Raw genomic sequence first — 56,881 nt, forward strand, 5'->3', positions numbered from 1 at the left:
GATTTGCCGTTGTGGCCGATGAAGTAAGAAAATTGGCTGAGCGTACCCAAAAAAGTTTGGTGGAGATTGATGCCACCATTAATGTGGTGGTTCAATCCATTATGGATGCCAACACAGATATTGCTGCCAATGCGGCAGATGTGCATGCGCTTTCAACCCTATCCAATGAGTTGCAAGAAGGAATGAATAATGTGGCGAATATTATTCATAAAACGATTGATGAGAGTCACTATAATGTAGATAACTTTATTGAGACTTCCGATAAAATTAAACTCATTGTGGAAGAGATAGAAAAGATTAATGCCATCTCTAAAGAGAATGTAGGCAGTATCGATAATGTCTCTCAAGCCAGTGAACATTTACATGTTATGACAGAAAATCTCAACAACGAGCTAGGTAAGTTTAAGTCATAATTGTTTTTTTAAAATGCTCAAACAACGTTGCTATGTTTGGGCATTTTAAGTTTTTCTGAGTAAAATCTCTTTCAAAAACAAGAGAGTGAGCATGCTAGATAAAACCCTTCTTAAAGGACTTTATGTCCTCACCGATGCTAGTTTAACCCCCGAAGAAACTATTTTAGAGCAAGTAGAACGTGTATTAAAATCAGGCGTTAAAGTCATTCAGTATCGCGATAAATATGCCAGCGATGAAGAAGCCGAAAAACAATGCATACGTCTTCAAGCTTTATGCGATGTGTATGAAGCGCTTTTTATTATTGACGATAGGCTAGACGTGGCGTTTAAGATGAATGCCGATGGATTACATATCGGTGAGGATGATGTGAGTTACGAAGAGGCGCGCGCTGTGCTTGGCGCAGATAAAATCATTGGAGTTTCTTGTTATGGCGATATAGAACGTGCAAAAAAATATGCGTCTTTAGGCGCTGATTATGTTGCTTTTGGCGCATTTTTCCCTTCACCTACCAAGCCCCATGCGGCAACGATTCCTTATGCGATGCTTGCCGATGCCAAAAAACAATTGGATACACCCATTTGTGCCATTGGTGGGATCACTCAAGAGAACATCCATCTCTTAGCTGCGCATGATATTGCAATGTATTCGGTGATTAGCGCTGTTTATAAAGACGATGCGATAGAAGAGAATATCGAACGTTTTCAGGCAGTTTTGTATCCTGAGGGCTTAGAGTAAAATATTTTCCGTATCAAGATGGGCGATGGGTTCTCTCTCTTTTTTGGGAGAGTTCCATTGTGGTTCAATAATATGGCGGCTACCTTCAAAAGAGCCTTTTTGTTCGATGACTAAGAGGTGGCTTTTGATATCTCCTTTAAAGATTCCTCCGTTGCAAATCGTCAGAAGATCACACGTGGCTTTGCCTTCAAAAAAACCTTTAATAACAATCTCTTTAGCGACAATTTCACCTTTACATTGACCACTGATATCAACGGTAACGGATGTGTCAGAATAAAGTTGTCCTTCTATTTGAGCTTGTATCACGATAGGCTGTTGGGATGTAATCTTACCCTGTAAGGAAGTATTGGGAGCAATTAAGGTTATTTCATTCATAAAAAAACTTTACATGTAAAAGTAGGATACAGGCTAAAAAGCCTGTATCGTTAAAAATTATGCGTTTGCAAATTTACGTTTATGCGCAATACCAAGTTTAACCAAATAGATGGTAATGGCAACCGCAGTTGCTAAACCACTATTGACGGCTACATCATGGCTGAGTCCAAAAGGAAACTCTTTGGCTGTTAAAATATAACCCACCAAACTTGCCGTAATGAACGTACCTGGAACAGCTGCAATCCAGAAATTTCTTCCGTGTTTGACTAAATATGCTGTTGCTGTCCAAAGAGAGAATGCTGCTAACATTTGGTTGGAAAATGTAAAGTATTTCCAGATAGAAGCAAAATCAATTTGTGTGATAAAAAAGGCAATCACAAAAATAGGAAGAGAAATAGTCAAACGATTGGTAAGTTTAATTTGAGGAATCTTAAAACGATCTGAAATCGCTAAACGAATTGCACGAAATGCTGTATCACCAGAGGTAATTGGTGCAACAATAACGCCTAAAATCGCTAATAATCCACCAAAAATGCCAAGATAACCAATGGTGACTTCATTAACCACTAAACCTGGTCCACCTTTTGCAAGAACACCGCTTAATCCTTGAACGCCATCAGGGAAATATGCCATACCCACTGCCGCCCAAATCATCGCAATCACTGCTTCTGAAATCATTGCACCGTAAAATACTTTACGACCAAGATTTTCATTTTTAAGCGTACGTGCCATCAATGGAGATTGTGTTGCATGGAAACCACTGAGTGCTCCACAACTAATGGTAAAGAAAAGTGCTGGCCAAATCGGTGTGCCTTTTGGATGCGTAATATTAGCAATATCTGTGATTTCAGGAATTGCTAAACCATGAAAAATCATAGCGCCACCCACGCCAAATGCCATAAACATTAAAACAGCACCAAAGAATGGATAAATTCTACCGATGATTTTATCAATAGGATAAATGGTTGAGATGAAATAGTAAATGAAGATAATTGCAATCCAGAATGTTTTGTTGGCAAAAATTGTGCCTGTAAAAACACCTTCGCCACCAGGATTGAATGTCAAGTTAGCAAGCAGTGCCGCTGGGCCTACGATAAAAACAACACCAACGAACAAAAGAAGCATAATACTGACAATTAGCATTGCGTAACGACTGGTCTCACCCAAATAATCACCTGCAAGTTCAGCGATACTTTTACCTTTATCGCGAACAGACATCATACCTGACATATAATCATGTACGCCACCTGCAAAAATGGCACCAAATACAATCCACAAGAATGCGGCTGGTCCATAAAGCGCACCCATGATTGGTCCAAATACAGGTCCAAGTCCTGCAATGTTTAGAAACTGGATAAGATAAACTTTCCATGTGTTCATAGGAACAAAATCAACGCCATCTGCTTGTGCAACTGCAGGAGTGGGTCGATTAGGGTCCATTCCAAATGTCTTCTCGACAAATTTACCATACGTGAAATACCCAATAACGAGTATAACGATGGAACAAAGAAAAGTAATCACAATGATCCTCCTATTGTGAAATGTATAGCGTTAGAAGATAGCGTATCTTCACCGTTTGATGTACCTATGACAAGACACCTTGTCTCATATAAGCTGCATTATACGATGGCGGTATCACATATCAATAACATGAGTATTTATCAAAGTGAGATATGATTGAGATATGTATGAAATGAATTTGAACACTTTTTAAAGGTATCATTACGATTGAATCGCTATAATAAAATAAAAAGATTGCGGATAAAATATGTTATACACGCTCAAAGAGAGACATATCCTATTTGTTGAAGATAACGAAGAATTTGCGCAAAATTTTATGACGCTTTTAGGACTTTTTGTTAATAAAATCTTTCATTGTAAGACCATTACAGCGGCTCTTGACGCCCTCCAAACTCAAAAAATTGATATTATAATTTGTGATATTAAGTTGCATCATGAAAATGGTCTAAGCTTCATTGAATCAGTGCGTCAAACCAATACCACGATACCGATTATTGTCTTAAGTGGCAACAAAAGTGAAGAGTTTTTACTGCGGGCTATCCCGCTTAATCTCACCGCATATCTGCTTAAACCCGTGAAATACCAAGAGCTCATCGATACACTCAATCGTTGCACTACGACGTTAAATATGTCAGATCATATTTTGCTCAAAAACGGTTATGCCTTTGATAAACATAATCGTATCTTATTTACCAATGAAGGGTATAAAATTGATTTGAATAAAAAAGAGACGGCGTTAGTCGAGCTGTTGATTGAGAACCAAAACAGAGTCGTGAGTAAAGCGATGATGCATGAAACACTCTGGGATTTCGATGAAGTCAGCGACCAAGCCCTCTTAAATTTCATCATGCGCTTTCGTAAAAAAGTGGGTAAAAATTTTATTCAAACCGTTGCGGAAGCGGGGTATCGTTTAGGCGTTTAGCAAAATTGTGACACATACACCTTCTTCTGTGTTACGAAATGAGATTTTCTTATTGTATTTTTGTAAAATTGTTTTACACATAGAAAGCCCAACCCCTTTTGAGAGATTTTCTTCATAGATTTTCCCTTTGGCATTGTCACAAAATGTAATCATTGCCGAATCAATTGTTACAACAATTTTACGTTTTTGCACATTTTTTTCTCCAAAAGCATGCATGGCATTGTTAATAATATTGAGCCAAACCTGCATGTATTCATTTTTTATGCCAAAAAGTTCCACATTCATGTCCCCTTGGAGTTCGATGTGCACATTGTCCGCTAAGATATTTGTTTCTATGATAGACAGCGTTTGCCTTATAGACTCAGAAGCATTAAAATATTGGCGAATCGTCGATGGTTTGTAAAATTCAAGAAAATCTTGCATGGTTTGAGACATAAAATCAAGTGTGTTTTCAACACTTTTAAGTTTTTGTTGCCACATCTCTTTATCAATCTCTTGGTGATGTTCTAAAAAAGCCATGAGCATTAAATTGATACTACTAAGATTTGAGAGTGGTTCTCTCCACTGATGCGAGATGTTGCCGATCAGACTTCCTAGTTCTGCTTGCTTGGCTTGTTGTAAGATGATTTTTTGGTTTTCAAGGTTTAGTTTAACCGCTTCTTCCACCTTACGTTGCAAAAGATAGTTCCATAAAAGAACAATCCAGATAAGAGTGATACCGCCGCCTATAATGCCGTAAATGATTTTGGAATTAATTTTTTTTTGAACAGTAATAGGAGCATATTTATTGATAATAGCTTCTTTCTCAGCCGAAGTAATTGCGGCAATCCCTTGATTGATTATTTCACGCAGAAGCATATTATTTTGTGTAATGCCAATGCGATAAACAGAGTCAAATCCATCGAGTGTTCCCGCTACTTTAAGGTTGAAAAGCCCTTGACGTTTAATGGTGTGTGCCGCGACCATCAAAGGGCGAATCGTAATGTCTATTTTTTTATTAAGAACCATCAAAAGAGCATCTTCCGCCGAAGTAACCGTAAAGATGGAGAGATTTGGAAAGCTATCGTCCAGTTGGCTTAAAAAGGGCGTTTCTTTTGTGACCACCAGTGATTCATTAAAGACAGCGTGCAAATCGTCAATACCCGCATGTTCTTCTCGTGTAATTAAGACATTTTGGTCAATAAAAATAGGTTCGCTAAAGAGTAGCCATGTGTCACGTTCTTGAGTTCGTGTGATAAAATTAACAATATCGCATTCATTTTTACGAGCCCTCTCAAAGCTCTCTTCTTTGGTGTAGGATTGGATAATTTGAAGATTGAGTCCTGTTTTTTGTGCCACAAGGCGCAATAAATCCGCCGCAATGCCTTCGTGTTTCCCTTCAAGTGTTAGAACTTCAAAAGGAGAAAAAGCTGGATTAACACAAACTCTTACTCTTGGATGATGTTTGATGTATTGAGCCGCTTCGGGACTTAATGTGGAGGAGGGTTGTTGCAAAGAAGCCGACAGTGTGCTGAACAGTACCATCCAGCATAGAAGAGTTTTCACCAAATGTATCCCTTGTGTTTATCGGTAAAAATTGTATCATAATAAGTGATTTTAGAGTATGATGCGCATAAATTTCTAATTGCATAAAGGCGGGCAAATATGGTTTTAGAAAAGTTTGATGTCTCTATTACCAATGCAAGTAAAGGTATGGCGTTGATGCTCATTTTGTGGCATCACCTTTTTTACGAAAGACCTGAGGAAGGTTTTATCGTTTATCAAACCGCACTGTTGGCAAAAGTGTGTGTAGGGATTTACGTTGTTCTAAGCGGCTATGGCTTAGCAGAATCAGTGAAGCGCAAAGGATTAAATCTGCTTTCATTTTATAAACGTCGCGTCGTGAAACTTTATATGAATTATTGGTTGATTGCGCTTTTGTTTGTTCCTTTTGGCGTTTGGTTTATGGACCGGTCTTTGGAAAGTGTGTATGGTGAGCACATGTATCGCGGTTTTTTTATTCAGATGCTAGGCATTCATATGTTTACCGATGTAGGGTATGGGTATAATGCCACGTGGTGGTTTATGAGCCTTATCATCGTTTTGTATGCTATTTTCCCTTTAATTTATACCTTAACGAATCGTTTCCATATTTGGTTTGTACTCTTTAGTGTTGTTTTGCTCTTTGTTCCCATTCCTTTGGTGAATGATTGGATTTTTCCTTTTACGATGGGGGTATATTTATCTAAAACCAATGGATTTGTTGTCATGCTACGGTGGTTGGATAAACAAGGAAAAGGACGCTTTTTAACGCTGGCTGTTTTAACGGTTTTTGTGGCATGGTATCGTCAAAATGGTTATCTGTTTGATAGTATCAGAGCCGATACTTTCTTTGCTATTTTATTGATTTTTTGGACGAGCGAATTGGTTGTTGTCTCAACATGGGCAAAAAAAGCCTTTGAGTTTGTGGGCATTCATTCGTTTAACATCTTTTTATTTCATACGTTTATCTACTATTACTATTTCCCTGATTTTATTTATAGCTTTCATTATCCAGTACTCATTTTTGCCGTGTTGCTTGGCATCTGTTTAGTCATTTCAGTTTTGATTGAAGCGTTGAAAAAGAAGATAGGCTTTGATACGTTGATTTAGCCCAAAACAGTGTTTTGGGCTTTTACATGTATAAGGTTAGTAGTTGGCTTGATTTTGAACGGTTTTTTCGCTGAGATGGTTAAACTCGGCATTTTCAATCCAAGCCTCAGGTGCTGAGATATACTCGATAAGGTTTTCAATCAAAACCATATGCTGTCGCTCTTCTTCTGCAATACGTAAAAAAGCATTTTTTTGTTCACCTTCTTCTAACATCAACGCTTTTTCGGTATAGAATTTATAGCTGCTCTCTTCTGAGCGAAAAGCACTTTTGTAGAGTTCTATTTGGTCATTGGTGAAACTAGGAAGCTGATTTTCATTTTTCATTTTTTGAAAAATATTTTGAGTGTGCTTAAAAATATCGACTTTAGCTTGTGTCGGAATAATTAAGTTTTTACTCATCTTTTCAAATATAACGTAATGCTTTACTTCTTCTTCCGCAAGCATGTTTAAGATTGACTGTAAGCCCACATCATCTGTTTTAGATGCCAGTTCTCTGTAGTACCTTTCGCCATCTCTCTCAACGTTCATCGCATATTCATAGACATTCATCGCACACCCCTTTTTTGTTTGTATGGTCCAAATCTCTACTCATTTTATAGGAAATCTATGATAAATATCTGATAAAAGCTAAGGGTTAATTTTGAATTAAGAGCAACACTGCAAAAAAGTGAAAAATTGACCCACCGAGTACAAAGAAATGCCAAATGGCATGACTTAAGTAAAGCTTTTTCCAAACATAAAACGCAATTCCTACCGTGTAAATAATGCCACCCGTGAGTAGTAAGGAAAGTGGCAATGTGTCTAGGTTGTTTATTAAAGGCTTGGCCGCAATAACAACCATCCATCCCATCAATGCGTATAGGCTAACTGCTAAGACATGAAAACGTTTAGGATAGAGCAATTTTAAGCTCATACCGACTGTCGCAATGCCCCATGCAATACCAAACAGAGTCCATCCCCATGTGCCTTTAATCCCTAAAAGAGAAATCGGTGTATAGGTTCCTGCTATAAGAATGTAAATAGCGCAGTGGTCTGCTTGTCTTAAAATGGCTTTGGCATTTGGAAGGCGTATCGCATGATAGAGCGTGGAAGCACCGTACATGACAATGAGTGCAATACCAAAAACTAAAGCACTTGCGATTTTTGTACCATCACCGCTTTGTGCGGCAAAAACAGTGAGAAGCGTTAAAGCGCTTACACTGAGTAAAAGCCCTAAGCCGTGGGTAATACTATGCCAAATCTCTTCGGTTAGAGAATAAGAATGTGAAGTTTCTATAGCGTCTCCTTTCATAAAAAATAGAGAGAAACCATGTTCATTATACTGCGATTTTGCCGATTTAATTTTAAAATATTTTTATGAAAGAAAAACGATGCGTATTGATTCATCTTCCATCTTACTGTTTAACAGTCATAATGAGGTACAAAACAGTAGTGCTCTTAGCACTCAAACAGCGACCCAAGTGCATACGCTCGCGAGTGTTCAAGAGAGTGAAGCACTCAATGTCATAGCGCAAGGCATTGTTAAGACAATGGATGGCAAAACAATCACTCTCTCACAGCAAAGTTCACTTGCACGTTTTGATAGTTATAAACTCGAGACATGGCAAGATATTCCTATTATGACAGACCCTTTAGTCATCAGCCTTGATGGGAAATTGGCTTCTGTGGATAAAACAGAGACCTTTTCGTTTGACCTTAACCGTGATGGAAAAAATGAAGACATTTCATTGCTTGAAAAAAACAGCGGATTTCTCGCATTGGATTTGAATGGTAATGGCAAAATTGATAATGGCAGTGAACTCTTTGGAACCAAAAGCGGTGATGGTTTTGCTGATTTAAGTGCGTATGATGAAGATGGCAATGGATGGATCGATGAAAACGATAGCGTTTTTTCAAAGTTAATGATATGGCAAAAAAATGCTGTACAAGACCAGCTCATGACGCTGAATCAAGCCAAAGTAGGGGCGCTGTTGCTTGATTCCACCGATTCAAAATTTACGTATAGAAATGGAGCAGACAACAATGGAGCTCTTCAAAAAAGCAGCGTGGTTCTTTTTGAAGATGGAAAAAGTGGTTGGATGTCGCATCTTGATTTTGCAATTACGCCACCTGCATCAAGTGAAACTCAAAAGAGCAATAATCAAACAACCACAAGCAATAATAATGCGCTTTCGCCTTTTAGTGTCTCTAAATTAAAGGCAAATAGTACATCTTCTGATAGTCACAGTTTAGTTGAAACGCTCAAAGCCAGATTGAAAATTCTTCAAAAGAGACTTTCTAAAACAACAAGTCAAAGTGAAAAAGATGCGTTAATGCTCCAGATTATGAAGCTTTCGATGCAAATTGCGGAGCTTGGAGGATAATCTAAGAGAGTTGAGGGTATCATAGTCTTTTATTTTTACATGTAAAAGGAAATGACGATGTTAGACCTTCAAACCATCATCATGTTTGTAACGGCTTCCACGCTTTTAGCACTGGCTCCTGGACCTGATATTTTATTTGTCTTAACCCAATCTATGGTCAAGGGAAGTCGCTCAGGTATTGTGATTGCTCTAGGACTTTGCAGTGGGTTAGTTTTTCATACAACAGCTGTTGCATTAGGTGTTGCCGTTATTTTTCAAACCTCTTTATTGGCATTTACCATCCTAAAATTTGTTGGCGCTGGCTATTTGCTGTATCTTGCGTTCATGGCATTTAAAGATGCGTCTAAAAGCAAACTCAGTACCGATAAAACACCTCTATCGCTTCAAGCGCTCTACAAAAGAGGTATTTTTATGAATATCACCAATCCAAAAGTTTCTATCTTCTTTCTTGCATTTCTTCCTCAATTTACCAATCCTCAAACGGGGAATGTGACAGTGCAAATTTTTGTACTAGGCGCACTGTTCATGCTATGTGCTTTTACGGTTTTTTCCCTCATCGCTCTTTTGGCGGGACGTGTAGGGCATTGGTTTTCTAAAACCAAAAATGGTGAGAAAATTCTTAACCGAATTGCCGGTACCGTTTTCGCCGCATTGGCTGTTAAATTAGCCTTCACATCACGATGAAAAAAAGTACGCTTTTTTTAGTGATGGTTGCCCTATTTGTCGGGGTGTTACTTATCGAAATCATTCTTCAAAATATTTTAGGCGCATAAAAAATATCATACGTTTATTCGCTCCATAGTGTTACGATAAATCTAAAATCATTAGTGGAGAGGTTATGAAAATAGGTCTTTTTATTCCCTGTTTTATGAATGAGTTGTATCCAGAAGCTTCCATGGCAACACTCAAAGTACTCGAAAATTTGGGATTGGATGTCGAATATCCATTGGAACAGACCTGTTGTGGTCAAGCACAAGCCAACACAGGCTGTGCTAAAGAAGCAGGGGAACTTGCAGAACGCTTCTTTAAGATTTTTAAAGATTACGATTATATTGTAGCTCCCAGTGGTAGTTGTGTCAGTATGGTACGTCACAATTACGCGCAGTTCTTAAGTGGACGAGAAGGCTTTGAGCGTATGCGCACGCATACGTACGAACTCATTGAATTCTTACACGATGTTATTAAACCAACGACGATGAACGCTACATTCCCACATAAAGTCGGTATTCACAACAGCTGTCATGCGCATAGGGAACTTGGTATGGCAAGTATGAGTGAGAAGAATGTTCCTGAATTTTCTAAAATTAAAACGTTATTGGATAAAGTAGAAGGCATTAGCTATTCTGAACTGACACGAAACGATGAGTGTTGTGGTTTTGGTGGAACATTTGCCATCACCGAAGAAGCCATGAGTGTCGCGATGGGGCGCGCACGTTTGCAAGACCATCTTGATGCGGGGAGCGAATATATCACCGGTGTGGATATGTCGTGCCTTATGCACATGCAAGGTGTCATTGACCGTGAAAAAATGCCGCTTAAAACCATCTATATCGCGCAAATCTTAGCAGGAGATGTTCAATGAGTATCAACCATCCAGAACTTGCTGAAAAATTTGCCAGCAATGTTGAGCGTATGAAATGGCATGATAAAGCTCTGTGGTTTGTTCGTGTCAAACGTGACAACCAAGCAAAAAGTCTTTTGGAGTGGGAAGAGCTTAGAAACACTGCCGATAAAATCAAAGCCCACACATTAAGCAATCTTGATGTCTATCTTGAAGAATTTGAGAAAAATGCATTGGCGCGTGGCATCAAAGTGCATTGGGCAAAAGATGCTAAAGAGCATAATAAAATTGTCCTTGATTTACTGCATTCTAACAATGTCAAAATGATTGTTAAAAGCAAATCCATGCTTACAGAAGAGTGTCATCTCAATCCTTATTTGGAAGAGCATGGCATTGAAGTCGTGGATACCGACCTTGGCGAGCGCATCGTTCAGCTTCGCAAAGAGCCTCCTTCTCACATCGTGCTTCCTGCCATTCATCTTAAAAAAGAAGATGTCGGAACCACGTTTGAAAAATTTTTACACACGCAAAAAGGCAATGCTGATCCGACCTATTTAACACGCGCCGCACGTGCGCATCTTAGAGAAAAATTTTTGGGTGCAGATGCTTCGATGACGGGTGTCAATTTTGCTATCGCTGAAACAGGCGGTGTGGTCGTGTGTACCAATGAAGGCAATGCTGATTTGGGGGCGAGTTTACCAAAACTGCATATCGCATGTATGGGAATTGAAAAGATTATTCCTCGTTTAAAAGATTTAAGTGTGTTTACACGGTTACTTGCCAGAAGTGCCACCGGTCAGCCTGTTACGACCTATACATCGCATTATCACGGTCCCGTTGAAGGTGGGCAGATGCATGTGGTCATTGTCGATAATGGCCGATCAAAAATTTTGGGACAACCGCGCTATATTAAATCACTTCAATGTATTCGCTGCGGTGCATGCCTTAATACGTGTCCAATTTATCGAAGAAGCGGCGGGTACAGTTATGGGTACACCATCCCAGGACCTATTGGTTCGACACTTGCTCCAAGCCGCGATTTGAAAAAATATTACAGCTTGCCGTTTGCGTGCTCGCTTTGTTCTTCGTGCTCGAACGTTTGTCCTGTGAAGGTCGATTTAGCGCAACAGCTGTATCTTAAACGCCAAGATGTCGTAGATGCTGGTTATTTAAGCCCCGTCAAACATAAAGCGTTGAAGATGGCAACGTGGCTGATGATGCGTCCGAAACTCATGGACTTTGCTGGATTTATGGCTCGTAAAATGGTTCCATTGATGCCAAGAGCGTTGCTCTATTCTAAGCTCAATTTATGGGGGAAAAACAGAGAGTTACCACCATTTCCTGAAAACAGTTTTAAAGAACTTTACAAAGCAAAAAAGGGTATCAAATGAGTTCACGCGAAGCCATTTTAAAAGCGATTAAAGAAGCAAAACCCAGCAGGGTTTCAGCATTGCCTGAAGTGAATATCTTGCATACAACATTTGATAGTGTCAGTTCTAAATTTGCCACAGCCCTGAGTGGCGTAGGTGGCAATGCCGAATTTATGGAGAGTTATGATGACCTTAAGGCGTATATCAAAGAGCATTACCAAGATGCGTCGGTCATTGTTTCCACTATTGCGGGATTAGATGTTAGCACAAAAATAGCAAATGAAATGGATGACCCTCATCGTTTGGAAGATGTTGATTTGGCGATTATTAAAGGCGAATTCGGTGTGGCAGAAAATGGGGCTGTATGGATAAAAGAAGCCGATGCAAGGCATCGTGCGCTTTATTTTATTGCCCAAAAATTAATGATTGTTGTGCCAAAAGGTGAAATTGTCCATACGATGCATGAAGCCTATACGCGTATTGGCTTTGATGCAAAAGATACCTTCGGACTTTTTATCAGTGGACCTTCTAAAACGGCTGATATTGAGCAATCTTTAGTGATTGGAGCCCATGGCGCTACCGAAGCGTGCGTGGTGTTTATTTAAGACACCCTCTACACCCATCGGCAATTCGTTTGCCGATGAGTGCGACTGTTAGATAGGTTTTACATGTAAAACCTAGAGCAGTTTTTCTTTTACTTTAAATGTGGGCATCTGCGAGACAATAATACCTCCAAAAATGACCATACTGGCTGTCATCTCTGTTGGACTTAAAACTTCGCCTAAAAATAAATAAGCTAAAAGTACGGTAAATACAGGAATGAGATTGACAAAAACCGAAGCACGCGCCGCTTCTATGCGACTCAAAGCCAGGTTAAACATACCATAACCCCCAAGTGTTACAACGACGCCTAAATACACGATCCAGCCAAAGACTTCAAGATTTAAATGCATCGGTACGGTGAAGTATTCCCATAGGGCTAACGGTGCGAAGAAGATACTGCCTATGAAGGCTTGAATTGCCGTTAAAAAGAGTGCAGAGAACTTTTGGCTTAAATAGCGTACGGAAATAGCATACCATGAACCACAAATCATCGCACAGAATTCTAAAAAATTTCCTAAGAGGGGATTGCTCGCATGTTCGCTGCTTTGTGCTCCAAGACTAAGCCAAATTGCACCAATAACCGCTAAAAACGAGCCGATTAAAACTTTGTTGGTGATGTGTTCTTTTAAAACAAAGCCCGCCGCAATAGCCGTCATAAGAGGCATCATCGAGGTAATCATGCCTGCTTGAGACGCGGTGGTGAGTTGCAGTGCTTTCGCTTCAAAGATAAAATAAAAACATGGCTCAAAAAGGGTTAGGAGCAAAATATATTTGACATCTTTTTTGGTGAAAGGAAGTTTTGCAAAAGAGGGGATAAAATAGATAAAACAGAGGCTTGCAATCACCATACGACCAAAAACAACACTCATAGGTCCCACAGGTCCGATAGCCGCTTTCAGTGCGATAAACGAGCTTGCCCACGTGAGCATCGCCGTTAAAAGAAATATAATGCCTATAAGGTCAATCTTTTGCTGTTTCACATTCATCCTTCATTGTGTTATACGGTTCCAGTAAAATTGTATTGATGCGCTCAAACGAGAAAGGCTTAGAATCTTCAATCATATTAGGATTACATTTTGTAATCATTGGTTCTAAAAAAAAGAGAAGCATTGTACTCTTTGTTTGCTAAAACAAGTGATAAACGCTACAATCAAGCCATGGAAATTTTTAATCTACGCAATATTATTATCATCATACTCATCATTGTAGGCATTAACTACTATAAAAGCTCAAAAGAGGTAGATGTGCAGTCACTGAGCCTTCCTTTAGATACCAAAATACTTGCCTTTGGCGACAGCCTTACCTATGGTTATGGCGCGCCCAAAGAAAAAAGTTACCCTTCTTTACTCGCTCAATACCTTCATACCACGGTCATCAATGAAGGTATATCAGGAGAATTAAGTGAGCAAGGGCTTGCGCGCTTGCCTTCCTTGCTGGAGACCTACAAGCCTGACATTTTAGTGTTGTGTCATGGTGCGAATGATATTTTACGTAAAAAAGACGTGGCAAACATCAAAGCAAACATCACTCAGATGGTCAAATTAGCGCAAAGTAAAGGGGTCTATGTCTTATTAGTCGGTGTGCCAATGTACGATATTTTAAATTTTAACGTCCCTGATTTTTACTATGATGTTGCCAAAGAAAATGATATTCTTATCGAAGATGAAAGCCTCAAAACCATTATGCAAAGCGACAATTTAAGGTCTGACCAAGTCCATCCCAACGAGGCGGGATATGCATTGATGGCAAGAAAAATCGCTCAGATTTTAAGCGATAGTTACCATCCATCAGCGAAACCGTTTTAAAATCCCTTTTAAATACTCTTCTGCTAATTTCGTAATCTCTTCTTCACTCAGTGTAATGGGTGTGGTACTTGTGGGAATGTTATTGAGCAAGGTTGCTAGTTGCGAACAGGTTTTAAAAAGCTCTTCAGGGCTCATCTGAACCATTGCTTGTACCACCTCTTTGGGAAGACTTTTAGGCTCTAATTGATAAAGCGAAGTAACAGACGCTAAGAAATGCTCGATAGTAGAATGCAACGAAAATCCTTTTTTTGTGTGCAATTATGCCACATTTGCTCTTGAACTTTCAAAAGTGGTTTTACATGTAAGAGTGTTTTGGTAAAACTCTCGTTACAATCTAACACTTTTACATGTAAAGGATTGTGCATGAGTTTATATGACCTTGAGGCCTTTTTACGCTCCATTCATCCTTTCCAACTGCTCACGAAAGCAGAAAGTGCCAAAGCCATTGACGCGATGAATATTGCGTACTATAAGAAAGATGAACTGCTTCTTTCTCCCTCTAAATCTTCTGAATTTTTGTACATTATCATTAAAGGAGAGGTTGGAGAGTTTCATGAAGACGAACTCATTAAAGTGTACAGTAAATCAAACTCTTTCGATGCAGACGCACTTATTTATAATCAATGCGAAAGTAGCTTTAAAGTTTTAGAAGAACTTATTTGTTATGAACTTAAAAAAGAGGATTTTTTAGCGCTTCTAGATAGCAATGCCGCCTTTAAATCATACTTTATTCAAGACCTTGCCAATAAAATTCAGTCCGCCAAACAAAAGGAGTACACCACCGAACTCTCAGGTTTTATGATGGCACGCGTGCAAGACAGTTATTTGCATGAGCCGACCATTGTTGAAAAAGAGTGTTCTATTATGGAGGCTCTTGCCCAAATGGAGTTTAAAAAAAGCAGTTGTATTATCGTCAGACACGGGGATGATTATGAGTACGGCATCGTGACGGACAGTGTCGTGCGAAAGCATGTCTTGTTTAACGAATACGACAAACATGCGCCCATTGGTCCCATAGCACTTCATCCTATCATCACGATTGAAGCGGATGATTATTTGTTTAATGCGCTTCTTGCTTTTACCAAACACTCGATTAAACGCATTGTCGTAACCCGTGATGGCGAGATTATCGGCATTTTAGAACAGCTTGATTTGCTGAGTTATTTTGCAAATCATACCTACTTAGTCGCGGTGCAAATCCGAAAAGCAACCAGTATTGATGAGCTCAAACAAGCCAGTTCGGATTTAATTAATATTGTTAAAAAATTACATGTAAAAGGCACGAAGGTTGATTATATCGCAAAGCTTATCTCTGAAATCAATGAAAAGATTTATGAAAAACTCTATGGCATGATCGTTCCTGAACATTTAGCACATAAAGCTTGTCTTATCGTTATGGGCAGTGAAGGGCGAAAAGAGCAGATGCTCAAAACAGACCAAGACAATGCGCTCATCATTGATGATGGCATGGACGCGGCACTGTATGCGCCTTATATGAGCCAATTTACCGATGTATTAATCGACTTTGGGTTTCCAAGGTGCGAGGGAAACATTATGGTTTCAAATCCGTATTGGTGCAAGCATTTTAGTGCGTATGAAAAAGAGATTGAGCGTTGGTTTGATACTCCGAATATGGAAGATATGATGAACCTTGCTATCTTTTTTGATGCCATCAGCGTGGCAGGTGATACCTCGATGCTCGATAAATTAAAAGTTCAAGTATTTGAGCATATCGAAGAACAAACACCTTTTTTAGCTAATTTCGCCAAATCTGCGATTGCCTTTGAAACACCTATTGGGATGTTTACCAATTTGATAGCGCAAAATAACAAAATCGATGTCAAAAAAGGAGGCATTTTCCCCATTGTTCATGGAGTGAGAGCGTTGGCGTTAGAGCATAAAATCGAAGCAACCGATACCAACACCCGCATCAAAAAGCTTGCCAAACTGGATGTGTTTGATGCTGATTTTGCAGGCGCTCTCATCGAAGCGTTGGATACATTGCTCAATCTTCGTCTCAAAGAGCGTCTAAGCAGGAGTGACCAAAAAACACTCGATAATTTTGTCAATATCGAAAATTTAAACCAGCTGGAGTTAGAACTCCTCAAAGACAGCCTAAAAATCGTCAATAAATTTAAGAAGTTTTTGACGCATCATTTCAAACTTTCTTTGGTCAGCTAAGATGTTTGCTTCATTTTTTAGAGCGCGCAACGCTAAAAAACTCAAAGATGAGCGGTACCGCTTTTTATTTGATGCGCCTTGTCCCGATGAAGTGGTCGTTTTCGATACGGAAACAACAGGGCTAAATCCTAAAAAAGATGAAATTCTCTCTATCGGAGCGGTGAAAATCAAAGGCAATAAAATCATCACATCGCAAAAATTTGAGCTTTTTGTGAAACCCACAAAACAGATTAATGAAGCGAGCATTAAAATCCATAAAATCCGCAATATTGATTTACAAAATGGCATGGAAGCCAATGCGGCAATTGAATCATTCTTGCATTTTATCGGCGCATGTCCTTTGGTCGGATACTACTTAGAATTTGACGTTGCCATGGTCAATCGCTACGTCAAACGTCTTTTAGGCATCAATTTACCCAATCCGCAGATTGAAGTTTCTGGACTTTACCACGATAAAAAGATTAAAATGATTCCTGATGGCGTGATTGATTTGCGTTTTGATGTCATTATGAAAGAGCTCGACTTGCCTATTTTTGGAAAGCATGATGCACTCAACGATGCCATAATGACTGCGATGATGTATATCAAACTACAAAATATTGAGAAGTTGTAGTCTTTTTCTTTGCTTCATACGTTTCATACACAGCTTTTCTCTCATGTGAAAGTGGCTATTTTAGCTTGATTGTTTTTTGCTATGTGCATGCTATGAAATTGATATAATATACCGTAGATAAATGTTTGATGCAACGAAACTTTTGGAGAGAGTTGTTGGTTTGAACAGGCTAATGAATATTCAAGGTTTGGTTCAAAGAACAAGCAACTTAAATCAATATATCTTGATATATAAAGGATGTTCTGATGCGCAATGAATCGGTAAGCCCTTCTTCTAGCATGGGCTTTTTTGAACGCTATCTTACGGTTTGGGTGATTTTATGTATTATTATAGGTGTTGCTATCGGTCAATTTCTTCCTATAATTCCTCAGACGCTCAGTCGATTTGAATATGCACACGTCTCTATCCCAATTGCTATTCTCATTTGGCTGATGATCTACCCAATGATGCTTAAAATCGACTTTGCGAGTATTTTAGACGCTGGAAAAAAACCTAAAGGGCTGTGCATTACGTGTACGGTCAATTGGCTGATTAAGCCTTTTACGATGTATCTGATTGCAGCGCTTTTTTTTAAAGTGCTCTTTGTTTCTTTTTTACCTGAACATCTTGCCAATGAATACTTGGCGGGTGCTATTTTACTAGGAGCGGCTCCTTGTACGGCGATGGTGTTTGTTTGGAGCCATCTGACCAAAGGCGACCCTGCTTACACGTTGATTCAAGTAGCGGTGAATGATCTTATCTTGCTGATTGCTTTTACACCTATCGTTGCGTTTTTATTGGGAGTCAGCAATGTCTTTGTGCCGTATGACACGTTGTTTTTATCAGTCGTTTTATTTGTGGTCATTCCCTTGCTGAGCGGTTATCTTTCACGTCGTTATATTATCAAGCACAAAGGGCTTAGATACTTTGAAGACGTTTTTATCAAAAAATTTAACAACACTACTATCTTAGGGCTTTTGCTGACACTCATTATTATCTTTACGTTTCAAGGCGATATTATTCTCAACAATCCTTTACATGTAATTTTAATTGCGATTCCGCTGAGTCTTCAAACTTTTTTTATCTTTTATATTGCGTATGGATGGGCGCGTGCATGGAAACTGCCGCATGCAATTGCCGCACCTGCTGGAATGATTGGGGCGAGTAATTTTTTTGAACTCTCTGTTGCCGTAGCCATTACGCTTTTTGGTTTGCAATCAGGCGCAACATTAGCAACCGTCGTGGGTGTCCTTGTGGAAGTTCCTGTCATGTTGATGCTTGTGCGTATTGCAAACAACACAAAAGCGTGGTTTGAACATTAAACATAGTAGCCATGAGAGGCAAGCGCCTCTCATGGTCATAGGCTTAGCGGACGGAGTGTACCGCTTCTATCATATTGGCTAACGCCGCTTTGGTCTCTTCCCAACCTCTGGTTTTCAAACCGCAATCAGGATTAATCCAAAGTTGCTCTTTAGGCAGTACATGTAAAAAAGCATGTATCTGTTCTTGCATCTCTTCAACACTTGGGACACGAGGCGAGTGGATGTCATACACACCAGGTCCAATTTGGGCTTTGTAGTTTGCTTTTTGGAAGACTTTGAGCAGTTTATTGCCACTGCGCGAGGTCTCGATGGTGATGACATCGGCGTCCATCTTTTCAATGGTCTCGATGATGTCATTAAAGTTGCTGTAACACATATGTGTGTGAATTTGGGTGTGGTCCCATGCGGTTCCTACCGAAGCCCTAAAGCTCTCTACGGCCCATTGTTCATAGGCTTTTACTTTTTCAGCACGCAAAGGATAGCCTTCTTTAAAGGCAGCTTCATCGACTTGGATGATTTGAATGTCATTGCGCTGCAAATCATCAACCTCTTCAGCTATCGCTTGGGCGACTTCATACGCTACTTCATTTTTAGGAATGTCATCGCGTACAAATGACCAGTTTAAAATAGTGACAGGACCTGTGAGCATCCCTTTCATCGGTTTATCGCTCAAACTTTGCGCATAGGTAATCCATTCAACCGTCATTGGCTGTTTACGTCGTACGTTGCCGTATAAAAGCGGCGGTTTAACGCAACGGCTTCCATAGCTTTGTACCCAACCATTTTTGCTAAACGCAAATCCTTCCAATTGTTCGCCAAAGTATTCCACCATATCGTTACGCTCAAACTCGCCATGTACCAAGACATCGAGTCCTATCTCTTCTTGGAACGCCACGCACTGTGCAATGAGCTTTTTGAGTGCTGTCTCATAGTCTGTTTGGGAGATGTCCCCTTTTTTATAAGCACTACGAATTGAGCGCATATCGGCTGTTTGCGGGAAAGAGCCAATCGTGGTTGTGGGAAAAAGTGGCAGTTTTAAAGCCTCTTTTTGCAACGCTTCTCTGATTTTATACGAAGAGCGAGAATAGTGCGGCACGGTTCGTTTGGAAGTAGAGGTTTTTTGCAAAGAGGAAGGATTGTGTACAAACGTTGAATGGTCAAACACCTGAGAAAGAGCGTCTAATTCACCTAGTTTTTCCAAGGCAAAGCTCAGTTTTTCTCGTATCAAAGGGTCAAGATTCTCTTCATATCCTGTACTGTAAGGAACATGCAACAGCGAACACGATGTAGAGAGAATGATCTGCTCTTTGGGGATGACATCGCTGATACGGGCTAAAAGAGAGAGTGTTTTTACCGAATGGCTTTTCCATACATTTCGCCCATCAATCACACCCGCAATCAGCATTTTATCGTTTACATGTAAAAGTGCATCAAGATTCTCTTCTCCATAAACAAAATCAAGTCCAATCGCCCAAATAGGACATTTTCCGAGTATCTCAACGGCTTCTTTGGCATGGTCAAAATAGGTCACGACTGCTATCTTGATGTTACTTGTGCTGACACCTAATTTCTCATACGCAATTTTTAAGAGGCTGAGGTATTTTGGCTCTAATGTTTTCACAAAAAGCGGTTCGTCAAATTGAACAACCAGATGCGTATCGAGCGTGCTTAGTTCACGAAGAATCGTGACATAGGCTTCCAAAACGGCATCAAACAGAACAAAGAGGTCGCTTCCATCAACGGCATTAGAGAGTGCTAAAAAAGTGAGCGGTCCAATGAGATTGATTTTAGGAATAATCCCAATCTCTTTGGCTTCAAGGTATTCGTTTTTGATTTTCGTAATATCTACATGAAAGCTCATCGAAGAGGAAAGCTCAGGAACGATGTAATGGTAATTGGTATTGAACCATTTGGTCATTTCCATTGCTTGGTGGTTTTTATCACCCCGTGCCATTGCAAAATAACGCTCCGTCGCATCCGAAATATCGTTAAAGCGCGGTGGAATAGCACCTAACATTACTGCCGTATCGAGCATTCCATCGTAATAGCTAAAATCGTTGCAAGCGATATAGTTGATATGGTTATTCTTTTGATAGAACCAATGTTTCTGTCGGAGGGATTTGGCAACACTTTGCACTTCGCTAAAAGGAAGTTTGTGTGCCCAATACGCCTCTAAAGCAAATTTGAGTTCACGTTTTTCCCCAATGCGGGGAAATCCTGTGACATACGTTGGTGTCATAATATAAAGTCCTTTTTCATTTTTTGTCATTGTTAAATTAAATACAAAGCTTTGTTTGTAGCTTTATCGTGTTAAATTGTTTTACATGTAAAAGTGAAAAAGAGGTGGATGGATGCCTGATCGGCGGAAGCTAAAATAGCGGCAATTACAGTTGCATTTGCGTCTTTTTTTGGCACGCTTTATGGCAGAATGTGCGCGCGAAGCAAACAGTCGGCTACAAACGCATCGACGTGGACGATAGGTTGAGACAGCTCCTAAAAGAGCAATAGGAAGTGGAGGCGGGTCGTCTTCAAATGCCTCATCCTCAAGCGTGTCACAGCTTAAACGGACCGTATGCGATAGACGTGTGTGATGGCGTTGAATCGTGTGTTCTATTGTGGATGCTTGAATAGAAGCGAGGGTAAAGTACCCTTTTTTGCCAAAACCCAATGGGAGTTTCACGTCACATGTCCTTTAATTTGATGGCGTCATTATAGCACAGCCAAGGCTATTTCGTGGTTGCTAAGGTTTTTACATGTAAAAACTATTTACCATTTTTTGTTACAATAATCATCCTATATTTGATAAGGAGAAACAAAATGGAAGTTGTCAAAACCGTTGTTTTATTGACCCTTTTAACACTCTTATTTGTGTGGGTTGGTGGTATAGTGGGAGGGCAACAAGGCATGGTGATTGCGTTTGTTTTAGCAGGGGCAATGAACTTTTTTAGTTATTTTTACTCTGACCAACTCGTCCTTCGCCACTACAATGCTGTGCCCGTCTCACAAGCAGAAGCTAGAGGTTTATATACGATTGTCGAGCGCTTATGCGCAAAAGCCAATCTTCCGATGCCAAAGATTTATATCATCCCTGAGTCCACGCCCAACGCATTTGCCACAGGACGCAATCCTGATAATGCCGCCGTGGCTGTGACGGAAGGATTATTGCAGTTATTAGATGATGATGAGGTTGAAGCCGTTTTAGGGCATGAATTAAGCCATGTAAGGCACTATGATATTTTAGTAGGAACCATTGCCGCAACCATCGCAGGAGCGATTGGCGTTCTTGCCAATATGATGCAATTTGGCGCGATGTTTGGAGGAGGAGATAGAGACAACAGACCCAATCCACTTTTGATGCTTGTCATGGCAATCATCTTACCACTCGCAGCGGCGGTCATTCAAATGGCGATTAGCCGTAACCGCGAATATATGGCAGATGAAGGCTCTGCACGTCTCACACGACATCCCGAATGGCTACAAAGCGCTCTTGCCAAACTTTCCAGTTACAATGCACAACGTACCATGCACGATGCAACGCCAGAGAGTGCTCATATGTTTATTATCAATCCCTTTTCGGGTAAAAATATCTCATTTGCTTCACTTTTTTCAACACATCCTTCAACAGAAGATAGAATTGCAAGGTTGGAAGAGTTAAAATTTGAGATTCGTTAAAACTATTATTGACAGGTAAAGGATTTAAAATGAAACGCTCTTTAAAAGAAATTCCTAGTACACCCCTTCAAGCAGGCGAAGGTGCGAGCATGCAAATGCTGATTGCACCTAGTGTTGAAACGAACTTTGCGATGCGTAAATTTGTCATTCAAAAAGGCGGTCATATGCCACTTCATACCAATACTGTTGAACACGAACAATATGTCTTGGCAGGTAAAGCGCGTGTGCGTTTGGGAGATGAGAGTTTTATCGCTGAAAAAGACGATGTGTTGTTTATTCCCGCTGGTGTGGCGCATGCGTATCAGGTCATTGGGGATGAGGATTACGAATTTTTATGTTTAGTACCTAATCAAGATGATACCATCGAGATGGTAAAAACGGGCAATAGTTGTGGCTGTTAGAGCGCATCTTCGCCCTATCATCGCAGGAATTTTTGTTGTTTTTTCATGTTTAGGATTGGCTCGTTTTGCGTTTGGTATGATACTTCCTAGCATGCAAGGCGAGCTTTTGATGAATGCTACGGAGGCAGGCATTGTTGGTAGTGCTAACTTCGTAGGGTATTTTATTGGGTTATTTGTAACCTCTTCGTGGTATAAAAAATACGGTGCAGCAATTCTTATCTCAAGGGCACTGTATACTCAAGCGTTTAGCATGATAGCCATGGCGCTTGTTCCGCATTATCTTCTTGCCGCACTTATTTTTGCAATAACGGGTTTCTTTGGCGCATTAGCCAATATCGCGATTATGACGTACATTGCGCAAGTCGTTCCTGTTTCCATTAAAGGTAAAGCAACGGGATTGGTGGTGGTAGGCATTGGTTTGGCAATAATTATGAGTGGGTTTGTGGTTCCAAAATTGGAAAATTTAGCGTACCCTGAATGGCGCACTGGATGGATTTTTTTTGCATTACTCATCATTATCAGCGGTTTTTTTTCGTATAGAACTATCTCATTATTTCCTATTCATACGTCTTTAACAACGCATCATGATAGCCTGAAATTAAAAGAAATTTTTACGTCATGGCCTTTTGTAAAAACAGGAATATTATTTAGTATTTTTGGTATGAGCGCCATTATGTATATGACTTTTTTTGTCTTAGCGGCTGTACGGAAATGGGGTGTCAGTACTGAGATTTCAGGAACATTTTGGTCAATTTTAGGATTTGCCAGCCTTTTTTCAGGACCACTCTTTGGAATGATAAGCGATAAAATAGGGCGTTATAAAACATTAGGTATCCTCTTTTTTTTACAAGCGTGTGCGCATGCACTGATTGCTTCATCGCTACCTGCGTCGTGGTTGTTTGTTTCCGCAGCTCTTTTTGGACTTTCGACGTGGGCTGTTCCTTCCATTATGGCAACACTCAGTTCTGAACTTTTTGGTGTAGAACACACCGCTCGTATTTTAAGTTTGGTCACACTTTTCTTTGGTATCGGGCAGATTGTAGGGCCGTTACTTTCAGGCATGATGATTGATATAACGGGTGATTTTAGTGTGAGTTTTATCACCTCTTCGGCAATGTTGCTCGTGGGTGTAGTACTCTCTTTAACAAGCCTCACAAAAGAGGCTTGTTAGAAGAGGCTTTACGCTATTGTTTGAAGTTGGTCTTTTGCTTTTTCAGGATTCATGTCATCGACAATGACTGCACAAACAGCATCACCTGTGATGTTAAGGGCTGTTCGAATCATGTCAAATACACGGTCCAATGCAAATAAAAGAGGCAATCCCTCGATGGGAATTCCAGCCGCTAATAAAACGGCAACGACAAGAAATGAAGGACCAGGAACACCTGCTTGACCAATAGCACCGAGTGTTGCTGTAAAAATAATCGCTAAGTATTCTGTGATACCTAAATGCATGCCATAAATTTGTGCAAAGAAAATCGCAACCAATCCATAATAGATAGCATTACCGCTCATATTGATGGTAGCACCTAATGGAAGGACAAACGAACACGTTGTTTTAGAAATTTTAAGGTCCACTTCACATGTTTCCATATTGACAGGTAACGTTGCCATAGAAGAAGCTGTTGTGAGTGCTACGGTTTGAGGTTTTTTCATGGCTGAGATAAATTTCATCACAGGCATTTTTGAGAAAAATTTGATGCACAGTGGATAAAAAACAAAACCAAAGAATAAAATCGTACCGACATAGACAATGAAAAGCTTCATAACAAGGACCAAAGCGTCAAAGCCAAATGTTCCAATAGAATCAGCCATTAAACCAAAAACACCTAATGGCGCGAGTTTCATTACAGCTTCAACCATCCAGATTAATGCTTGAATAATGCTCTCCAAACCAGACACTAAAGGCGTTTTTCGTGTGGTTGGAAGTTTAGAGAGAGCGATACCAAAAAAGAGACAAAAGACTAAAACTTGTAAAATATTGGCATCGTTGAGTGATTTGAAGATATTGGTTGGAACCATACCCAAGAGTGTTTCGACTGCACCAGGAAGTGTTCCTTGTGAGGCATATTCATTCGAAAACATGTGTTTAACACTGCTAAGATCAAGTCCAACACCTGGTTCAAAAACTGCGCCAGCAAAGAGCGCACTTGCAACCGCAGCAGCAGAGGTTAGAAGAAAAAAGAGGAGCGTGTAAACACCCATTTTACCTGCAGTTGGGCTATCGCCTAAGTTGGCGGCACCTGACATCATCGAAAAAGCAACCAATGGAATAACAAGCATTTTAATTAAATGAATAAAGAGATCACCCAGTGGTTTGAAGATTACGGCATTTTCACCCATAACCACACCAGCAATAGCGCCCAATACCATTGCAACGAGAATTTGTAAGCCCGTGTTTCTCATAAAAGAACTTTTGTGCACATTAACCCTTTGTAAGAAAATTAAAAAAATCTTTAGGATTTTATCTAATTAAACTGAAAAAAATATGATGTGCTTATTTGGAAGGTAATGCCAAAAGACTTTGAACATAAACGTAACCATCTTCCCATGCTCCCAAATCGCTAGCAGTGTTTATATGTCCTAGTTTACCCATATCGACCAGTTTGCTTCCCCAAGCATGAGAGAGCCTTTGAGAATAAGCAAACGACGCATAAGGGTCGTTGCTACTTGCAAGTAAGATACTAGGAAAATCAAAGCGCTCCATTGGCGTTGTGTGAAATCCTTCTGCAATGGATGGGAAAATAGGCTCTTCAGGATTAGGCGGTGCTACGATGAGAGCGCCTTTGATAGGTGTATGCTGTTGTGCCGCCCAATGCGCAACGACAAGACATGCAATACTATGAGCAACCAAAACAACAGGTTTTTCGCAACTTTGCAAGGTAGCCTCAAGCTTCGCTACCCACTCTTCTGCGATAGGATGCTCCCAATCGCATTGTTCGACACGTAGAAAAGAGGGGTTTTCTTTTTCCCATAATGTTTGCCAATGTGTTTCACCAGAGCCTTGATAGCCAGGAAGAATGAGTGCTGAAGGTTTCATACAATTCCTTTTTTTTAATTAAGAATTATACTCTAGGCTCACTTAAGAGGTCTTAGGTTATGATAGTCAAAAAGGAGAATACCATGAGATTAAACCCATGTTCTACGGCATTACTTCTTGTTGATGTTCAAGAGCGTCTTTTTTACCATATGCATGAATATGCAACACTCGAAAAGCGCTTAGGAACACTTCTTCAAGGCTTACAACTGCTTCACATTCCCATTTTTTGCAATCAACAATATACAAAAGGACTGGGGGAAACCATCCCTTCTCTTCGTAAAATATTAGGCGAGCATCACGTATATGAAAAAAAGACATTTAGTTGCTGTCGCAATGAAGCCATTATGAGTGCTTTAAAACAACAAGGTATTGAGAATGTCATTTTAGCGGGAATTGAGACGCATATTTGTGTGTTACAAACGGCACTTGATTGTTTAGATGCATCGTTTCAGACAATCGTCTGCGCTGATGCAACATCTTCTCGAAAAATTAGTGATTATGAAATTGCAAAAACACGTTTCATCCAAGAGGGTATTTGTTTAAGTAGCGTTGAATCTTTACTGTTTGAATTGATGCAAAGTGCAGAGCATCCAGCCTTTAAAGCAATCAGTACATTAGTGAAATAATTTTTTACATGTAAAGAAATCGATTAGGATTTCTTTACATAGTAAGAGAGACGATTTTCTGTAAATTTTGTGAAAAATCGATTTTCGGGAATAATGTCGGCATGTCCTAAAAAGAGTTTGCCTTCAGGTTTTAAAAGTGATGCAAAGCGTTCAATCGTTTTCAGGCGAAAATCATCGTCAAAATAGATGAGCATATTGCGCGAGAAGATGATATCAAAAGTACCTAAAGCAAGGAAGTCATGCTCAAAAATATTGACTTTCTTAAAATTCACTGATGAAAAAAAAGAGGATTTTACGCGGTAATGTCTCTCTTCTTGGGTAAAAAATTTATCTTTGAGCCTTGCTTCGAGTTTATGCAATGAACGTTCTGAAAAAAGACCCTTTTGTGCTTTATCAATCGCTTCTGAGTTGATGTCAATTCCTGTAATGCTAAATTCTCTTGGCTCTCTACGTCTTTCTTGGAGCATCATCGAAAGCGAATAGACTTCTTCACCAGAAGCACAAGGGGCACATAAAATTTTGACATTGGGGATGGCGAGCGCAAAACTGATGGCTAATTCAAGTTGCGACTCTTCACGGTAAAAATAGGTTTCATTGACTGTCACTAAATCAATCAAATCTTGACGCAATGTTTTATCGTGTTGCAGCAATTCAAAGAGTTTACGAAAACTGTATATCTCTTTGCGTTCACAAAAAAGGCGCAATTTTGTCTCGATGACACTGTTCTTAGCAAAGAGGTCCACGCCAATTTCGCGTTTAATATAGTGTAAAACATCAGTGAGTCCAAAGGTATTGAACTCTTCAGGTTGTTTGATGCTCTGCGTTGTTGCAAGAGGAGTTTCTTTTTTCTTTTTCCAAAACAACATTAGGATTCTCCAAATTTTTGAATGGCACACACAATTTCATCAAGAGGCATCGAGGTTATATGTGGATTAATTTCCACGGCACGTTTAGGCATTCCATAAACTATGGCACTTTTTTCACTTTCTGCAATGCATGTAGCACCATTTTTTTGTAATTCACTGAGTCCATAGGCTCCATCATGTCCAATACCTGTCAGTAAAACAGCTAAAACATCCATGTTTCCTAAACACTCCAGTGCGGAACAAAACAGCGTATCGATGCTAGGATTGTAAGGTGTTTGACCTTGTTCTGTCGGTTCTGCTCTTAATGTACGGTGTTCATTTTTGATTTGACAGTGTTGAGGACAGATATAAATGTGCCCTTTTTCCAAGGTCATTTTTGTATCTAACGCATGAACAGGGAGTAAAAGTTCCGTTTGAAATTGGTTAATAAAGCTAGGAATAAAGGTGCTATTCATATGCTGGGCAATCACAATAGCGCTGTTAAAAGAGGGCGTAATAGAAGATAATATTTTTTTGAGGTGACCGGGACCTCCTGTGGAGGCACCGATCAAGACAACTTTGGGCGACATAGGGCTCCGATTATTTTTTATTTTCTTCTATTAACCAATATAGATTCATTCTAACCCCTGCACCAGTTGCGCCTGCTTGGTTATATCCCCATGCTTTTTCAAGATACGCAGGTCCTGCAATATCGAGATGGAGCCATTTATCTTTGTGCTCTTCTTCAATAAAATTGTCCAAGAAAAGTCCAGCAGTAATAGCGCCACCGTAACGACTTGAGCTGATATTTGACATATCAGCGACGTTACTTTTAAGCAGTTTTTTGAGGTATTTATTAAATGGTAAGACGCCGCTTAATTCACCGCTTTTATCAGCCGCTTTACGCATAGAGTGTTTGAGTTCACTATTGTGTCCCATAATACCTGTCGTGTATTCGCCAAGGGCTACAACGCACGCGCCTGTTAATGTTGCCATATCAACCAGTAAGTCAGGTTTTAATTCTTGAGCATAGCACAGACAATCTGCAAGGACAAGACGTCCTTCCGCATCGGTATTGCGTACTTCAATTGTTTTACCATTTTTTGCAATTAAAACATCATCGGGTTTATACGCATTTCCACCAATCATATTTTCCGTTGCACCAATGATGGCATGGATTTCATAAGGCAATTCCATCTCAGCCGCACCTTTTAAAATCGACATGACAGCTGCGCCACCACTTTTATCGGCTTTCATGGTCACCATATGTTCGCTTGGTTTAAGGCTAAGTCCACCGCTATCATATGTTAAGCCTTTCCCGACATAGACAAAACGTTTTTTCGGATTAGAAGGAGTATAGCTTAAATGAATAAGGCGTGGAGGATGTACACTGGCACGATTAACTGCAAGGAACGCATTCATGCCTTGTTCTTTTAAAAATGTTTCATCCATAATTTTACATGTAACGTTAGGAATAGAGGTTAATGTTTGTGCAATATTGGCTAATGCAATCGGTGTCATATCATTTGGAATGGTATTGACTATCTCTTTTGCAAAATTGGTCGATTCTGCGATGATTTGACCCACTTTAACCGCTTTTGTGGCTGTCTCTACAGAAAGGTCTACACGTGCATAGTCTTCAAGGCAAATATAAATTGTCTCAAGTTTGGATGGCTCTTTTTTCGTTTTATAAAGATCAAACGTGTAGCTTCCTAGCGTAAATCCTTCGGCAAGCGCTTTGATATTAATACCAGGGCAATCATTAGAATAAGTACCAATCGCAACACTTCTAACGGTTGTTTTCTTCAAAGCTTCATACGCTTTGCATGCACCTAGTCGGATATCTTCACTCTCTAAAGAGTCACATCCAACATAGAGTGTTTTACTTTCAGGAATAAAAAGAGATTCTTCATTTTCCGCTTTAAACCCTAAAAGCTCTAAACTTGCTTTATCATGAACCCATACGTGATCTAAATTTTTGTTAATAACAAAAACGATTTTTGCATCAGCAGATGTGTCAAAAAGTTTTTGATTGAGTATTTCAATTTTCATATTTTTCCTTAAATGTCTTATCAGCAACTTTGTGAAAATAATAATAGATGCTTCCTCCAATGCTTAATGCTAAAGGAATAGCAAAATACCAATGGGTTTTTGCCCAATGTAAAACGATGAGGATTTCATCACCAAAAAACCATGCGGGGAAAATGGTAACCGTAGCCCAACACCATGCAGAGAAAAGATTGATGAGTGCAAATGTCTTTGCATCATAACGTGTTAAACCGATAGAAATAGGAATAATCGTACGTAAACCATACATATAGCGCTGTGCAAAAATAATAGGCCAGCCATATTTCTTAAGCAAAAGATGTGCAAGGGCAAGTTTACGGCGTTGTCCGCGAAGTTTACGGTAAACATAGCGTTTATTAAAGCGTCCAATATAAAAATAGACTTGATCCCCTGCAAATCCACCAAGTCCAGCCACAAAAATGGAAATAAATATATTCATATCTCCCGTATGCGAGAAAAGACCGGCCATAATCAGACCACTTTCTCCCTCTAGCATACTCCAGATAAAAAGAATAACGTATCCAAACTCTTTCATCCATTCAATTAGTTGGGCTTCCATAGGGTACCTACTTTATATCAAGAATGGATTTAGCTTGAACCATATCTTTATCGCCGCGACCGGATAGATTGACTATGATAACCTTGTTTTTGATCTCTTCTTTTGGAACTTTTTTAAGATAAGCAACCGCATGAGCACTTTCAAAAGCAGGGATAATGCCTTCTTTACGACTCAACCATACAAAAGCATCTAATGCCTCTTTGTCAGTAATATTGTCATAAATCGCAGCACCCAACTCTTTTAAATGAGCATGTTCTGGTCCAATGCCTGGGTAATCTAATCCGGCAGAAATAGAGTGTGCTTCTAAAATTTGTCCATCATCATCTTGAAGTAAATAGCTCATTTGTCCATGTAAAACACCCGGACTTCCTTTGGCAAGACTGCACCCATGTTTATCGGTATCAATGCCCAGACCACCAGCTTCAATGCCCACGCACGTGACCCCTTCTTCTCCTAGGAATTGACTAAAAATACCCATGGCATTACTGCCGCCGCCAATGCATGCTAAGACCATATCTGGCAGTTTTTTTTCTCTTACTAAAATTTGTGCTTTGGCTTCGTAACCAATGATGGCTTGAAAATCACGTACCATCATCGGGTAAGGGTGAGGACCTGCCACGGTTCCTATGATGTAAAAAGTGTCTCGTGCATGCGTTACCCAATAGCGAATAGCCTCATTCATGGCATCTTTTAATGTTTTACTACCACTTTTAACGCTGTGGACTTTTGCGCCCAAAAGTTTCATGCGAAATACGTTGAGTTCTTGTCTTTCAACATCTTTCTCGCCCATAAAAACTTCACATTCAAGTCCTAAAAGTGCTGCGACAGTTGCTGTTGCAACACCATGTTGTCCAGCGCCCGTTTCAGCAATCACACGTTTCTTACCCATTTTTTTAGCGATTAAGCCTTGGGCAATGGTGTTATTGATTTTATGAGCACCGGTATGGTTTAAGTCTTCACGTTTGAGATAAACTTTAGCCCCTAATTCATGTGAGATGTTTTTTGCAAAATACAACGATGATGGGCGACCTACATACTCATTTAGGTAGTGATTGACCTCTGTCCAAAAATTTTCATTAAAACGCAGTGTTTGGTACTCTTTTTCCAATTCTAAAAGAATTGGCATAAGGGTTTCAGGGACATAGCGTCCGCCAAAAATTCCAAAGTGTCCGTTGGTATCAGGGTCAAATTTTGAAGCTCTAGGGATATACATTAAAACACCTCTAAAACAGAATAAACAGAAGTGTTTTTCTTAATGTCAAGGTCACCTTGCAAAAATGTTAGATTAATGACAAAACAGGCCTCAATACACTGCGCACCTGCTTTATTAATGAGTTTTACCGCCGCAGTCGCTGTACCGCCTGTTGCGATAAGATCGTCAATTAAGAGCACTTTTGGTTTTTGGGTATTGGTTGTGGAGAATGCATCAATATGAATGCAGACTTCATCGACACCATATTCCAAAGAGTATTTTTCACTAATGGTTGTGTAAGGGAGTTTGCCAGGTTTTCGAATAGGAACAAAACGTGTGCGAAGACGCGCCGCAAGTGCTGCACCAAAAATAAATCCACGACTTTCAATACCTGCAATATAATCAATTTGCGTCTCTTTATAACGTTCAACAAGATGGTCAAGTAGGAGATTGAAAGCTTTTTCATCATTGAGAAGGGTTGTAATATCTTTAAATTTTATACCTGGTTTGGGGAAGTCTTCAATTTCGCGAATAGAGTTAAGAAGATACGCCTTATCGGTTTCACTTAAAAGATTCATCAATAGCCTTTATTTAGAAATTTTAATTGAGAAAAAGTGGAAAGAAAAATCAAAGCCAATGAAAATGCCATTATAAAAGTGCCTCGATCTTTCCTTCAAGTTCTTTAATGTGTTGGCGGAGCTTATCGCCTTCCATACGGTATTGGCTGTTTCGTGTACGTAATGATTTGAGGTCATTTTTCACTTTTTTGAGTTCATCGCTTAAAATATCGATATTGCCTAAAGAGCGTTGTAATTGCACTTGATACTTGCGAATAACCACTTCAGCATCATTAAGCGTTTGTTTGACAACAATATTACTACGCTTCTCTTTACGGAGCAATGTTTTAAAATAAAACACCATAATCAATAAATAAAGACATGCGGAAAAAAGTACCGTTGTTATGACCCATTCAAGTACCATGTTATAACTCTATTTTTTCAACACGCAGGGCATGTCTGCCACCCTCAAATGAGGTTTTACACCATGCGTCTATCATAGACTCAATGACACCAAGTCCAACGATTCGCTGACCAAAACACAAGACATTTGCATCGTTGTGTGCGCGTGCCATTTGTGCCGTGTAGGCGTCATGGCATAGTGCTGCACGAATTCCTATGTGTTTATTAGCCGCTAAACTCATGCCGATTCCAGAACCGCAGATTAAAATACCTTGTGTATGAGGGTTATTGATGACTTCATTGCAAAGTGCGTGAGCATAATCAGGATAATCCACACGTGCATCGCTTTGGGGTCCCAAATCAATGACTTCATGTCCAAGGTTTTTCAGCATAGCAATGACATCAGGTTTGATGGCTATACCTGCATGATCGGTTGCAATAAAAAACTTCAAGAATGTCCTTTAGTAACGTAATAGAGTTGATTATAGCACAAGGATTATTAAAACTGACCTTACGGCAGCGCTGTTTCGTGCACGTAAGGTTTGAATGTGAAGATTTAGTAGAGGAGGCTGATAATGTAGCGAATCGGTAAGAAAACGTAATGTGACAATGGTGTTGCAATAAAAATAATCAAAATAATCATGCCATAACGCTCTGCCGATTCATATAAGCGAACAATAGTCGTCCATCGAAAGATAATAGCAAGATACGTTAGGGCATGTGAGCCATCTAACGGTGGAATGGGGTATAGATTAAAGACACCCAAGACAACATTGTAGATAAGCGATTGAATCAAAAAAAAGATAATAAAGACTTCGATAAAGCTATTGGCTTCACGAAGATCCGGTAAAAAGCTTAAGAGAATAGCACAAATAAGCGCAAGCGTAAAATTGTAAGCAATCCCTGCCAGTGAAACATGAATAGCGGCTTTATAACCGCCGTTTCGAATCACGGTTGGAATATAAATAGGCACGGGTTTCGCCCAACCAAACATAAAAGGAGCGCCGCTGAAAAAAAGCACGGCAGGAACAACAATTGTCCCCACTATATCAACATGCACTAAAGGATTAATACTCAGACGTCCTTGATGTTTTGCGGTGTCATCACCATAACGATATGCCACATAACCGTGCATAATCTCATGCCCAATAATCGCAATCATCAATGCTAAAATAGTAGCAGTGATTTGGATGATATGAACAGCATCCATTAGAAAAAGCTCTGATCGTATTGCATGGAATCGACAAAACGTCCGATGCGATTCCATCTGATTTTATAATCATCGTCCCATGAAAAATAGATAAACCAAGGTTTGCCAACGATGAGACTGTAGGGTACACTGCCCCAAAAACGACTATCGTTTGAGTGGTCGCGATTGTCGCCCATCATAAAGTAATGATCTTTTTCGACTTTCGTATAAAAAGCGTTGAAACTGTACCCAGAAATTTTAGGCAACTCTTCTACCAGGGCTGGTTTCATAGCTAATTGATTGGCGGAGAGATGCAAGACCATTTGTTGAAAAAGGTCGATGGCATTGTCATACTGAATACCATGAAATTTTTCCATATAAGGGTTATTGACCCATAATTTTCCTGCAATCGTTTTAATTTTTTCCGTAGGGTAGTTGGCTTTGATGTAATCATCCCCTTCAGCAAAGTGGATATAGAGGTTTTTTTCTTGAAATAAAATTTCATCACCTTCTGTGGCCACACAACGTTTGACATAATGGACTTTAATGTCATTGGGGTAACGGAAAACAACGATATCACCTCGTTTTGGACCTTCTGCAGAAATTAAGTGTCCGTTGCCTTTAAAATCGGGCAAAACTGGAATTTCAAGCCAAGGAAGGTGGGGTGTTGGAATACCATAAGAAAATTTTTTGACAAAAAGATGATCGCCAATGAGTAAGGTTCGCTTCATCGAACCACTAGGAATCACAAAAGCTTGAGCCACAAAAAAAATGACGAATAAAACGATGATAATCGTTCCTGTCCAACTGTTGGAAAAATGGTAAAAGCGGTTAAGTGTATTTTTCATTCTAATCCTCATATACCTTAGCGATTTTGAGCCGCTTTGATAGTGTTTTCAAGTAGCATAGCAATCGTCATAGGACCAACGCCTCCGGGAACGGGCGTGATGTAACTGCATTTTGGTGCAACATTGTCATAATCGACATCACCGACAATGCGCCCGTCTTCGGTTTTATTGATACCGATGTCAATGACAATGGCTCCTTCTTTGACCATATCTGCTGTGATAAGGTTTTGCTTGCCAACACCGACGATAACAAGGTCGGCTTTTTGTGTATGCGCTTTTAAGTCTTTGGTAAAGATGTGACAAATATCAACCGTTGCTCCTGCATTTAAGAGAAGATTCATCATCGGTTTTCCCACAATATTACTTGCCCCTACCACGCAAGCGTCTAAGCCTTTTGGGTCAACATGATAAGCCTGAAGAAGGCGCATGACCCCTAAAGGTGTACAAGGAACAAAACTCTCAAGCCCTGCAACTAAACGTCCCACATTAAAAGGATGAAAACCATCGACGTCTTTTTTAGGGTCGATTGCCTCAATAATTTTTGTGGTATCGATGTGTTTAGGAAGTGGAAGTTGGACTAAAACACCATCAATATTGGGATTGTTGTTAATCATAGCAATCGTTTCTAAAATTTTCTCTTGAGAAATCGAAGAGGGCATTTTGTGAATAATGGAGTAAATTCCCGTCATATCACACGCTTTTTCTTTCATCTTAACGTAGGTTTGACTCGCCGCGTCATCGCCGACTAAAATAACTGCAAGACCGGGGGTAATTCCTTTCTCATTCAGTGCGTCACTTTCTTTTTTGAGTTCAATTTTGATTTGATTTGAGAGTGCTTTTCCATCGAGGATTTGCATCAAAACATCCTTTTAGTTCATTTTTGGTACTATATCAAACTTACTATTAAAGAGAGGATAAAGCGTTTTTGATGAGACGTCTGCTAATAGGGTGTGTTGTAGCAAGTTTAATGGCTGTACAAGCATTGAGTGAGGATTTTATTACGAAAATGGAGTATGCAAAAATGCTCTATTCTAACCCCAGAGGAATAGGCTGTAATAAGTGCCATGGCGAAAAAGGCGAAGGTTCAGTGATTGCTCAGTACATTCAAAAAAACAAGCATGTTTCACTCACGGCACCCAACATTACCAATGTACCTAAGGAGCGTTTTTTTCAAGCTCTTACCTCCCAACATAGAGTTATGCCAACCTACTTTTTAACATGGCAAGAGATTGATAGTTTGTATTATTATGTTTCAAGTGAAGTAAAAAAGTAGCTTGTTTTGAGTAAAATTTTAAAAAATAATTTCGAGGAAATGGAAGATGCACTGCGACAAAAGTATTAAAGCGTATGAAAAAGCAAGACATGTCATCCCTGGTGGTGTGGACTCTCCTGTAAGAGCATTTAAAAGTGTCGGTGGCACACCCCTTTTTATCAAAAGAGGTGAAGGTGCACATCTGATTGATATTGACAATAACCGTTATGTGGATTATGTACAAAGTTGGGGACCGTTGATTTTCGGTCATGCTGATAAAACCATTGAAAAAGCAGTCATAAAAGCGGTCAAAAAAGGACTCAGCTTTGGAGCACCCACAAAAGCTGAGACCAAACTAGCTTCTTTAATTTGTTCACTCTTCCCTGATATGGACAAAATACGTTTTGTGAGCAGTGGAACCGAAGCGGTGATGAGTGCTATCAGACTTGCGCGCGGTTTTACATGTAAAGATGATATTGTCAAATTTGAAGGGTGTTATCATGGTCACAGTGACTCTTTACTCGTCCAAGCAGGCAGTGGCGCCGTTACTTTTGGAACACCGAGCTCTCCTGGCGTTCCTGCTGATTTAACGAAACATACGTTGTTGGCAAAATACAATGATATTAAAAGTGTCAAAGAGTGTTTTAAAAATTCTAAGAATATTGCGTGTATTATTATCGAACCTATCGCTGGAAACATGGGTTTTGTTCCTGCGGACGCGGCATTTTTAGATGAGCTACGTGCATTGTGTGATAAGCACGGTGCATTGCTTATTTTCGATGAAGTCATGAGCGGTTTTAGAGCATCGCTTCAAGGTGCACAAGGTGTTTATACTACCAAACCCGATTTAGTAACGTTTGGAAAAGTCATCGGTGGCGGTATGCCTGTGGGTGCTTTTGGTGGACGCGCTGAAATTATGGACAAACTCTCTCCCGATGGTCCTGTTTATCAAGCAGGAACTTTAAGTGGCAATCCTGTAGCAATGGCGGCAGGTTTAGCTTCGCTAGAGCAAATTATTGAAGATGAAGCGTTATACGCCCGTTTAGAAAAAAAAGCAAAACGATTGGTTGAAGGTTTAAAAGACGCTGCGGCACTTTCAGGCATTAGCCTGCAAGTCGGTGCGATTGGCTCAATGTTTGGATTCTTTTTTAACGAAAAACCCGTTAAAAATTTTGACGATGCTCTCAAAAGCAACACACAATGTTTTGCCGCATTTCATCAAGGAATGTTGAACGAAGGGTTCTATTTTGCGTGTTCTCAATTTGAAACAGGTTTTATTTGCGATGCGATGAGTGATGCGATGATTGAAGAGACAATTGAAGCGGCCATCAAAGTATTTGAAGAGATAGCATGAGCGAAAAAGAAAAACCAAAATACGGTAAATTCGTCGAAGGAGCTGAACAGCTCTCATTAGGTATTTCTATTGTGGTCGCTGTTTTAATCGGTATTGGAATTGGTATGTTAATGAGTAACTGGTTTCATACACCTTGGTTATTGTGGGTAGGCGTTTTTTGGGGTGTCGGCGGAGCCATTTTAAATGTCTATAAAGCGTACAAAAAAAATGTAGAATCTTTAGATGAACTCAAAGACGATGTCAGGTATAAAAAATACCAACAACCCAAAGATGATGATGAAGACGACGACAAGTAAGCTATTTTCATTGTATATTTTGGGCGATGTGCTTGTTTTAGTCTTTGCATGGATGCAAGGTGGAGACTGGCTTTTAAATACACAAGTGGCATTTGTGTGTTCTTTATTAATTACACTTGCGTCTTTTCGCTCATACCAACGATTTGTTGAAAGAAGAGTGGACGCTGGGTTGATTCCAGATGATAAGTATGAGCAATTTTATACCGAGGATGAAACAAAAGACGAAGAAGCAAAACAAGAGATTAAACCATCTAAAATAGGCTTTAAACAGAGTTTTCAAAATCTTGCCTTAAGCTATAAAAGTGCACTTTCGCTGTATCGTATCGTCGCATATGGCGTGTTGTTTGTAGCTGTTTTATTTTTGATTCGCCACGATCAACTTGATGCGGTGGCTTTTTTTATAGGACTCAGTGTTGTCCCACTTGCAAGTATTGTGAGTGTTTTGTTTGTAAAAAAGGGTTTACATGAAACGAATGAGTAATGAAGAAGCGTTACGATTAATCCGCGAGGAAGACCTAAACACATTAGGTCAAATGGCGATGCAGCGCAAGATGGAGCTTCATCCTAACAATATAACAACCTTTGTTGTTGATCGCAATATTAACTACACCAATGTCTGCTGGGTCGATTGTAAATTTTGTGCTTTTTACCGTCATGCCAAAGAGGGTGAAGCGTATGTGCTCTCTTTTGAAGAGATTGGTAAAAAGATAGAAGAACTCATAGAGATTGGCGGAACGCAAATCCTTTTTCAAGGTGGCGTTCATCCTAAGCTTAAAATTGAGTGGTATGAGGATTTGGTTGAGTGGATTAGTACCAACTATCCTAGCATTACGATTCATGGTTTCTCTGCCATTGAAATTGATTATATCGCTAAAATATCTAAGATTAGTTATAAAGAGGTTGTGCATCGCCTTCAAAAAAAAGGCTTATACAGCATTCCTGGTGCGGGAGCTGAGATACTTAGCGATAGAGTACGCGATATTATCGCGCCTAAGAAATTAGGGAGCGAAGAGTGGCTTGCCGTTCATAGGGCTGCACATCAAATCGGCATGAAATCAACGGCTACAATGATGTTTGGAACGCTAGAAAGCGATGAAGAAATTATTGAGCATTGGGAGAAAATCAGAGCGTTACAAGATGAAACTGAAGGTTTTCGAGCGTTTATTATGTGGAGTTTTCAAAGCGAGCATACCAAACTCAAAGAAGAGCATCCCGAGATTAAAAAGCAGTCTTCCAATCGCTATTTAAGACTCTTAGCCGTGAGTCGTCTTTATCTGGATAATTTTAAAAATATCCAAAGTTCTTGGGTGACGCAAGGCAGTTACATCGGTCAATTAGCACTGTTGTTTGGTGCGAATGATTTGGGAAGCACGATGATGGAAGAAAATGTAGTTAAAGCAGCAGGTGCGGCCAATCGTATGAATCAAGAAGAGATGATTAAGCTCATCAAAGATATCGGTTCGATTCCTGCAAAACGCGATACCTCCTATACAATCTTGGAGAAATTTGCATGAAATATCTGTTTGTGTGGTTGATGATAATGTTACAAGGAGTATTAGTGGGTCAAGAGATTAGTCAAATTAATGTTGGTGGAGTGAATATTCCCGTTGTGTTTGAAAAAGACACCTCTTTACCTATCACATCTGTTCAGCTGGTTGTTAAAAATGCTGGTAGTATGGAAGATGCACACAATGAAGGCATCGCTAAATTTCTAGCGGCGATGTTGGGTGAGGGCACAAAAGAGATGGGCTCTACTGCATTTGCCGAGGAGCTAGAATTTCGAGCGATTAGTCTGGGTGCTCACAGCGGTGTTGAAACGCTCGTTTTTGAAGCCTCTTCACTGAAAGAGCAATTTCCTTATGCCTTAGAGATGTTGGCAAAATTGATTAAAAATCCTAATTTCACCAAAGAGAGTTTTGAGAAAATTAAGCTCATGACACTTGGTATGCTCTCTTCTAAAGAGAGTGATTTTGATTATATTGCCAATCTTAATCTTCAAAAATTAATCTTTGATAAGACGCCGTTTGCGCATGCTTACAATGGGGATGTTAAAAGCATTAAAGCACTGAAACTAAAAGATGTTGAGAACTTTTATTATGAGCATCTCAATTTAGAAAGTCTGATTATTGTTGCGGGCGGCGATATTGATCTTGAGGAGCTTAAAAAGTTACTCATGCCTGTGTTAAAAGAGATCAAACACGGTAAAGTGCGTTCAATGTCGTATTATGATGCGAATAAAAATGCTAAAGAAGTGGTTGTTCATAAGCAAAGTGAACAAGCCTATATCTATTTTGGCGCGCCGTTTTATATGAAAAGCGGTGACCCTGACGCGTACAAGGCAAAAGTAGCGAGTTTTATTTTAGGCGAGAGTGGATTTGGCAGTCGTTTGATGGAAGAGATACGTGTTAAACAAGGCTTGGCCTATTCAATTTACAGCCGAACCAGTATCGGAAAATCAAGCAGTAGCTTTACAGGCCATTTGCAAACTAAAAATGAAAATTTAGAAAAGGCTAAAAAATTAGTCTCTTCCGAAATCAAAAGCTTTATCGAAAAGGGTGCCACCGAAGAAGAACTCGCGCAAGCAAAACGGTTCTTACTTGGGAGCGAGCCACTACGCAATGAAACGCTTTCGCAACGTCTTTCACGTGCTTTCTTTGAGTATTACAGCGGATTTGAATTGGGACATTCTAAAAAACAGCTTGAGAAAATTGATAAGCTGAGCTTAGAAGAACTCAATAGTTTTATCAAAAAACACGATGAAATCTCAGCCCTTAGCTTTTCGGTAGTCACGAAGCGTGAAAAACCTTGATCTTGATCCGTTAGATAAAGATCGCTTCAAAAAATTGGGAGTAGGAACGCTACTAGATTTAGCGCTTCTTCTCCCTTATACGTATGAAAATACTTTCTTAACGCCGGCTCCACTTTTTAATGAATCCAACACATTACATGTAAAAGTTATTTCGCATAAACAAAGCCCTAAAGTCTTTCAAGTGAATCTCTTGGCAACAGAATGGGATATGCCGCTTGAGGGCGTCTTTTTTGGTGTAAAACCGTACCAAAAAGCGTTGTTTAAAACGGGTAGTGAGCTTTATATCAGCGGAAAATTGCTTTATAATGCTGGAAGAATGCAAATCATACAGCCTCATGTTATTACGACGATTAATACGTTAATCGCTAAATACAAAACGCCGCTTCAAAATAAAACGGTTGTGGGATTAATCAAACGTTATATTACTGAAGAAAATTTATGCCAAAGAGGATTACATGTAAAAGAGGCGCAAAGCCTGATGCGTCTTCATTTTCCTACACCCAAAGAGGCTTCAAAATTCACCACGTTTGGTTATACCGATGAGATAAAAAGGACACTCAAATTTGTTGAGATTTTCAATTATCTTCAACACCTTTCAACGAAAAAAGTGACGTTCCCAACGTGTGGAAAACTCACAGGAGATGAACAGGCGTTTATTCGCACATTGCCTTTTAAATTAACCCATGACCAAGAAAAAGTGATTGGTGAAATCAAACGTGATTTTTTAGGTGAAACAGCCACAAAGCGCGTTGTTATGGGTGATGTTGGGTGTGGTAAAACGATGGTGATATTAGCGTCCATGATGATGGCTTACCCTCAAAAATCTGTCCTAATGGCACCTACAACTGTTTTAGCAACACAACTCTTTGAAGAGGCGAAGAAGTTTTTGCCTTTACATGTAAAAACACTTTTAGTCACGCAAGAAGCGGATACCAAAGAGGATTTGCATGTGGCTGATTTTTTGATTGGTACGCATGCTCTTTTGTATCGCGATTTGCCAGAGTGCGCACTGGTCATGGTGGATGAACAACATCGTTTTGGTACAAAACAACGCTCCTTATTAGCTTCGCTTGTCTCAAAACAATCATGGCATCCGCATTATTTACAATTTTCCGCTACGCCAATTCCAAGAACTTTGAGTATGATTCAATCCTCTTTGGTCGATTTTTCCTTCATCAAAATGCTACCTTTCCCTAAAGATATCACGACTAAAGTCATTGGCAAACAGAATTTTAAAGCTTTACTAGAGCATCTGCGCTTGGAAATCGTCCAAAACCATCAGTGCATCATTGTCTATCCTTTAGTCGAAGAGAGTGAAATGGTCAATTATCAATCCATTGATGAAGGGCGTGGCTTTTGGGAAAAAAACTTCGAAAAAGTCTATGTGACGTATGGCAAAGATAAAAATAAAGAAGAGATACTCAAAAATTTTAAAGAAGAGGGCCATCTACTCATCTCAACAACCGTCGTTGAAGTGGGTATCTCTTTGCCACGTCTTTCGACGATAGTGATTGTAGGAGCAGAGCGATTGGGGCTTGCGAGTTTACATCAGCTTCGAGGTCGCGTCAGTCGAAATGGACTTAAAGGGTATTGTTATCTCTATACCAATCTTCCAAAAAGTGAGCGATTGGAAAAATTTTCTCAAACATTAGATGGATTTGAGATTGCCGAACTTGATTTAGAATACCGTCAAGGAGGAGATGTCGTTGGAGGACTCATTCAAAGCGGTAAGAAACTGGTTTGGTTTGAAATGGGGAGTGATGAGGAAATCTTAAAAGAGGCAAAACGTAGAATCGAGATAAATTCTGCCAACAATGTTGGCAAGCTTTAGTGCCATAGCGGCTTAGCGTAGTTAAGGGAGCTTTGCTCCCTTAACGTTATTAATATAACCCAAATCTTCCGTCTGATTTTTTATACATAACGCGGAATTTGTCTTCCATGTCGTGGAAAACGATAAATTGTTTGTCGGATGCTTTAAGTTCGTTCATAGCGTCTTCAACTTCGACAGGTTTATAGCTGTCAAGTCGCATTGGAACGATCTCGTCATCACTTCCTTCACTGTTTTCAGTGAGAGCAGGAGCTTCTTCAACGAGCTTATAGTTGGTGATTTTATCGTGATGGCGTCTAAGAACTTTTTTAGCTCTCTCAATCGCAAGATCAACCGCAGCATAAACATCTTTGTCTTTTTGTTGAATGACAACCGTGTTTTTATGTGCCATGTTAATAGCAAATTCGACATTAAAGCCTTTTTTGCCATTTTTTTCATCCGCTGAGATCACAGTACGCACAGAGATAATGTCCAAATTGTATTTGCCAAGAGCATCAACAGCTCCATCAATATAAGCCTTGATTGGCTCGGTCAAATCAAATTGTTTTCCTACGATACTTGTGTTCATCTTGTCTCCTTTTCCTTCCCCTCATTTGGGGTTGATAGAGCTAGTATAACAAATGAAACCTTAAAGCAAAAGAGGGATTTTTGAGTTGATTTTACGGTTTTTGAATCGTGCGTCGATGCAGTCTAATCGGCTCTGTGGAGATGTTGTTATCATCATGTGTAGCAACAATCGTATCAATGATAACGGTGATATTAGAATCCGTTGTTGCTACGGTATCGCTTAAAACATTACAATTGTTATTTGAAGCGGCTAAGAGGCCATTTCCCATATAATTAATAGTAATGTTGATGTCAAAAATCGCATTGGCTCCTGCTCCAGGGTATTGAGAGTTTATGGCATTTAAACAGCCATTGGTTGTATTGATATCATGCCCGCTGATAGCAAGAAGCGCAAATTCTGTCCCGCTTTGAAGGAGCAATTCGGCTTGTTCTCTTAGGTACAGATCGGTTGTTTGTTTGGTAGAAAAACTTGAAAATGTGAGTGCTAATGCAGCAATGGTTGCCACTAAAACCATAAATAAAATCGCTGTGATAAGTGTAAAACCTCTTCTCATCAGTAAATTACCTTTTCTTTACACGCACTAAAGTCGAAATCACCACTTTGATTATTGTCATGGATACAAAGTTTGATACGCACGACATCTCCTTCTTGACGAATACGAAAGGTGCTAACATTTTCCGCAAGGACTTGTGCCGCAGCGACGACAGCCGCATCATCAAATTTTTCACCTTCCCAAGGTTGATAATTGTATCTTAGTGTTAGGTTGAAATCATTGACACCACCGACAGGTACAAGAGCATAGGCGGTATGAGCAAGATAATATTGCTCGAAGAGATTTCCATCGGTTAAATTGTCATCTAAAGGAATGTGAAATGTGGTATTGGTACTTCTTGAAACATGCGTTGTGTAGGTGTTTCCGCCTTCTGTATAATAATTATTGACGTTGTACAAAGGCTTTGCACCTTTAAAAATTAGCGCTGGCAATTGACCACCTTCATTGCTCATGTTAATATCGCCATTGGTGAGTGCAAAAATAATATTTTCAGCTATATCAAGACGGCTTCCTGGTGTTTTTAGTGTGCGTGTAGCTCCTGCTTTGGTCTCATTACTCTCCATATCAATGAGTCCACTCCAGCCTGGAACAACAGAAGCAGAAACAGCATCCCATTCCCCAATAAAGCTTTCATTGCTGATACCTATCCATTCAATGGTTCCAAATCCAACTACTGCACTAGGGAGTGCTACCCATGTTGCGCCGCCATCATTACTGGCTCTTACACTGTCTTTGATACGGTATTGTAAACGTTTAGCAATCTGTTCTAAGGTGAGTTCCGTTTGACTTTGAAGGCGGTTAATGGAACGCGTTCGTAAGTAATTGTTATAAAGACTAGCGATAATTTCTGCGCCAATACTCGCAACGATACCAAAAACAACGATAACCATCACGAGTTCTATCATCGTAAAAGCGGAACGTTTTTTCATTGGTAAGGCCTTGACGGAAGAAGTGAACTTTCACCGATATTACATGTAAAAGCGCGTAAGGTAATGTTTTGGTCACCGCCTGAAACAGTCACTGAAATTATTTTTATATTTGTCGGTGTTGCAGGGGCGTTGTTAGGATTGAACGTAAAGTCTATTAACGTAGGATTGCTATAGGTTGCGTTATCTTCTGCATAATTAATGCTTGTTGTTAGGTTCAAGTCAAAAATATAATCTAACGTTCCAGCATCTTCTCCTGCTGTAACGACCAATGCAGTGGGTGGTAAACCGTTAAAATCATCAATATCATTAAAAGTGGCATCTGCTCCGATGGCAGTAGCTGTCGTGTTTACATCGAAAAATTTGCGCCTATTTTCAGCTGATACATGTCCTAGTCGCATATTTGTTGTTCCCACGCGTCGAAGTTCGGCATCTCCATTGGTAGCATCAAGGACATAAGAGCGTTGAGCGGCAGTGTTGAAGCTTCTTTCATCCCATTCATACGTCAAGATATCACCAATTTTGGCTTTGGCTGCGAGGATGGCTTCTTGTTGCATTGCAAAAGCATTATTGTTTTGGACTTGCGTTAAGATAAGCGGCAAACTCATGACGGCAATTCCCATAATGACAATAGCAAATACAAGCTCAATCATAGACATGGCTGAACGCATTCTCACCATTCCATTCTTTTATTGGTACGTGTTGAAGTATTAACATCAACGGTTTGCCCGAGTGATCCTTGCCCTGCCCAATCGCCTGATCGTGTAAACTCAACCGAAAAGTCATTGGTAACTGCTCCTGCATTGTACAAGTTAAACAATAACCATGGTGATGGTGTCATTTGTATAGTATCGGTATAGGGAGCATTATTCACAGCATTATTGGTTAAAGTATTGTTTTCAAGACCATTATTAATGTTATTGGAAGCAAGAGGCGCAACACCCGTAATGCCTCGTGGCGTAAAAGCAGTTACATTGCCATCAGCAATCACATGTAAAGGATTTTGATACCATGTCAGTGACGTTGGGCTTTGTGTCCCTATTGCCGCAAAAGCGCTAGTGTTACAATCTTTACAATAGACTTCATAACGAATGGTAGCAGTTATGGGACTTTGTCCTCTGTAATCGGTTGAATAAACACGTCCATAGTAAAACGTAGCATTTTGATCATTTGTTCGGTTAAAATCTGAACCAGTTGTATTATTTTGGTCTATAACTGTTGTGATATTAAAATCATTTCGTGCAATTTTGAAAGGCTCATCGGGTGTATTAATTGTGCGTGTAAAGTTTAAAGATATTGCTAGGTTGGCTGCAATGCCATTGGTAAAATTACCCTCTGTTGAGCTAAAGGTCGCTTGTCCAACTGTTGCATTATCTTCCAAATTCGATGTTGTATCATCATCAAAATAGCGGACACGATTTTGAGTGGTCGATGTTGATAAATTTTTATTATTGATAAGAGCAAGGGTATAATCGATGTTTCGTGCATAACAGTTAGCAGTGTAATTGGTTGCTGTTGTTGTCGCATCGTTTAAAACAGCCGTTGTTGTTAAAAGAGCCTTAGCACTCATATTATTATCATTTGATAGATACGTAAAATTGCCATCATTAAAGTTTTGAAGTGTCAATGTGTTATTAAATTGTTTTGGACTAAAAGTGAATTGCTGAACTTTTTCAATAAGGCATCCCACTTTGCCGTTCCCATCAGGCGTTGATGATGTGCTCCCGGCAAGGCAATCGGCGTTGCTATTTTGGTCAATGGTTGTCCAATCATTATCTGAAACGGTGACATTGACATCTCCTACATTATTGTAGGTAAAGGCGTTAAACGTAGAAACCCCATTAGTAAAAGAGAGAGGATTGAGTGCATTTTGTACAGCAGCAAGATTACAGCCTGCTGGGATGATTAAATCTAAAAGAGCTTTTAAATTAGCAGTATTGGCTGTGATTGCTTGGGTATAGCCACTCACAATAGCATTATTTGTCACAGCATTGACCGTCAGTGTATAATTTGCACCTCCAATCAAGTGTGCAGCATTAGCAGTCATTGCATATGTAGCAGGTCGAATAGCGAAGCTATCACGTGAACAGACATATTTGGTTGTACCATTATCGTTATACGCTATTTTAAAGGCAACATTTTTTGAGGCTTGAGGATAATTAAGTGTGAGTGTTTTGTAATTTTCATTATTAAAAGTGATCGTCATTGTTGATGTAGCAATAGATGCATCGCATTTTGCTTGTTTTTGTGCGTCTGTATCTGATGCAGAGTAATTGGGCGCATCAATACTGCTGAGATTGACATCGCCTGTGTATGCTTTCAATGTTATATAATCAGAATTAAGTGCTAGAAGTTTTACTTGAAAAGCTTGTCCTGCAATTTGCGTATAAAGGGCATTATCACTGCTTGTGCCATCATTGGAGTTTGTGTTACCTGAAAAATTTTGATTGACAACGTTAAAAACACCAAGAGGTGCACTAACCGCAATTGAAGTGTTAAAGTCTTTACACACACCGATATTAACAGGAGATTCATCGCCGATACGAAGTCCCATATTGGAATTTTCATAAGAAACTTTATAAATATTTGCAATCGTGATATCGCCGGTTGTTTGTATCTTCTCTTTAAAGGAAATATAGGCTTTATTGGCGGCGTCATTCGTGACATTGGGTGTCAAATCACCGCCATCCGTACCCGTTGCGCCTGTACCTACATGCCATACAGAGGTATTTGTATCAGAATAAAATGTCGCCGTATCACTATCTTTTGCATCCGTTTTACTGCTATAGACACTTTCGCCAACATTTTGAATTTTGGTACTTTCTGCTTGATAGGCAAGGTTGGTATCATCATGTTCCATCGTCACTTCAACTTTTTGTGCTGTTTCCAAGTTGCCATCGCTGGCATCTTTTTTCATGTTGGCTATCCACGTTTTAATCGTGATAATATCTCCCACATTAGCTGTTGTTAAAGTTGCATTGCCATCAGCATCATAATAAGCTTCTACATAGCACACGCGTGGTTCATAAAGTTCTGTCGTAAACGCAACCATGCTGGGGAAATAAGTGTCTTGTGTAGATGTTAATGTAATCGTTGCACTATTAGCACCATTACCAATAATTTGAGGGTGTGATGTGTTGCCATCTACACCAATATCATAGTTTTGTATATCGATACCTTCTGTATTTGAATAACTAGGATTTGCCGCAAATCCACTAATGGTTGAGTAAAAAGCATTTGTATCATTAATAGCTGTACCATTGACATAAAGTTTATCGCCAACAATATTTTTATCACCTTCTCCTACAAAAAGGGAGAGTGTTGATTTGACAGTTCCACTAGTAGGTGTTAAAAAGCCAGAAGGTGTGATATTAACAGAATTAAATCCATCCGCACTGGCAACTCTTTTATATCCATCATAGACAGAAATATTCTTTAAAGAAGCACTACTATCTTCATAAACGACAACCAATGTCCAAGCGCCAAAATTACCCAATCCACTATCTTCTGTTCCTGTATTTGCTTTGATATTTGCCCCAGTAATCCATCCGTTTACAGCAGCCCCAGTTTTGCCAACGAGGGAAGGTAACGCCGCAAAAGTATCGTAAGTATATCCATCGTTACTATTGGCATAAAGATCAATCACCTCTGGAACGCTTGCAACTGTTCCTATGGTAGGAATAGTTACATAAATTGGGTCTTGAAGTGTTGTAGCAACTAAAGTTGAATTGTATGTGTTTAAATAACCTTGAGAATATAGTCCTGCCCACTTAATTATTGCTGTTGTTGGAATTTTGAGCTGCGCTTGAGATGAGTTATTGTAATTACGCGTGACTCCATCAACATCGATGTAGCGCAAATCAAGTTCAGAGTTGCTAGACCTACCTGTATAATCATAACAAACGCCGTTAGACTGTACGCACAAGACAGTATTGCCTATAACTTGTAACCCGCCTTTAATATTACGTGTTGAAGTAGGATTTCTCAATGCAAATTCGCGCTCACCAATGGTAATTGAAGGACTGTCGTCATTTAACAGTGTAATTGTCGCACTGGCTTTTGAGATAGATGCCCCGCCAGTAGCATTAGAGAGTGTTATAGAAAAAGTTTCATCACTTTCAATCGTTGTATCACCAGAAATTTGAATAGGAATATTTTGTACGGATGTTGCTCCTGAAAACGTTAGGGTTCCATTCGTTGCATTATAATCACTTCCTGCCGTTGCTGTTCCACTAGAGACTGTATAATTTACGGTTATCGTATTGCCATTAGGATTCGATAACGTAACAGGGATATTTTTTGTATAAACGCCAGAGCTTTCTTCATTAAAAGAGACATCTGCTATAGATAATGTGGGGGTAGAAGGGGTGAAGGTAATATTTATATTATAAGTTGTTGAGCCATAGCCATAGTCATTGTATGGATAATTAAGTAATAATTTTAATGTTGTGGTACTCGCACCTGTATAATTATAACTGATGCTAGCATCATGACTGGATGATGTATCAGACGCTAAGAGTGTTCCACAGGTTGAATTATAAAGATAAGCATCTAAATCTATTGATGCATTTGTGACGGTAATCGTTAGCGTACCTGCTGCAGGAAGTATAAATTGAAAATAATCATTTGTATCTGTTGAACGCCGAGTATAGCTCAAAGAGCCACTACCACTATAGTTAAGTGCCACAGTTTCAGCATAATTACATTGATCATTATTATTTGTATCTGCATATAAATTTAGTGAGCAACAGATTGTAAGAAATAAAAAAAGATAAATATTATAAGTGACAATTTTCATAACATTCTCTCGTTTATAGTATTTACATGTAAAGTTTTTGAAGATAAAAATATTCAAAAACTCTCATTAGGGTTATTCTGCTTTCTCTTTATTCAAAAAATTTGAAATACTCTCCATCAAACCAAATTCAGGGTATTTATTTGCATCTAAAACGACTTGGGCTAGTGAGCCATTATCGACATTAAAAACAAGAGGTGCGATAAAATTGATGGTAGATGTTTCAATGGGCGTTGCGATAATCATGATGTTTAAAATAAGAAGGTTGGAGTCTTCTTTAATGTCAAGCAGTGCTCTAAAATATTCAGGAATATCAAATTCATAGGGGCGAAGCATAAAAGGATTAATGAGTGTGAATGTTGTTGTATCGGATTTTGAAATAAATTTTACAAAAAACTCATCGATCTTTTCGAGTTCCGCTTCTTTAATATCTTCAAATCCTAAAATGGGTGCTTTGAGAGAAAAAACCATAACATTCCTTTTTTAAAAAGTAATCATTTTGTTTTATTGTATCATGTTGTTCGTTAAATGAGGTAATGAGACAAAAATAAAATGGATAAAAAGATAAAAAATCGACTTTTATATTAAGATAAAAAAAAAGAGGATACAATAGTCTTTTTAACACAAAGGATAGCGTGAATGAAGATAACAAATGTTCTTGTTGCAGCGTCATTAGTAGCTTTAATTAGTGGTTGTGCTTCTAAAACAAAAGAAGTTTATAACATGCCAGCAACGTATTGGTATGAGCAAATCGCCAAAGAGATTAAAGCACAAGATTTAGAAAAAGCCGATTCGTTTTATACTTCATTGGTGAGTGAACATATAGAATCTCCATTGCTTCCTGAAGCCATGATGATGTTGGCAAATGCCCATATGCAAGATGAAGAGTATGTCTTAGCAAACTTTTATCTCGATGAGTATCTTAAACGCTATGGTAGTAAAGAAAATGCAGACCATGTTCGTTTTATGAAAATCAAAGCCAATTATGAAGCTTTCCCAAATCCAAATCGTAATCAACAACTTTTAATGGACACGATTAAACAAACCAAAGAGTTTATCAGCAAATATCCCAATTCAAAATTTCGCCCTTTAGCCGAAACGATTTTGGTCAGACTTGAGCTTGGAGAATACTTCTTGGATGAAAATATTAAAGGTTTGTATGGCAGAGTTGATAAACCAGATGCGGCAAAGATGTATGATGAAAAACTTCAAAAATCATCCCTCGGCAATGCAGAAATTATAGAACCAAAGATTCCTTGGTATCGCTCTTGGTTTGAAAAATAGACTTTTTATTTACTTCTTTACTATATAATCTAATTATCGCATAAGAGCCTAGCTCTTATGCTCTTACATGTAAACTATAATTACAAATAAAACACAATGGAGAGTTCACATATGAAGCTCAGCGACTATACCGCATTTCCTGCGGACATCCCCATCATTGTTGAGGATAATTTATTTTTATACCCTTTTATGATTTCACCTCTTTTCCTCTCAGATGAAGAAAATATCAGAGCAGCAAACGATGCACTCGATCATAACTCTTTAGTTATGGTTTGTACAGCCAAAGTAGGTGCTGAACAAGGAAGAAATTTTAATGCTATTTATCCTGCGGGTGTTATCGGCTCTATCATGCGTAAAGTTGAATTGCCTGATGGGCGTGTTAAGATTTTGTTCCAAGGGATGCAAAAAGGAAAGATACTAAAAGAACTCTCTTCTACGCCTTTACGTGCGACCATCGATGTTATTCAAACACATCGCTCTGAAGCGATTAAAGTTGAAGCTACTTTGGCAGTTTTAAGAGAAAAAATCACACAACTCTCATCACTTGGTAGTCAATTTCCACCTGACCTTCTTAAAACCATTGAAGATAACAGCGATGTACACCGTATTACTGATTTAGTTGCAAGTAGTATGAAGCTAAAGAAAGAGCAAGCCTATAAATTGTTTGTCGAAATTGATGATGAAACAAGGCTTTTGCAACTCATTGACTATGTCATTGAAGAGATTGAGTCAAGCAGACTTAAAAAAGAGATTAAAACGAAAGTGCATTCTCAGATTGAAAAAGTGAACAAAGAGTATTTTTTAAAAGAACAACTCAAACAGATTCAAAAAGAGCTAGGAACGGACAATCAACGCGAAGAAGAGATTGAAGAGTATCGTAAAAAGCTTGAAGCCAAAAAAGAGTATATGGAAGAGGACGCTTATAAAGAAATCAAAAAACAGATAGATAAACTTTCAAGAATGCATCCTGATTCTGCCGATGCAAACTTAATTCAAAGCTATTTGGATTGGGTGATTGAGATTCCTTTTGGCAAAGCTGCCAAAAAAAGCTTGGATGTTGCAGAAGTCAAATCACAACTTGACAAGGACCATTATTCGCTTGAAAAACCAAAAGAGCGTATCGAAGAGTTTTTTGCAGTGCGCGAATTGCTCTCAAAACGTGGTATTGCTGACAAATCAGCCAATGGTGCTATTTTATGTTTTGCAGGACCTCCAGGTGTGGGTAAAACATCTCTAGCAAACTCCATTGCAAAAGCACTCAAGCGTAAACTTGTGCGCATCGCTTTGGGCGGTTTAGAAGATGTCAATGAGCTAAGAGGTCACAGACGTACGTATATTGGCGCAATGCCAGGGCGTATCGTGCAAGGGATTATTGAAGCAGGCGAGATGAATCCTGTTGTGGTACTCGATGAAATCGATAAAGTAGCGCGAAGCTTTAGAGGCGACCCAACAGCAGTCTTGTTAGAGGTTCTTGACCCTGAGCAAAATAATAAATTTAGAGATTATTATCTAAACTTTAATATTGACCTGAGTAAAGTTATTTTTATTGCTACCGCAAATGAAGTAGGCTCAATTCCTGCGCCACTACGAGACCGTATGGAGTTTATCTCTGTCAATTCTTATACACCTCAAGAGAAATATGAGATAGCGAAAAAATATCTTATCCCTCAAGAGTTGAAAAAACATGGCTTGAAAAATAATGAAGTGAATATCTCAAAGCCTACTTTACAGTTGGTCATTGCCAATTATACCCGCGAATCAGGTGTGCGAAACTTGCGCCGAAGAATTGCGGATATCTTGCGTAAAGTGGCTAAACAACTTTTGTTGAACCCAACGTTAGATAAAGTCAGCATCACGCATACGAATCTTAAAGAGTATCTACCAAAAACGGTGTTTGAAATTGATGAGGTTGATAAAGAAAATAGCATCGGCATCGTCAATGGTTTAGCGTGGACAAGTGTTGGAGGCGATGTTCTTAAAGTTGAAGCCATTCGTATTCAAGGCAAAGGTGGCATTCAAATCACAGGTTCACTGGGTGATGTTATGAAAGAATCAGCCAAAATTGCACTGAGTGTCGTGAAAGTGTTGATTGATAATGGCAAAATTGATGTTCCCCTTTCTATCATCCCTACCTCAGGACTTGACAAAGAAGAGAGTGCTAGAAAAGTAGAACCAAGTGATGTGTACAGACGTTATGACCTTCATATACACGTTCCTGAGGGCGCTACGCCAAAAGATGGTCCAAGTGCTGGTATCACGATGGCAACAGCTATTGCGTCTATTTTATGCGATAAAAAGGTTAAGAGCGATATCGCAATGACGGGAGAACTTACTTTAACAGGGAAAGTTTTGCCAATCGGTGGGCTGAAAGAGAAACTTATCGCAGCGTACAAAGCAAAAATTAAAACGGCATTGATTCCTAAGAAAAACTATGAAAAAGATTTGGATGAAATTCCGGATGAAGTCAAAGAGAAGATGAAGATTATCCCTGTATCACGTGTGGAAGAAGTGTTGGAGTATGCGTTAGTGAAATAAAAAGAAGAAGCTAGATGGGCGACCATCTAGCTTTACATGTAAACGTTATTGTTGAAGTTGCTCGAATGGAACTGCAACCACTTTTTTAGTGTCGATGATGTATGGAATAACTGCAGTCGCACGAGCGCGTTTGATTGCTAATTCTACCATTTCTTGATGTCTTTTGCAGTTTCCTGTCAAACGACGTGGCATAATTTTGTATCTCTCAGAAAGTGAGTGTCTCAAAATTTTTGCATCTTTGTAATCTACGTATTCAATTTTTGCTTCACAGTATTTGCAGTATTTGCGTGCAAATTTTCTTTTCTCTGCCATTTTTTATCCTTTACTTATTTTTATAACGACTCTTAGGCAAAGCCTAATCGTCACTAAAGCTTGCCTTTTTCAAGGCAGATATTTTTACAGTGTTATGTAAAAATCGCTAAAACGGTATTTCATCATCGTTAATATCGATGTCTGGAATTTCATGACCACTAAATTCAGGAGTAGATTGTCTTGGAGCATTGGTAGGTTTTTGGCTTGGTGTGTAACCAACATTAGGCGTACCTTCACCATAACTACCGCTCATGTCACCTTCACTTTGTCCGCGAGCATCTATCATTTGGAGTGTCTCAACGGTAATAGAGTGCTTAGAGCGCTTTACACCGGTTTGATCTGTCCATTGATCCAATTTTAAACGACCCTCAACCAATACTTTTTTGCCACGGCTTAAGTATTGATTGGCGATTTCTGCGGTTCGTCCAAAAAAGGTGATGTCGATAAAGCAAACTTCTTCACCTTGACTACCATCTTGCTTTTTGAAGCGTCGATTGGTTGCAAGACCTGTGGTACAAACTGCGCCACCGTTTGGTAAATAACGAAGTTCACAATCACGTGTGAGGTTACCAAGCATAATTACTCTATTGAACATCATGGCTCCTTAATTAAGCTTCAGTTGTAACGGTTGGTTCTTCTACAATCTCTTTAGATTCAACAACAGATGCTGGTGCATCACTTTTTTTAGTGATTTTCTCAACTTGTTTTGTCCAGAATCTAAGTTCTTTTTGATTTTCAAATTTAACTGTCATAAAGCGGATAAATTCTTCAGTAATTCTGATGATACGCTCAACTTCTGCAATGGCAGCTGTAGGGGCAGTGAAGTAAAATACTACGTAAGAACCACGCTCAAATTTATCAATTTGATACGCAAGTTTGCGTGTACCCATCTCAAGTGTTGCAGCAATAACTGCACCATTTTTTTCTAAAATTTCTTTTAGAAAGCCTAGTTTTGCTTGTAGCTCTTCTACCGTTAGTGTAGGTTTTACTACAACAAGCAACTCATAATGTCGCATAGTGTCTCCTTATGGATTTCACCCAAATAGTGTTATTTGAGTAAGGATTTTTAGAATAGGCGTGGATTATACTATAAATAACTTTGAAATTTTATTAAGTTTGAAAGCAGGTAGCTTGTTTTTTCAATATTGCCCATTTTTTTCAGGCGATACTCTGCGTCAGTAAGAAGCGATAGGAGTTTATGATAGGTCGCAAGATCAAGCTTTATCGATTGTCTAGACCTTTCATTTGCAAGCTGTGGAGGAAGAGGGTAGCCTAAAATGGCTTTTGCATCAAAAGAACCATGCAATTTAATATACGCATGAAACATAAACAGTTGAGATATGTGTGTTTGAAGGGCATTAATGATGCGCATCTCTTCAATACCATCGCCTTCAACCATACGGATAAATTCATCTTTGATATCTTTTTTCTCAAGTAGTTTGGTAATAAAGTGGTCCATTGAAACAGCACCTAGTCCATAAACATGGGTATTAATATCATTGGTTGTAATCTCTTTATCTAAGACTAAAAGTTTTTCACACTCGTTGATGCATAACGATAAATCTTCCATCTGAATCATGTAAAGATGTTGCAAGGCATAACGATCAATTGTAAGCCCAATCGCACGCGCATGATTTTGTAAAAGCTGTAAGGCTTCGTTAAAATCCGCTTTAAAAAGTCGTACAAAAAGAGCATTATTCTGTTTTTCAAATAGTTTTGTCATCGGAGTAGCTTTCTTGTCTTCTCCGAAATATTGGTAGATAAAGTAACTTGAATCATTTTTTAAGCACAAATCAATCAATACATCCAACTCTTTTGAAGGAAGCGTTTTATCTGTCTTTAAAATCAAAATATTGCGATCACCAAATAAAGAAGATTGTGAAAGAAAGTTTTTAGCAGAACTAAAATGGTACTCATCGTAGTACATCATCAATTTCTCATCGGTTTGTACATTTAATGTTGTGAGCAGTTGTGAAGCTAAAAGATTGTTTTGGTAGGAACATGCCCCATAAAAAAGAGACGATTTGAGTGGTTTCCCTGTTCTTAATAGGTTCTCAAACTCTTTTTTATACATCAAAACTCCTTGTAACTCGTGCATAAATGCGAGCGGTTGCGATATTGCTTTCAACAATTTTAATCTCAATGCGTTGTAAGAGATGGACATCATTATCAAGTAAAAAAATACGAGCGCCTTTGAGCTCATCATCCAGTTTTGCAATAGGATTTTGTTCTGCATCGACCACGATAGCCCTAAAATTTTCACCGACATGTAAGGCCATATAGCGTGCAAATTTACGGTCCATATAATCCCATGCGACTTTATCGCTTTCTCTCTCAAGCAAGCTTATTTTTTCACATAAGGCGGCAATGTCTTTGAGCAAAAAATTTAACTTTTTATCGTCATTAGCACATTTTGCTTTTAAAAGGCGATGCAGTGTTAAATCGCTGTAACGTCTAATAGGTGAAGTGAAGTGCGTATAGATGTCAAAACCAAGACCAAAATGTCCTTTGTTCTCTGGCTCATAAATGGCTTTCTTTTGGCTTTTAATGATGAGTTTATCAACTTCATCGCGTAGCCCTAATGCATCTGCTTTTATCTGTATGTCTTGAATCATTTTAGGAATATTTGCGATTAATTTAGCATTAATACCAATCAGCGCAAGGTCATTTAAAAGAGCTTCCATGCGCTCGTATGAAGGGCTTTCATGAGTTCTGAAAATTCCAAAGCCTAATTTTTTTGCAGCTGCTTTATTCGCTAAAAGCATACAATCTTCAATCAACCCGTGCGATGGCGTCTCTTCTTCTATAAGGGTTGAGACTAAGTTTTGGTTTTCATCGACGCGCATTCTTACTTCGGAAGAGCGAAACGAAAAAGCGTTTTCAAGTCGTAGCGTTCGTAGCTTTTGGGTGAGCGTCTGCAGTGGTAAGAGATACTCTAAAATAGTTTTATCCGCTGCATCGGCGTCTGCAACATTTCCTTGTAAAAAAAGATCAATTTTTTCGTAGGTATAACGTTTGGTTGAGTGAATGATGCTCTCAAAAAGTTCTTCTTTGAGTGGTTTACATGTAAGCGGATCAAGAGTGATTTTAAACGTATAGGCCAGTCTGTCCACATTGGGTTTGAGCGAGCAGATATTTTCACTTAAAGCACGTGGAAGCATCGGTATGGATTTGTGGGGAAAATAGATAGAAAAGCCACGTTCAACGGCTTCTTTATCAATGGCTCCCATCGCATACACATATTCGCTTACATCAGCGATAGCAACGTATAAAATGTGATTGGCGGTATCAAAATAAATAGCATCATCAAAATCTTTTGCGTCCACAGGATCAATCGTACAAAAGGGCAAGTGTGTCAAATCTACTCGGTTGGGATAATAGGACTTTTCAACAAAATCACCATGACTCTTGGCTTCCGCTTCTGCTTCTTTGCTAAAATGTTCTTTTTTTTCAAAGAGTGCTAATGAAATTTTCTCATCAACCAGCGGATCTTCTAAAACGCCTAAGACTTCTTCGATAGTATTGGTTGTGTTATCGACTTTTAAAACAGAACCAAAGGGGAGTTGTTTGAGTGATTTTTGGCTTGCAGTGATTTCAAAAAGCGACTCGTTTTTGATATTAATACCAACCACTTTGCCTTTTTGCATTTTGGTATAAACGATACTTTTGGCAAAAGCGCGTTGAGCGATATAGACGACAACTGCTTTAGGTCTGCGACTTTTCTTGTTAATAACCCTTTTTGCTACGACTAAATCACCACGCATGGCACCATGAAGACCAGAGGCTTCTATTAAAATATCTTTAGAGAGTGCCGTGTCGAATGAGCTTAGAAAGCCTGTTCCGCTAAAAGCGACGTCGAGTTTTCCTACGACATAGGAATTATCAAGCAGATAAAGACCATTTTTTAAATTAAGGGCTCCTAACTGAAGGAGGGCTTGAAAGTGTGGGAGAAAAGAGGCTGGCACATCTTTTTGTGCCACTCCTTCTATAAGGCTTAGTAGAAAATCTTTCACTGTTTAAATTGCTCTACCGTTTGAAGATATGCCTCATGCTCAATGCCGTATGCATCCAGTAATGCCAGTGTATTTTGAATCGAGGTATCGCTGAGTTGTGCAAAAATATTAATACTGCTTTGAACAATATGCAAGGCTTGTGCAAAAGGGCGAATATGCTCTTGCGCATCTTGTGGCGTGACTGAGAATTTGATGGATTCGACGAGCTCGCTCTCCAAATTCCATTGTTCAAAAATCTTAGCGGTAATCTCCTCATTAGCGAAGCCAACATACTCTTTTTCTAAAGCAGAAAGTTCCGAAGGCGTTTTAATCGCAAGAAGAGCATGTTTAAACGCTTCATCTTTGTTTTGTTCAATTAATTCGTGCGCAATAATGATTTTACCGACTTCCATCATAAAAGAGGCCGGTTGTAAAATATCAAGCATCGCTTTATTGACTTTGGAATACCACTTAAACATGAAGGTACTTTGAAGGGTACTGATTTCAAGAAAAGTGTTGTTGTTTAAATGATACGGTTCAAGATTGATTTTAATATTCTGTTTAATGGCACTTGAGAGTGCAAA

The 56,881-nt window shown here is 39.2% G+C and carries 60 protein-coding genes and 1 pseudogene (1 of these 61 cut by a window edge); 26 read left to right on the top strand and 35 right to left on the bottom strand.

Annotated elements, in window-relative coordinates; translation table 11 throughout:
• Together AC5SLP_RS11590 and thiE are read left to right on the top strand one after the other, a co-directional pair.
• Positions 1 to 413, top strand: a pseudogene (locus AC5SLP_RS11590) (methyl-accepting chemotaxis protein); the annotation flags it as partial.
• Between the two features lie 91 nt (positions 414 to 504).
• The gene (gene thiE, locus AC5SLP_RS11595; protein WP_495255317.1) at positions 505 to 1,149 is read left to right on the top strand and encodes a thiamine phosphate synthase; all 645 of its coding nucleotides are present in this window, start codon (positions 505 to 507) and stop codon (positions 1,147 to 1,149) included.
• Here thiE and AC5SLP_RS11600 read toward each other — a convergent pair.
• Together AC5SLP_RS11600 and AC5SLP_RS11605 are read right to left on the bottom strand one after the other, a co-directional pair.
• Entirely contained in the window at positions 1,141 to 1,524 is a 384-nt protein-coding gene (locus AC5SLP_RS11600) for a bactofilin family protein (RefSeq protein ID WP_495255318.1), read from the bottom strand. The genes thiE and AC5SLP_RS11600 overlap by 9 nt on opposite strands.
• A gap of 57 nt (positions 1,525 to 1,581) precedes the next feature.
• Entirely contained in the window at positions 1,582 to 3,045 is a 1,464-nt protein-coding gene (locus tag AC5SLP_RS11605) for a carbon starvation CstA family protein (RefSeq protein ID WP_495255319.1), read from the bottom strand.
• 247 nt (positions 3,046 to 3,292) lie between these two features.
• Between AC5SLP_RS11605 and AC5SLP_RS11610 the strand changes: the two genes are divergently transcribed.
• A complete protein-coding gene (locus AC5SLP_RS11610; protein ID WP_495255320.1) occupies positions 3,293 to 3,967 on the top strand; it encodes a response regulator transcription factor in 675 nt (224 codons plus the stop codon).
• Here AC5SLP_RS11610 and AC5SLP_RS11615 read toward each other — a convergent pair.
• On the bottom strand, positions 3,956 to 5,512 hold the full coding sequence (locus AC5SLP_RS11615) for a transporter substrate-binding domain-containing protein (protein ID WP_495255321.1): 1,557 nt from the start codon (positions 5,510 to 5,512) through the stop codon (positions 3,956 to 3,958). The genes AC5SLP_RS11610 and AC5SLP_RS11615 overlap by 12 nt on opposite strands.
• Before the next feature lie 99 nt (positions 5,513 to 5,611).
• On the opposite strand from AC5SLP_RS11615, the gene AC5SLP_RS11620 reads away from it, so the two are divergent.
• Complete coding sequence (locus AC5SLP_RS11620; protein WP_495255322.1) at positions 5,612 to 6,598, top strand: acyltransferase family protein; 987 nt, start codon at positions 5,612 to 5,614, stop codon at positions 6,596 to 6,598.
• 36 nt (positions 6,599 to 6,634) lie between these two features.
• Here the strand turns inward: AC5SLP_RS11620 and AC5SLP_RS11625 are convergent, their stop codons facing one another.
• A complete protein-coding gene (locus tag AC5SLP_RS11625) occupies positions 6,635 to 7,147 on the bottom strand; it encodes a ferritin family protein (RefSeq protein WP_495255323.1) in 513 nt (170 codons plus the stop codon).
• Between the two features lie 85 nt (positions 7,148 to 7,232).
• Entirely contained in the window at positions 7,233 to 7,889 is a 657-nt protein-coding gene (gene trhA / locus AC5SLP_RS11630; protein ID WP_495255324.1) for a PAQR family membrane homeostasis protein TrhA, read from the bottom strand.
• 79 nt (positions 7,890 to 7,968) lie between these two features.
• Between trhA and AC5SLP_RS11635 the strand changes: the two genes are divergently transcribed.
• From AC5SLP_RS11635 to AC5SLP_RS11655, 5 genes are all read left to right on the top strand, one after another.
• Positions 7,969 to 8,961, top strand: coding sequence for an SPM autocatalytic domain-containing protein (locus AC5SLP_RS11635; protein ID WP_495255325.1), 993 nt, complete (start codon positions 7,969 to 7,971; stop codon positions 8,959 to 8,961).
• A gap of 57 nt (positions 8,962 to 9,018) precedes the next feature.
• Complete coding sequence (locus AC5SLP_RS11640) at positions 9,019 to 9,645, top strand: LysE family translocator (RefSeq protein ID WP_495255326.1); 627 nt, start codon at positions 9,019 to 9,021, stop codon at positions 9,643 to 9,645.
• A gap of 154 nt (positions 9,646 to 9,799) precedes the next feature.
• Complete coding sequence (locus AC5SLP_RS11645) at positions 9,800 to 10,543, top strand: (Fe-S)-binding protein (RefSeq protein ID WP_495255327.1); 744 nt, start codon at positions 9,800 to 9,802, stop codon at positions 10,541 to 10,543.
• The gene (locus AC5SLP_RS11650) at positions 10,540 to 11,913 is read left to right on the top strand and encodes a lactate utilization protein B (RefSeq protein ID WP_495255328.1); all 1,374 of its coding nucleotides are present in this window, start codon (positions 10,540 to 10,542) and stop codon (positions 11,911 to 11,913) included. Before AC5SLP_RS11645 ends, AC5SLP_RS11650 begins: the two co-directional genes overlap by 4 nt.
• Positions 11,910 to 12,497: a LutC/YkgG family protein gene (locus tag AC5SLP_RS11655; RefSeq protein ID WP_495255329.1), complete on the top strand. Its 588-nt coding sequence runs from the start codon at positions 11,910 to 11,912 to the stop codon at positions 12,495 to 12,497. The genes AC5SLP_RS11650 and AC5SLP_RS11655 overlap by 4 nt, the downstream gene beginning before the upstream one ends.
• Before the next feature lie 72 nt (positions 12,498 to 12,569).
• Here the strand turns inward: AC5SLP_RS11655 and AC5SLP_RS11660 are convergent, their stop codons facing one another.
• Both AC5SLP_RS11660 and AC5SLP_RS11665 read right to left on the bottom strand, forming a co-directional pair.
• Positions 12,570 to 13,475 carry a DMT family transporter gene (locus tag AC5SLP_RS11660; protein ID WP_495255330.1) on the bottom strand — a complete coding sequence of 302 codons (906 nt, stop codon included), beginning with the start codon at positions 13,473 to 13,475 and terminating at the stop codon, positions 12,570 to 12,572.
• Positions 13,456 to 13,605 carry a hypothetical protein gene (locus AC5SLP_RS11665; protein WP_495255331.1) on the bottom strand — a complete coding sequence of 50 codons (150 nt, stop codon included), beginning with the start codon at positions 13,603 to 13,605 and terminating at the stop codon, positions 13,456 to 13,458. The genes AC5SLP_RS11660 and AC5SLP_RS11665 overlap by 20 nt, the downstream gene beginning before the upstream one ends.
• On the opposite strand from AC5SLP_RS11665, the gene AC5SLP_RS11670 reads away from it, so the two are divergent.
• On the top strand, positions 13,605 to 14,300 hold the full coding sequence (locus tag AC5SLP_RS11670; RefSeq protein ID WP_495255332.1) for an arylesterase: 696 nt from the start codon (positions 13,605 to 13,607) through the stop codon (positions 14,298 to 14,300). The two genes, AC5SLP_RS11665 and AC5SLP_RS11670, sit on opposite strands and share 1 nt — an antisense overlap.
• Here AC5SLP_RS11670 and AC5SLP_RS11675 read toward each other — a convergent pair.
• On the bottom strand, positions 14,283 to 14,534 hold the full coding sequence (locus AC5SLP_RS11675; RefSeq protein WP_495255333.1) for a hypothetical protein: 252 nt from the start codon (positions 14,532 to 14,534) through the stop codon (positions 14,283 to 14,285). The two genes, AC5SLP_RS11670 and AC5SLP_RS11675, sit on opposite strands and share 18 nt — an antisense overlap.
• A 129-nt stretch (positions 14,535 to 14,663) precedes the next feature.
• Here AC5SLP_RS11675 and AC5SLP_RS11680 point away from each other — a divergent pair, with 129 nt between their 5' ends.
• The 3 genes from AC5SLP_RS11680 to arsB all read left to right on the top strand — a co-directional run bounded on the left by AC5SLP_RS11680 (position 14,664) and on the right by arsB (position 18,395).
• Positions 14,664 to 16,481, top strand: coding sequence for a putative nucleotidyltransferase substrate binding domain-containing protein (locus AC5SLP_RS11680; protein ID WP_495255334.1), 1,818 nt, complete (start codon positions 14,664 to 14,666; stop codon positions 16,479 to 16,481).
• Position 16,482: 1 nt separating this feature from the next.
• Positions 16,483 to 17,094: a 3'-5' exonuclease gene (locus AC5SLP_RS11685; RefSeq protein ID WP_495255335.1), complete on the top strand. Its 612-nt coding sequence runs from the start codon at positions 16,483 to 16,485 to the stop codon at positions 17,092 to 17,094.
• Positions 17,095 to 17,339: 245 nt separating this feature from the next.
• A complete protein-coding gene (arsB, locus tag AC5SLP_RS11690) occupies positions 17,340 to 18,395 on the top strand; it encodes an ACR3 family arsenite efflux transporter (protein ID WP_495255336.1) in 1,056 nt (351 codons plus the stop codon).
• A 43-nt stretch (positions 18,396 to 18,438) separates the two neighbouring features.
• Here arsB and metE read toward each other — a convergent pair whose 3' ends face one another.
• Both metE and AC5SLP_RS11700 read right to left on the bottom strand, forming a co-directional pair.
• Positions 18,439 to 20,634 carry a 5-methyltetrahydropteroyltriglutamate--homocysteine S-methyltransferase gene (metE, locus tag AC5SLP_RS11695; protein ID WP_495255337.1) on the bottom strand — a complete coding sequence of 732 codons (2,196 nt, stop codon included), beginning with the start codon at positions 20,632 to 20,634 and terminating at the stop codon, positions 18,439 to 18,441.
• 81 nt (positions 20,635 to 20,715) lie between these two features.
• Positions 20,716 to 21,075, bottom strand: coding sequence for a hypothetical protein (locus AC5SLP_RS11700; protein WP_495255338.1), 360 nt, complete (start codon positions 21,073 to 21,075; stop codon positions 20,716 to 20,718).
• A gap of 137 nt (positions 21,076 to 21,212) precedes the next feature.
• Between AC5SLP_RS11700 and htpX the strand changes: the two genes are divergently transcribed.
• From htpX to AC5SLP_RS11715, 3 genes are read left to right on the top strand one after another with little or no spacing between them, the layout of a single operon-like run.
• Positions 21,213 to 22,067: a zinc metalloprotease HtpX gene (htpX, locus tag AC5SLP_RS11705; RefSeq protein ID WP_495255339.1), complete on the top strand. Its 855-nt coding sequence runs from the start codon at positions 21,213 to 21,215 to the stop codon at positions 22,065 to 22,067.
• A gap of 29 nt (positions 22,068 to 22,096) precedes the next feature.
• Positions 22,097 to 22,468: a cupin domain-containing protein gene (locus tag AC5SLP_RS11710; protein WP_495255340.1), complete on the top strand. Its 372-nt coding sequence runs from the start codon at positions 22,097 to 22,099 to the stop codon at positions 22,466 to 22,468.
• Complete coding sequence (locus tag AC5SLP_RS11715; RefSeq protein ID WP_495255341.1) at positions 22,458 to 23,639, top strand: YbfB/YjiJ family MFS transporter; 1,182 nt, start codon at positions 22,458 to 22,460, stop codon at positions 23,637 to 23,639. Before AC5SLP_RS11710 ends, AC5SLP_RS11715 begins: the two co-directional genes overlap by 11 nt.
• Before the next feature lie 8 nt (positions 23,640 to 23,647).
• Here AC5SLP_RS11715 and AC5SLP_RS11720 read toward each other — a convergent pair whose 3' ends face one another.
• Positions 23,648 to 24,874: a dicarboxylate/amino acid:cation symporter gene (locus AC5SLP_RS11720; protein ID WP_495255342.1), complete on the bottom strand. Its 1,227-nt coding sequence runs from the start codon at positions 24,872 to 24,874 to the stop codon at positions 23,648 to 23,650.
• Between the two features lie 91 nt (positions 24,875 to 24,965).
• The gene (locus AC5SLP_RS11725; RefSeq protein ID WP_495255343.1) at positions 24,966 to 25,508 is read right to left on the bottom strand and encodes an RBBP9/YdeN family alpha/beta hydrolase; all 543 of its coding nucleotides are present in this window, start codon (positions 25,506 to 25,508) and stop codon (positions 24,966 to 24,968) included.
• Between the two features lie 83 nt (positions 25,509 to 25,591).
• Between AC5SLP_RS11725 and AC5SLP_RS11730 the strand changes: the two genes are divergently transcribed.
• On the top strand, positions 25,592 to 26,134 hold the full coding sequence (locus tag AC5SLP_RS11730) for an isochorismatase family protein (RefSeq protein ID WP_495255344.1): 543 nt from the start codon (positions 25,592 to 25,594) through the stop codon (positions 26,132 to 26,134).
• 23 nt (positions 26,135 to 26,157) lie between these two features.
• Here AC5SLP_RS11730 and AC5SLP_RS11735 read toward each other — a convergent pair whose 3' ends face one another.
• The 11 genes from AC5SLP_RS11735 to folD form a co-directional block, all read right to left on the bottom strand.
• Positions 26,158 to 27,000, bottom strand: coding sequence for a CheR family methyltransferase (locus tag AC5SLP_RS11735; protein WP_495255345.1), 843 nt, complete (start codon positions 26,998 to 27,000; stop codon positions 26,158 to 26,160).
• Entirely contained in the window at positions 27,000 to 27,569 is a 570-nt protein-coding gene (locus AC5SLP_RS11740) for a CheB methylesterase domain-containing protein (protein ID WP_495255346.1), read from the bottom strand. The genes AC5SLP_RS11735 and AC5SLP_RS11740 overlap by 1 nt, the downstream gene beginning before the upstream one ends.
• Positions 27,570 to 27,579: 10 nt before the next feature.
• Positions 27,580 to 29,031 (bottom strand): leucyl aminopeptidase, encoded by a 1,452-nt coding sequence (locus AC5SLP_RS11745; protein WP_495255347.1) that lies wholly within the window; start codon positions 29,029 to 29,031, stop codon positions 27,580 to 27,582.
• On the bottom strand, positions 29,021 to 29,605 hold the full coding sequence (locus tag AC5SLP_RS11750; protein ID WP_495255348.1) for a DedA family protein: 585 nt from the start codon (positions 29,603 to 29,605) through the stop codon (positions 29,021 to 29,023). The genes AC5SLP_RS11745 and AC5SLP_RS11750 overlap by 11 nt, the downstream gene beginning before the upstream one ends.
• 7 nt (positions 29,606 to 29,612) lie before the next feature.
• Complete coding sequence (gene trpB / locus AC5SLP_RS11755) at positions 29,613 to 30,818, bottom strand: tryptophan synthase subunit beta (RefSeq protein ID WP_495255349.1); 1,206 nt, start codon at positions 30,816 to 30,818, stop codon at positions 29,613 to 29,615.
• Positions 30,818 to 31,375, bottom strand: a complete 558-nt coding sequence (locus tag AC5SLP_RS11760) for an adenine phosphoribosyltransferase (RefSeq protein ID WP_495255350.1) — start codon at positions 31,373 to 31,375, stop codon at positions 30,818 to 30,820. Before AC5SLP_RS11760 ends, trpB begins: the two co-directional genes overlap by 1 nt.
• Before the next feature lie 70 nt (positions 31,376 to 31,445).
• Positions 31,446 to 31,778: a hypothetical protein gene (locus AC5SLP_RS11765; RefSeq protein ID WP_495255351.1), complete on the bottom strand. Its 333-nt coding sequence runs from the start codon at positions 31,776 to 31,778 to the stop codon at positions 31,446 to 31,448.
• Between the two features lies 1 nt (position 31,779).
• On the bottom strand, positions 31,780 to 32,208 hold the full coding sequence (rpiB, locus tag AC5SLP_RS11770) for a ribose 5-phosphate isomerase B (protein ID WP_495255352.1): 429 nt from the start codon (positions 32,206 to 32,208) through the stop codon (positions 31,780 to 31,782).
• A 104-nt stretch (positions 32,209 to 32,312) separates the two neighbouring features.
• A complete protein-coding gene (locus AC5SLP_RS11775; protein WP_495255353.1) occupies positions 32,313 to 32,966 on the bottom strand; it encodes a site-2 protease family protein in 654 nt (217 codons plus the stop codon).
• On the bottom strand, positions 32,966 to 33,793 hold the full coding sequence (lepB, locus tag AC5SLP_RS11780; protein WP_495255354.1) for a signal peptidase I: 828 nt from the start codon (positions 33,791 to 33,793) through the stop codon (positions 32,966 to 32,968). The genes AC5SLP_RS11775 and lepB overlap by 1 nt, the downstream gene beginning before the upstream one ends.
• A 17-nt stretch (positions 33,794 to 33,810) precedes the next feature.
• Positions 33,811 to 34,650 (bottom strand): bifunctional methylenetetrahydrofolate dehydrogenase/methenyltetrahydrofolate cyclohydrolase FolD, encoded by an 840-nt coding sequence (gene folD, locus AC5SLP_RS11785; protein WP_495255355.1) that lies wholly within the window; start codon positions 34,648 to 34,650, stop codon positions 33,811 to 33,813.
• A gap of 71 nt (positions 34,651 to 34,721) precedes the next feature.
• Between folD and AC5SLP_RS11790 the strand changes: the two genes are divergently transcribed.
• The 7 genes from AC5SLP_RS11790 to recG are packed head-to-tail and all read left to right on the top strand — an operon-like array spanning position 34,722 to position 41,335.
• Positions 34,722 to 35,066 carry a c-type cytochrome gene (locus AC5SLP_RS11790; protein WP_495255356.1) on the top strand — a complete coding sequence of 115 codons (345 nt, stop codon included), beginning with the start codon at positions 34,722 to 34,724 and terminating at the stop codon, positions 35,064 to 35,066.
• 46 nt (positions 35,067 to 35,112) lie between these two features.
• Entirely contained in the window at positions 35,113 to 36,399 is a 1,287-nt protein-coding gene (gene hemL, locus AC5SLP_RS11795; RefSeq protein ID WP_495255357.1) for a glutamate-1-semialdehyde 2,1-aminomutase, read from the top strand.
• Positions 36,396 to 36,695, top strand: coding sequence for an AtpZ/AtpI family protein (locus tag AC5SLP_RS11800; protein ID WP_495255358.1), 300 nt, complete (start codon positions 36,396 to 36,398; stop codon positions 36,693 to 36,695). Before hemL ends, AC5SLP_RS11800 begins: the two co-directional genes overlap by 4 nt.
• Positions 36,676 to 37,176, top strand: a complete 501-nt coding sequence (locus tag AC5SLP_RS11805) for a hypothetical protein (protein WP_495255359.1) — start codon at positions 36,676 to 36,678, stop codon at positions 37,174 to 37,176. The genes AC5SLP_RS11800 and AC5SLP_RS11805 overlap by 20 nt, the downstream gene beginning before the upstream one ends.
• Positions 37,160 to 38,209, top strand: a complete 1,050-nt coding sequence (locus tag AC5SLP_RS11810; RefSeq protein WP_495255360.1) for a dehypoxanthine futalosine cyclase — start codon at positions 37,160 to 37,162, stop codon at positions 38,207 to 38,209. The genes AC5SLP_RS11805 and AC5SLP_RS11810 overlap by 17 nt, the downstream gene beginning before the upstream one ends.
• Before the next feature lie 44 nt (positions 38,210 to 38,253).
• Entirely contained in the window at positions 38,254 to 39,504 is a 1,251-nt protein-coding gene (locus AC5SLP_RS11815) for a M16 family metallopeptidase (protein WP_495255361.1), read from the top strand.
• Positions 39,491 to 41,335 (top strand): ATP-dependent DNA helicase RecG, encoded by a 1,845-nt coding sequence (recG, locus tag AC5SLP_RS11820; protein WP_495255362.1) that lies wholly within the window; start codon positions 39,491 to 39,493, stop codon positions 41,333 to 41,335. The genes AC5SLP_RS11815 and recG overlap by 14 nt, the downstream gene beginning before the upstream one ends.
• A gap of 49 nt (positions 41,336 to 41,384) precedes the next feature.
• Here the strand turns inward: recG and hpf are convergent, their stop codons facing one another.
• The 6 genes from hpf to fliW all read right to left on the bottom strand — a co-directional run bounded on the left by hpf (position 41,385) and on the right by fliW (position 48,645).
• Complete coding sequence (gene hpf, locus AC5SLP_RS11825; protein ID WP_495255363.1) at positions 41,385 to 41,900, bottom strand: ribosome hibernation-promoting factor, HPF/YfiA family; 516 nt, start codon at positions 41,898 to 41,900, stop codon at positions 41,385 to 41,387.
• Between the two features lie 91 nt (positions 41,901 to 41,991).
• Positions 41,992 to 42,453, bottom strand: coding sequence for a type II secretion system protein (locus AC5SLP_RS11830; RefSeq protein WP_495255364.1), 462 nt, complete (start codon positions 42,451 to 42,453; stop codon positions 41,992 to 41,994).
• Positions 42,453 to 43,382 (bottom strand): type II secretion system protein, encoded by a 930-nt coding sequence (locus AC5SLP_RS11835; RefSeq protein WP_495255365.1) that lies wholly within the window; start codon positions 43,380 to 43,382, stop codon positions 42,453 to 42,455. Before AC5SLP_RS11835 ends, AC5SLP_RS11830 begins: the two co-directional genes overlap by 1 nt.
• On the bottom strand, positions 43,379 to 44,050 hold the full coding sequence (locus tag AC5SLP_RS11840) for a type II secretion system protein (protein ID WP_495255366.1): 672 nt from the start codon (positions 44,048 to 44,050) through the stop codon (positions 43,379 to 43,381). Before AC5SLP_RS11840 ends, AC5SLP_RS11835 begins: the two co-directional genes overlap by 4 nt.
• Before the next feature lie 2 nt (positions 44,051 to 44,052).
• Positions 44,053 to 48,066, bottom strand: a complete 4,014-nt coding sequence (locus AC5SLP_RS11845) for a Calx-beta domain-containing protein (RefSeq protein WP_495255367.1) — start codon at positions 48,064 to 48,066, stop codon at positions 44,053 to 44,055.
• A gap of 183 nt (positions 48,067 to 48,249) precedes the next feature.
• Positions 48,250 to 48,645, bottom strand: a complete 396-nt coding sequence (gene fliW / locus AC5SLP_RS11850; RefSeq protein WP_495255368.1) for a flagellar assembly protein FliW — start codon at positions 48,643 to 48,645, stop codon at positions 48,250 to 48,252.
• A gap of 168 nt (positions 48,646 to 48,813) precedes the next feature.
• On the opposite strand from fliW, the gene AC5SLP_RS11855 reads away from it, so the two are divergent.
• Both AC5SLP_RS11855 and lon read left to right on the top strand, forming a co-directional pair.
• Positions 48,814 to 49,458: an outer membrane protein assembly factor BamD gene (locus AC5SLP_RS11855; protein ID WP_495255369.1), complete on the top strand. Its 645-nt coding sequence runs from the start codon at positions 48,814 to 48,816 to the stop codon at positions 49,456 to 49,458.
• 111 nt (positions 49,459 to 49,569) lie between these two features.
• Complete coding sequence (gene lon, locus AC5SLP_RS11860; RefSeq protein WP_495255370.1) at positions 49,570 to 51,993, top strand: endopeptidase La; 2,424 nt, start codon at positions 49,570 to 49,572, stop codon at positions 51,991 to 51,993.
• A gap of 45 nt (positions 51,994 to 52,038) precedes the next feature.
• On the opposite strand, the gene rpsR is transcribed toward lon, so the two are convergent.
• The 6 genes from rpsR to AC5SLP_RS11890 all read right to left on the bottom strand — a co-directional run.
• A complete protein-coding gene (rpsR, locus tag AC5SLP_RS11865) occupies positions 52,039 to 52,305 on the bottom strand; it encodes a 30S ribosomal protein S18 (protein ID WP_039675171.1) in 267 nt (88 codons plus the stop codon).
• 106 nt (positions 52,306 to 52,411) lie between these two features.
• Complete coding sequence (gene ssb / locus AC5SLP_RS11870; protein ID WP_495255371.1) at positions 52,412 to 52,900, bottom strand: single-stranded DNA-binding protein; 489 nt, start codon at positions 52,898 to 52,900, stop codon at positions 52,412 to 52,414.
• 13 nt (positions 52,901 to 52,913) lie between these two features.
• Positions 52,914 to 53,321, bottom strand: coding sequence for a 30S ribosomal protein S6 (gene rpsF / locus AC5SLP_RS11875; protein WP_495255372.1), 408 nt, complete (start codon positions 53,319 to 53,321; stop codon positions 52,914 to 52,916).
• Positions 53,322 to 53,392: 71 nt separating this feature from the next.
• Positions 53,393 to 54,379: a DNA polymerase III subunit delta gene (gene holA / locus AC5SLP_RS11880; RefSeq protein WP_495255373.1), complete on the bottom strand. Its 987-nt coding sequence runs from the start codon at positions 54,377 to 54,379 to the stop codon at positions 53,393 to 53,395.
• Positions 54,372 to 56,318 carry an RNB domain-containing ribonuclease gene (locus AC5SLP_RS11885; RefSeq protein WP_495255374.1) on the bottom strand — a complete coding sequence of 649 codons (1,947 nt, stop codon included), beginning with the start codon at positions 56,316 to 56,318 and terminating at the stop codon, positions 54,372 to 54,374. Before AC5SLP_RS11885 ends, holA begins: the two co-directional genes overlap by 8 nt.
• Positions 56,315 to 56,881 carry the 3' portion of an HDOD domain-containing protein gene (locus AC5SLP_RS11890; RefSeq protein WP_495255375.1) on the bottom strand. 246 nt of this gene lie beyond the right edge of the window, so the window shows 567 of its 813 coding nt (coding positions 247-813); its start codon lies off the right edge, out of view — the gene reads right to left on this strand; the stop codon is at positions 56,315 to 56,317. The genes AC5SLP_RS11885 and AC5SLP_RS11890 overlap by 4 nt, the downstream gene beginning before the upstream one ends.

The sequence above is a fragment of the Sulfurospirillum sp. E15m genome, from assembly GCF_059415145.1.

What these genes read in the sequence shown, in the direction of transcription:
- thiE (WP_495255317.1), top strand. Translation starts at nt 505, where the DNA reads ATGCTAGATAAAACCCTTCTTAAAGGACTTTATGTCCTCACCGATGCT.
- AC5SLP_RS11600 (WP_495255318.1), bottom strand. Translation starts at nt 1,524, where the DNA reads ATGAATGAAATAACCTTAATTGCTCCCAATACTTCCTTACAGGGTAAG.
- AC5SLP_RS11610 (WP_495255320.1), top strand. Translation starts at nt 3,293, where the DNA reads ATGTTATACACGCTCAAAGAGAGACATATCCTATTTGTTGAAGATAAC.
- AC5SLP_RS11620 (WP_495255322.1), top strand. Translation starts at nt 5,612, where the DNA reads ATGGTTTTAGAAAAGTTTGATGTCTCTATTACCAATGCAAGTAAAGGT.
- AC5SLP_RS11625 (WP_495255323.1), bottom strand. Translation starts at nt 7,147, where the DNA reads ATGAATGTCTATGAATATGCGATGAACGTTGAGAGAGATGGCGAAAGG.
- trhA (WP_495255324.1), bottom strand. Translation starts at nt 7,889, where the DNA reads ATGAAAGGAGACGCTATAGAAACTTCACATTCTTATTCTCTAACCGAA.
- AC5SLP_RS11635 (WP_495255325.1), top strand. Translation starts at nt 7,969, where the DNA reads ATGCGTATTGATTCATCTTCCATCTTACTGTTTAACAGTCATAATGAG.
- AC5SLP_RS11640 (WP_495255326.1), top strand. Translation starts at nt 9,019, where the DNA reads ATGTTAGACCTTCAAACCATCATCATGTTTGTAACGGCTTCCACGCTT.
- AC5SLP_RS11645 (WP_495255327.1), top strand. Translation starts at nt 9,800, where the DNA reads ATGAAAATAGGTCTTTTTATTCCCTGTTTTATGAATGAGTTGTATCCA.
- AC5SLP_RS11650 (WP_495255328.1), top strand. Translation starts at nt 10,540, where the DNA reads ATGAGTATCAACCATCCAGAACTTGCTGAAAAATTTGCCAGCAATGTT.
- AC5SLP_RS11655 (WP_495255329.1), top strand. Translation starts at nt 11,910, where the DNA reads ATGAGTTCACGCGAAGCCATTTTAAAAGCGATTAAAGAAGCAAAACCC.
- AC5SLP_RS11665 (WP_495255331.1), bottom strand. Translation starts at nt 13,605, where the DNA reads ATGCTTCTCTTTTTTTTAGAACCAATGATTACAAAATGTAATCCTAAT.
- AC5SLP_RS11680 (WP_495255334.1), top strand. Translation starts at nt 14,664, where the DNA reads ATGAGTTTATATGACCTTGAGGCCTTTTTACGCTCCATTCATCCTTTC.
- AC5SLP_RS11685 (WP_495255335.1), top strand. Translation starts at nt 16,483, where the DNA reads ATGTTTGCTTCATTTTTTAGAGCGCGCAACGCTAAAAAACTCAAAGAT.
- arsB (WP_495255336.1), top strand. Translation starts at nt 17,340, where the DNA reads ATGCGCAATGAATCGGTAAGCCCTTCTTCTAGCATGGGCTTTTTTGAA.
- metE (WP_495255337.1), bottom strand. Translation starts at nt 20,634, where the DNA reads ATGACACCAACGTATGTCACAGGATTTCCCCGCATTGGGGAAAAACGT.
- htpX (WP_495255339.1), top strand. Translation starts at nt 21,213, where the DNA reads ATGGAAGTTGTCAAAACCGTTGTTTTATTGACCCTTTTAACACTCTTA.
- AC5SLP_RS11710 (WP_495255340.1), top strand. Translation starts at nt 22,097, where the DNA reads ATGAAACGCTCTTTAAAAGAAATTCCTAGTACACCCCTTCAAGCAGGC.
- AC5SLP_RS11720 (WP_495255342.1), bottom strand. Translation starts at nt 24,874, where the DNA reads ATGAGAAACACGGGCTTACAAATTCTCGTTGCAATGGTATTGGGCGCT.
- AC5SLP_RS11725 (WP_495255343.1), bottom strand. Translation starts at nt 25,508, where the DNA reads ATGAAACCTTCAGCACTCATTCTTCCTGGCTATCAAGGCTCTGGTGAA.
- AC5SLP_RS11730 (WP_495255344.1), top strand. Translation starts at nt 25,592, where the DNA reads ATGAGATTAAACCCATGTTCTACGGCATTACTTCTTGTTGATGTTCAA.
- AC5SLP_RS11735 (WP_495255345.1), bottom strand. Translation starts at nt 27,000, where the DNA reads ATGTTGTTTTGGAAAAAGAAAAAAGAAACTCCTCTTGCAACAACGCAG.
- AC5SLP_RS11740 (WP_495255346.1), bottom strand. Translation starts at nt 27,569, where the DNA reads ATGTCGCCCAAAGTTGTCTTGATCGGTGCCTCCACAGGAGGTCCCGGT.
- AC5SLP_RS11745 (WP_495255347.1), bottom strand. Translation starts at nt 29,031, where the DNA reads ATGAAAATTGAAATACTCAATCAAAAACTTTTTGACACATCTGCTGAT.
- AC5SLP_RS11750 (WP_495255348.1), bottom strand. Translation starts at nt 29,605, where the DNA reads ATGGAAGCCCAACTAATTGAATGGATGAAAGAGTTTGGATACGTTATT.
- trpB (WP_495255349.1), bottom strand. Translation starts at nt 30,818, where the DNA reads ATGTATATCCCTAGAGCTTCAAAATTTGACCCTGATACCAACGGACAC.
- AC5SLP_RS11760 (WP_495255350.1), bottom strand. Translation starts at nt 31,375, where the DNA reads ATGAATCTTTTAAGTGAAACCGATAAGGCGTATCTTCTTAACTCTATT.
- AC5SLP_RS11765 (WP_495255351.1), bottom strand. Translation starts at nt 31,778, where the DNA reads ATGGTACTTGAATGGGTCATAACAACGGTACTTTTTTCCGCATGTCTT.
- AC5SLP_RS11775 (WP_495255353.1), bottom strand. Translation starts at nt 32,966, where the DNA reads ATGGATGCTGTTCATATCATCCAAATCACTGCTACTATTTTAGCATTG.
- lepB (WP_495255354.1), bottom strand. Translation starts at nt 33,793, where the DNA reads ATGAAAAATACACTTAACCGCTTTTACCATTTTTCCAACAGTTGGACA.
- folD (WP_495255355.1), bottom strand. Translation starts at nt 34,650, where the DNA reads ATGCAAATCCTCGATGGAAAAGCACTCTCAAATCAAATCAAAATTGAA.
- AC5SLP_RS11790 (WP_495255356.1), top strand. Translation starts at nt 34,722, where the DNA reads ATGAGACGTCTGCTAATAGGGTGTGTTGTAGCAAGTTTAATGGCTGTA.
- hemL (WP_495255357.1), top strand. Translation starts at nt 35,113, where the DNA reads ATGCACTGCGACAAAAGTATTAAAGCGTATGAAAAAGCAAGACATGTC.
- AC5SLP_RS11800 (WP_495255358.1), top strand. Translation starts at nt 36,396, where the DNA reads ATGAGCGAAAAAGAAAAACCAAAATACGGTAAATTCGTCGAAGGAGCT.
- AC5SLP_RS11805 (WP_495255359.1), top strand. Translation starts at nt 36,676, where the DNA reads ATGAAGACGACGACAAGTAAGCTATTTTCATTGTATATTTTGGGCGAT.
- AC5SLP_RS11810 (WP_495255360.1), top strand. Translation starts at nt 37,160, where the DNA reads ATGAAACGAATGAGTAATGAAGAAGCGTTACGATTAATCCGCGAGGAA.
- hpf (WP_495255363.1), bottom strand. Translation starts at nt 41,900, where the DNA reads ATGAACACAAGTATCGTAGGAAAACAATTTGATTTGACCGAGCCAATC.
- AC5SLP_RS11830 (WP_495255364.1), bottom strand. Translation starts at nt 42,453, where the DNA reads ATGAGAAGAGGTTTTACACTTATCACAGCGATTTTATTTATGGTTTTA.
- AC5SLP_RS11835 (WP_495255365.1), bottom strand. Translation starts at nt 43,382, where the DNA reads ATGAAAAAACGTTCCGCTTTTACGATGATAGAACTCGTGATGGTTATC.
- AC5SLP_RS11840 (WP_495255366.1), bottom strand. Translation starts at nt 44,050, where the DNA reads ATGCGTTCAGCCATGTCTATGATTGAGCTTGTATTTGCTATTGTCATT.
- fliW (WP_495255368.1), bottom strand. Translation starts at nt 48,645, where the DNA reads ATGGTTTTTTCTCTCAAAGCACCCATTTTAGGATTTGAAGATATTAAA.
- AC5SLP_RS11855 (WP_495255369.1), top strand. Translation starts at nt 48,814, where the DNA reads ATGAAGATAACAAATGTTCTTGTTGCAGCGTCATTAGTAGCTTTAATT.
- lon (WP_495255370.1), top strand. Translation starts at nt 49,570, where the DNA reads ATGAAGCTCAGCGACTATACCGCATTTCCTGCGGACATCCCCATCATT.
- rpsR (WP_039675171.1), bottom strand. Translation starts at nt 52,305, where the DNA reads ATGGCAGAGAAAAGAAAATTTGCACGCAAATACTGCAAATACTGTGAA.
- ssb (WP_495255371.1), bottom strand. Translation starts at nt 52,900, where the DNA reads ATGTTCAATAGAGTAATTATGCTTGGTAACCTCACACGTGATTGTGAA.
- rpsF (WP_495255372.1), bottom strand. Translation starts at nt 53,321, where the DNA reads ATGCGACATTATGAGTTGCTTGTTGTAGTAAAACCTACACTAACGGTA.
- holA (WP_495255373.1), bottom strand. Translation starts at nt 54,379, where the DNA reads ATGTATAAAAAAGAGTTTGAGAACCTATTAAGAACAGGGAAACCACTC.